Origin of the sequence: Nocardia asteroides, assembly GCF_021183625.1 — a bacterium.
In the GTDB taxonomy this organism is placed as follows: domain Bacteria; phylum Actinomycetota; class Actinomycetes; order Mycobacteriales; family Mycobacteriaceae; genus Nocardia; species Nocardia asteroides_A.
In genome coordinates, this window is sequence record NZ_CP089214.1 from 3776404 (window position 1) to 3834074 (window position 57671).

The window sequence follows — 57671 nt, forward strand, 5'->3', positions numbered from 1 at the left end:
GCAGGTCGCCGAACTTCTCCCGGTACCGGCGCAGGAACTCGGCCAGCCCCTCCTCGGTGACCAGCGATGGCGTCGCGATCACGATGGGCTCGACCGCGCCGAGCTCGGCGACCTCGGGGTACGCCACCGGCGGCACCGCGACCTCGTCGCGGTGCGTTACCAGGAACCCGCCGGTGGCGGCGGCCAGCGCGAGCACGGTCACCAGCGCGATCCGCAGCCTGCCCCGGTAGCTGGGCGGCTGCCGTGGCCCGGTTTCCGCGCCGGGGGCGCGCTGCAGGTCGTCGACGAGCTCGGCGAGGTCGTCCAGGGAGCGGGCGGCGGTGAGCAGCTCCACCCGCCCGGCGTGCTCGGCGTCGGCGAGCTGGCCCTCGCCGTGCGCGGCGTCGAGCACGGCGCGGGTGCGCTCGCGATCGGCGTCCCGCGCGCGGGTGCGGCCGGGGTAGTGGCCGGGCCCGCCGTGCAGCGGGCGCCACCCGGTGCCCGCCCGCACTCCCTCGGTGGCCGCCTGCACCCTGGCCGCGGGCAGCTGGAGATCGTCGACCAGCGCGCGCAGTTCGCCGATCGTTCGCGCGGCGGTGACCCGCGCGGTGCGGTCGTGGTACTCGTCGCCGCCGAGCTGCCCCTCCGCGTAGGCGGCATCCAGGAGCCCGGATGCGTTCACGCGGTCGAGGTCACGCGCTCGCATGCGGCCGGATGCGGCGGTTGACACAGCAGAATCCTAGAATGCCGCGGCCGGAAACGCGCCTGTTGGCGGTGGATTGCCGTCGCGGGCAGCCCGCCCGCGCCGGGGCGGGGGCTTCCCCGCACCGCTACTCTGGGTGGCGTGCGAATTCAGCGGCAGGTGGTCGACTACGCCCTCCGGCGTAAGTCGCTGCTCGCCGACGTCTACGCGGGGCGGGTCGCCGTCGCCGAGGTCTGCGACGCCAATCCGTACCTCCTGCGGGCCGCGAAGTTCCACGGCCGTGGGAGCGAGGTCACCTGCCCCATCTGCCGGAAAGAGCAGCTGACGCTCGTATCCTGGGTCTACGGTGACGGGCTCGGGCAGACGGCGGGGTCGGCCAGAACGCCAGAGGAGCTGGCCAGGCTGGCCGACACCAAGGAGGAGTTCTCGGTGCACGTGGTCGAGGTCTGCCGCTCGTGCCACTGGAACCACCTGGTGCAGTCGTACGTTCTCGGCACCGATCCGGCGCCGCGGCGCGGCCGGTCCGGCGGGAATCGCGAGAACCGGCCCGGCTCCGGCCGGCGCAGCGCGGCCGAATGAGCCGCGCACCGGCTCTCCCGCGCAGGCAGCGGAGGAGCCGTGACACCGCCGAGCGGTGAACCCGACGCCATGAGCGTGCACAGATACGAGCAACGGAGATTTTGTCAGTGAATTCGCCCTACGAGCGTTCCCCCTACGGCGAAGAACCGCACGGCGGCCGTATGCAGCGCGGTTCACAGCAAGATTTCCAGTCCAGGCCGCAGCCGCAGCGCCCCGGCGGCCCGCCGCCCGGCGCGGGCCGTCCGCTGCCGCAGGACGGCAGGCCGATGCCGCCGCGCCAGGGCGCGCCCGGCCAGCGCCCGCCGCAGCGGCAGGGGCCACCGCCCGGCCGCCCGGCCGGGCCGTACCAGGGCGGCCCGCCGCCGAACGGGCGCCCCGCGCCCGGCGGCCCGAGACCACCCGCGCAGAACCCCGGCCGCCCGCCGCGCCGCGACGGCATACCGTCCGGGCCGATCCCCGGCCCTGGCGAGCCCGCCAACCGCACCCAGCGCATCGCGCGCCCCGGTGAGCCCGCGCAGCGCGCGGTCGGCGCCGAGCGCACCCGCCCCGGCGCCAGCGACGCCGTCCGGCGGCCGGTGACCGGCGAGGCCGCGCGGCGCGCCGCCCCGGCCGGGACCGGCGGCCGCGCCGCGGTCCGCCGCGACGGCACCGCCACCGGCGAGCGCAGCAGGCAGGGCGGCCCGCCCGGCCCGCCGAACCGGCGCGACGGCGGCGGCAAGGGTGGCGGCCGCGGTGGCGGGCAGCGGAAGCGGAAGTTCCCGTGGAAGATCCTGCGCCGCACCCTCTACGTGCTGGTCGCGCTGATGATCGTGGTGCCGAGCGCGGTGTTCCTCGTCGCCTACAGCACGGTCTCGGTGCCGAAGCCGGGCGACCTGGAGACCAACCAGGTGGCCACCATCTTCGGCTCGGACGGCACCACCGTGCTCAGCAAGGTGATCCCGCCGGAGGGCAACCGCACCGAGGTCGGCATCGACCAGATCCCGCCGCACGTGCGCAACGCGGTGATCGCGGCCGAGGACCGGGACTACTACTCCAATCCGGGCTTCTCGCTCTCCGGCTTCGCCCGCGCCGCCAGGGACAACCTGCTCGGCAAGGAGAGCGCGGGCGGTGGCTCGACCATCACCCAGCAGTACGTGAAGAACGCCATGGTCGGTGACGAGCGGTCGCTCACCCGCAAGATGCGCGAGCTGGTGATCTCGGCCAAGATGGCGCGCCAGTGGAGCAAGGAGCAGATCCTCGCCGCCTACCTGAACACCATCTACTTCGGCCGCGGTGCCTACGGCATCGACGCCGCCGCGAAGGCGTACTTCGGCAAGCCGGTGCAGGAGCTGACCGTCTCCGAGGGCGCGGTGCTGGCCGCCACCATCCAGCTGCCGTCCGCGCTCGACCCGGAGAAGAACCCGGAGGGCGCCAAGACGCGCTGGGGCTACGTGCTCGACGGCATGGCCGCCGGTGGCAACCTGCCCGCCGCCGAGCGCCAGTCCATGCAGTACCCGCCGGTGATTCCGCTGGCATCGCTGCAGGACAACGAGCTGGACCAGGGCCCGGAGGGGCTGATCAAGACGCAGGTGCTGCGCGAGCTCTCCGCCGCGGGCATCAGCGAGCAGCAGCTCAACACCGACGGCCTGCAGATCACCACCACCATCGACCCGCAGATGCAGGAGGCGGCGGTGAACGCCGCGCGCACCAAGATGGAGGGCGAGCCGGAGCAGCTGCGCACGGCGGTCGTCTCGATCGACCCGCGCACCGGCGCGGTCCGCGCCTACTACGGCGGCGAGGACGGCGCGGGCTACGACTTCGCCAACGCCGGGCTGCAGGTCGGCTCGTCGTTCAAGCCGATCGGCCTGGCCGCGAACCTGGAGCAGGGCATTCCGCTCTCGCAGATGTACGACAGCTCGCCGGTGACGGTGAACGGCATCAAGATCACGAACGTCGAGGGCGAGCAGTGCGGCACCTGCACCATCGCCGAGGCGCTCAAGCGCTCGCTGAACACCAGCTTCTACCGGATGCAGCTGGACATGCAGAACGGCCCGCAGAAGATCGCCGACATGGGGCACAAGCTCGGCATCCCGGAGTCGCTGCCCGGCGTCGGCAAGACGCTGACCGAGCCGGACGGCACCGGCCCGAACAACGGCATCGTGCTCGGCCAGTACCAGGCCAGGGTGCTCGACATGGCGTCGGTGTACGCGACATTCGCCGCCTCCGGCATGTACCACGCGCCGCACTTCGTCTCCCGGGTGGTGACCGCCGACGGCACCCCCCTGCTCGACCGCGGCGACGTCCCCGGTGAGCAGCGGGTCTCGGCGGCGGTGGCGGACAACGTCACCGCGGCGATGAAGCCGATCGCGGGCTACTCGCGCAACCACGGGCTGGCCGGCGGCAGGGAGTCCGCGGCCAAGACCGGTACCGCCCAGCTCGGCGACACCGGCGAGAACAAGGACACCTGGATGGTCGGGTACACCCCGTCGCTCGCCACCGCGGTCTGGGTCGGCAGCACCGACAACTCCGCGCTGCGCAACTACGGCGGCTCCATGATCTACGGCTCCAGCCTGCCGTCGGACATCTGGAAGCTGACCATGGACGGCGCGCTCAAGGGCACGTCGAACGAGACCTTCCCGAAGCCGGCGCCGATCAAGGGCCAGGCGGGCGTGCCCGAGTGGACCGCCCCCTACACCCCGCCGTCCAGCACCGAGCAGGAGCCGCTGCCGCCGGTGGTGATCACCCCGTCGCAGGTGGAGATCCTGCCCGGCATCACCATCCCGGTGCCGGGCATCGCGCCGCAGACCCAGCAGCAGCGCCCGCAGCAGCAGACCCAGCCGGACGCCGGGCCGCTGCCCGGCCAGCCGACGGCGACCGGCGCCCCCGGGGCGGGCGGCAACGAGGAGTCGGAGGGCGGCAGGCCGAGCGGCTCCCGGTAGCCTCGGATTTCGTGACCGAGCAGCAGGTGGCCGACGATCGAGCGGCCGGCGGTACCGTGCCGGCCGCCGGTTCGCCGGGCACCGGCCCGGACGCGGTGTACCACCCGCTTCCCGGCTACATCTCGCCCGCGCCGCTCGCGCCGGATCTGCGCTCCGCGGACGGGCGGGACAAGCCGAGCCGAAACGATTCGCTCGCCGCGCAGCTCAGCACCGCGGTCGGCGGCCCGGTCGGCGATCACGCGCTGATCGGCCGGGCCAGGTACTGGACGCCGCTGCGCGTGCTGCTCGTCTTCGCGGTGCTCTTCCTCGCGCTCGGCTGGTCGACCAAGGCGGCCTGTATCCAGCAGACCGCGGACGGCAACGGCCAGCTCTCGCTGGACTGGAACAACGGCCGCCAGTACGTGGCCATGTGCTACTCCGACACCGTGCCGCTGTACGGCGCGGAGCGGCTGAACGAGGGCGCCTTCCCGTACAAGAAGTACTGGATCGAGCAGACCCCCGAGGGCGGCACCGAGGTCAGGTACATGGAGTATCCGGTGCTCTCCGGGCTCTACCAGTACCTGGCCATGCGGATCGCGAAGACCTACGACATGCTGCCGCTGCCGGGAGCGGGGGCGCTGCAGGTCGTCGTCTACTTCAACGTGGTGGCCATCGGGCTGGCGCTGGCCTGGCTGGTCACCGTCTGGGCGACCACCCGATCGGCGGGCAGGCGGCCGTGGGATGTCGCGCTGCTGGTCTGCTCCCCGCTGGTGATCGTGCACGCCTTCACCAATTTCGACGCCATCGCCACCGCCTTCGCCGCCACCGGCCTGCTGGCCTGGGCCCGGCGGCGACCGGTGCTGGCCGGGGTACTGCTCGGCCTCGGCGGCGCCGCCAAGCTGTATCCCCTGCTGCTGCTCGGCCCGCTGGTGATCCTGTGCCTGCGCGCCGACCCGCTGCACCGCGCCCCCGGCGCCCGCACCGGCCCCCCGCTGAGCTCGATCCGCGACCTGGACACCTTCCTGGACTGGTGGGACGGCAGGCGGCAGCGCCTCGAGGTGCTCAGCAGCCGCCCGCTCGGCGCCGCGGGCGCCACCGTAGCCGCGGCCCTGCTGACGTGGGGACTGGTGAACCTGCCGATCGCCCTGCTCTACCCCCAGGGCTGGCGCGAGTTCTTCCGCCTGAACACCACCAGGCACGCCGACCCCGACTCGATCTACAACGTGATCACGTCGTTCACCGGCTGGTCCGGCTTCGACGGAAAGCTGGTGCACGGCGAGGCCCCCGGCATCCTGAACACGGTCTCCCTGGCCGCCTTCGCCCTGGCCTGCCTAGCCATCGCCTACCTGGCCCTCAAGGCCCCCCACCGCCCCCGCCTCGCCCAGCTCTGCTTCCTCCTGATCGCGGCCTTCCTGCTGACCAACAAGGTGTGGAGCCCCCAGTACTCCCTCTGGCTTGTCCCCCTGGCGGTACTGGCCCTCCCGCACCGCCGCATCCTCCTGGCCTGGATGACCATCGACGCCCTGGTCTGGGTCCCGCGCATGTACTACTACCTCGGAACCGACCGCAAGGGCCTCCCCGAACAGTGGTTCACCGCCACGGTCCTCCTCCGCGACCTGGCAGTACTTGCCCTCTGCGCCCTGGTGGTCCGCCAGATCTACCGCCCCGCCGAAGACCCGGTCCGCCGCGACTACGCCGACGACCCCCTCGGCGGCGTACTGGATCGGTCCCCCGACCCCCTACTCCCGTGGCTCCCGGAACCCCTCCGCCCCAAACCAGCCCCCCTCTGACCCGCCCCCTACACGCTCCGCAAGAACCGAGCCTGCCGCTCCGGCTCCCGCGGCAACAAATCCAACGCCAGCTCCCATGCCGACCCCGTCCAGGGATCGAACAGCGGCGTCCCGGCCACAGTCGGCAAATGCCGACAGGACTGCGACAACGCAGCCAACGCACTCTCCGTCGAGTTCGACTCGTTCGCCCCCACGAACACCACCGACAACCCGATCAACCCCCCGCGCAACACCAGCGTCGACAACCGCTGCACATCTATCCCCTGATACCCGTGCGGGAAATCAGCGGCCACCAAAATTCGATGCTCCCCCGGCGGCACCCCCGCCCCACCACTCAGCGCCAGCTCGGCCAGCTCAACAGCCTCCACCAACTCCTGCAGCCGCCCCGAGATCTCGGTGTGATCCCCGATGGGCGCGCCCTCCAGCACCGGCGCGAGCAGCGGGGTAAGACTCCGAAACCCCTGACTCAGGTCGATGAGATCGACAACCGTCCGCCGCTCCGGAGCCGCCGAAATCAAACGCGCCAGCAGCGCACCCACCACCGGCGCGACGGCCGCACTCGACTCGGTATCGATCCACAGCGGCCGATTCAACGGAACCGGCACGCAATACGGCACCCGCAACGCCCCACGCTCGATCGCATACAGCTCCCCGAGCCGAATCCCGTCCGACGCCGCAGGGGGACGATCCCACGCGGGCGCCTCCCAGGAAGCGAGCGCGGGCGGCAGCAGCCGATCCGCCTCGGCAAGTTCCCGAAGCAGCTGCTCACTGTCCCTGCGGTGATTCCCCTCGGCTATCCCGATCAATTCGTCGTAGCGCCGCTGCGCGAGCTGCCGCGCCTGCTCGGCGGCGGGGGTGTTCCGGGTGGCCGGATCGGAGACAGCAGCGGAGAGCTCCTGATCCAGCCGCTTGTCGGCATACTCGCGCGCCGCGATCAGCGCCGCCGCGGACCGCGCCGCATCCTCGAAGATCATCCAGATCCGCTCGAGGCCGTGCGCCACCTCGAGCGGCGCACCGGCGGCGGACGCGGCTGCGCCGGTGCCGGCGGTGGCTCCGCCCGGAACGGCTCCCGCGGCGTGGGCGGTACCGCCGGCGGGCGCGGCCCAGCCGGGTGCGGCGGTGCGGCCATCGGTGCTTCCCGCGCTCGCCGAAGCGGGCGCGGCGATCCCGTGCGCGGGCAGCAGCGCGCCCATCCCGCCCGCGTACCCCTGCCCGACCGCGCGCAGCTTCCACCCGTTCCCGCGCCGGTACACCTCGAAGCAGATCAGCGCCGTCTCCCCCGCCGACGGGGTGACGGTGAACCGCGCGATCCCCGCCCCGTCCGCCCCGGTGAGCACGGCGTCGACCACGCCGACCCCACCGGGCGGCAGCGGCACCGCCGGGTCGACGGCCACGACGAGCAGCACCGCCTGCGCGTCGGCCCGCACGGCAGGCGGGTCGACGACGACGGCGCTGCCGGTGAGCGCGACGCCCGGCGCGGCCTGGCACTCCGCGGATACGTGGTCCTCCGGGCCGGTGACCCGCAGGTTGTCCGCCACCACCAGGGCCGCGAGGCGCAGCGCCGCACCGGCGGAGGCCTCGAATCGCACGGCCCCGCCGGTGAGCGGGATGTTCTGCCCGGCCTGCAACTGGATCACGACATCTGCTCCGCTCAGCTGTTCACCAGGAATCGGCCCAGCTGCGGGACCGCCTCGCCCGGGTGCTTGGCCTGGAATCCCTCGCCGAGCGCGACGAACTTCCAGTCGTTGCCCGCGCGGTAGATCTTGGCCATCGCCATGGCGGTGAACGGCATGCCGCCCGCCAGGGTGAAGCGCGCCAGCTCGGCGTTGTTGCTGCCGTCGACCAGGCGGCAGAACGCGTTCTGCACCTGTTCGAACGAGTGCCCCTTATAGGAGGTGACGATGAAGAGCAGCGTGTTGACGTGCGCGGGCACCCGGGTGAGATCCACCAGAATCACCTCGTCGTCGCCGTCGCCCTCGCCGGTCAGGTTGTCGCCCTGGTGCCGGACCGAGCCGTCCTTGGAGCTGAGCTGGCCGTAGTAGGCCACGTCGACCAGGTTGGTGTCGGCGAACAGGGTGACCGAGGCGTCGAGGTCGATGTCGACGGTGCGGCTGCCGAACATGCCGCGGGTGCGCACCGGGTCCCAGCCGAGCCCCATCTTGACGAAGGTCAGCTGGGCGCCGCCCTCCTTGCGGAGCGTGACCCGCTGGCCCTTCTCCAGGCTGACCGGCCGGTCCTTGCTCAGGCTCACCTCGGCGGGCGGTTGCTGCGGCGGCGCGGCGGGCGGGTAGCCGCCCTGGGGGTGACCCTGCTGCTGCGGGTAGCCGCCCTGCTGCGGGGGCGGCGGGTAGCCCTGCTGGCCGCCCTGCGGCGGGGGCGGGTAGCCACCGGGCCCGCCCTGCTGCGGCGGGGGCGGGTAGCCGCCCGGCCCACCCTGCTGCGGCGGCGGGTAGCCGCCCGGCGCGGGCTGCTGCGGCGGCGGGTAGCCCTGGGTCGGCGCGAACTGCTGCTGCGGCGGCGGGTACCCGCCCTGCGTCGGCTGCGCGACCTGGGTCGGCGCGGGCGGCGGCGGGGGCGGCGCGCTCTGCGCCTGCGGGGCGGGCGAATCGTCGACGCTCACACCGTGGTCGGTGACCAGCGCCGCGAACCCGCCCGCGTAGCCCTGCCCGACCGCGCGCACCTTCCAGGCGCCCTGGCGCCGGTACAGCTCCAGCGCGATCACGATGGACTCGCTGGCCAGGCCGTCGATCCGATACTCGAAGAGCTGGTTGCCCGAGGTGTCGGAGACGATCGCGGTCGGGGCGGGGAACCGGCCGAAGTTGCTGTTCGAATCCTCCAGCGTGATCACCGCGCGGATCTGCGCGATGTCCGGCGGCACCTGCGCGAGCGAGACCGCGAGCGCCGCGGGCCCCCCGGCCGCGGGCACCAGGTTCACGCCGGGACCGCTCGGCTGGTTGAAGAAGACGAAGTCGGCGTCGGTGCGGACCTTCCCCTGTTCGGTGACGAGCAGCGCGGAGAGATCCGCGGGAGCCGTGAGCTGGATGGAGACCACGACGTCGTTGACTGCCAGTGGGCCGTTCTGGCCTTTGGCGAGTGATGCGGACAAGTTCGACCCTTCGCTTGTCGGTGCGTTCGAAGCCACTCTACGAGAATCGCCCGCGGGCGCGGCGGCGTGAACACCCTGGGGACAATTGGGGACAAATCGGAACCTGTGCACAACCGGCGTTCGCGAAGACCGCAGGCCACAGCCGGATCGGTTACTGTGTCGCTCGCACGGAACACCGCGAACCCTGCGCCGTTCCCCCGAGACCACAGGCGACTTCCTATGGCACAGCTGTTCGAGCAGTCGAAGAAGGTGATCGAAGCCCACCTCGCCGGCACCAGTGTCCGCGCGATCTCCGGCTCGATGATCGCCTACGAAGGAAACGTGCAGTTCAAGTCCGCCGGATTCGGCGGCGGCGACGGCGTGCTGGCCGGGCTCAAGCGCCGCGCCACCGGTGAGAAGCTCTCGCTCATGGAGTGCGGCGGCAACGGCCGCGTCTTCTTCGCGGTGAACGGGCAGAACGTCACCGTCGTGAACCTGAACAACGAGACGCTGCAGGTGGAGTCGCAGCAGTTGCTCGCCTTCGCGGGCAACCTGCGCACCGACATCCGCTTCGCCGGGGTGCGCGGCGCCACCACCGGCGCGGGGCTGTTCACCACGACGGTCACCGGGCAGGGCCAGGTGGCGCTGCTCTCCGCGGGCGGCCCGCTGATCCACCTCGAGGTCAGCCCGCAGTACCCGCTGATCGTCGATCCGGACGCCTTCGTGGCGGCGCAGGGCAATCTCAACCAATCCTTCGTCACCGACGTCTCGTGGCGCACGGTCATGGGTTCGGACGCGGGCGAGGCGTTCTCGCTGCGCTGGGACGGGCAGGGCGTCGTACTGATCCAGCCCGCGGAACGGTAAGGGGCGCAGCATGTTCGAGAAGGTCAACGGCAAGGTCGTCAAGGTGAACACCGGCGCGGCGGGCGGCGTGGTCGCGCGCAAGGGCGCGATGCTCTTCTACACCGGCGACGTCTCGTTCTCCCCGCACCAGATCGCGGGCATGGGCGGCGGCGGCATGGGCGGCATGGGCGGCGGCATGATGCGCATGGCCGGCCGGATGATGGCTGGCGAGCACGAGAGCACGATGCTGGCCCAGGGCAACGGCGAGGTGCACTACGGCCTGGCCGGGCTGGAGGTGCACGTGGTGCAGATGCAGCAGGGGGCGGTGCTCCGGGTGGAGGCCTCCCGGCTGCTGGCCAACTCCGCGCAGCTGCAGAGCTCGATCGTCTCGGTGGCGAGCTCGAACAGCGGTGGCGGCGGTGGTGGCGGCGGCATCATGGGCGCGCTGCGCGGCGCCGCCTCCGGCGCGCTCACCGGGCAGGGCATGTTCACCACCCAGCTCAGCGGCCAGGGCGCGGCGGTGCTGCTCGCGCACGGCGGGTTCCTGGAGTTGCAGGTGGGCGGGCCGAACCCGATCGTGGTCGATCCGCAGGCCTTCGTTGCCGCGTACGGCAATGTGCAGACCGAGCTGAAGACGGCGATGAGCTGGCGGGACGCGGTCGGCCGCGGCGCCGGTGAGGCGATGCAGCTGCACTGCGTCGGCCAGGGCATCGTCTACGTGCAGGCCTCCGAAGAGAAGTTGTGAGCCATGAGCCAGATCCTGAACCCCATGAATCTCGGTGAGAGCGACAACATCCCGGGAAACAGCTACGCGTACTCCATCGACCTGAACAAGCCCTGGTTCATGCGCAAGGGCGCGATGATCGCCTACTACGGGCAGATGAACTTCCAGGTGCTCACGCACGGCCTGCACGGCGGGCTGCTGAACATGGTGTCGCAGCAGTTCTCCGCGCCGCTCTTCACCAGCGATTACGTGGTGGCCGAGGGGCAGGGGAAGCTGATCATCGGCGACCGCGGCTACGACATCAACTCCTACGACCTGGACGAGGGCAACCTCACCATCCGCGCGGCGAACCTGCTCGCCTTCGAGCCGGGGCTCTCGCTGAACCAGTCCATCGTGCCCGGCTTCCTCACCCTGATCGGCACCGGCAAGTTCCTCGCCTCCTCGAACGGCCCGGTCATGTTCGCCGAGCCGCCGCTGCGGGTCGACCCGGAGTCCCTGGTCGGCTGGGCGGACTGCCCGTCCCCGAGCCACCACTACGACCAGCGCTGGATCACCGACTTCCTGGCGGCGGGCGCGGCGCGGTTCGGCGTCAGCTCCGGTGAGGAGCGGCAGTTCGACTTCACCGGCGCGGGCACCGTGCTCATCCAGTCGAGCGAGAAGGTGCTCAGCGATTCCCAGGTGGTCCGCACCATCGAGGGGCAGCTGCAGAGCGGGATGACGGTCGGCGGGCTGCAGCGGTTGCAGGGCGTGATCACCCAGCAATTGGCCGGACAGCAGCAACAGTACTGAGAACGGCTGCGCGCCGGTATATTCGGGCGCGCTCCGCCGATCGACTCGGCGGGCCGCGAATTCTCGCGGTCGCAGGACGAACGAAGGACAAGGATGTCGATCCGCCGCGCCGGTAGGCGAACCATGGTCGCGGCGGTACTCGCCGCCTGCCTGATCGGCTCGGTGAGCCCGGCTCTCGCCGAGCCCGCACCGGCCCCGAACGTCGTGACCGCCAAGGCGGTCGCGCCGGGCGGCTCCTACGTGGAGAAGGTGGAGGCACTCAACGCGCGCAACGTCCGGCTGCACATCCACTCGGCCGCCATGAACAAGACCCTGCTCGTGGATGTGCTGCGGCCCGCCGACACCTCGGTGCCGCGGCCCTCGCTCTACCTGCTGAACGGCGCGGGCGGCGGCGTCGACTCGGCCTCCTGGCAGCGGATGACCGACGCGCTGCAGTTCCTCGGCGACAAGAACGTCAACGTGGTGCAGATCATCGGCGGCGCCTGGACCTTCTACACCGACTGGAAGTCGACCGACCCGGTCCTCGGCGTGAACAAGTGGAAGACCTACATCAGCGAGGAGCTGCCGCCACTGGTCGACGCGGTGCTCGGCACGAACAAGGTGAACGCCATCGCCGGGCTCTCGATGTCCGGGGTGTCGGTGCTGAACCTGGCCATCGCCAAGCCGGGGCTGTACCGCAGCGCGGCCGTCTACAGCGGGCTGGCGCAGACCAGTGACCCGATCGGCCAGAACATGGTGAAGGTCACCGTGGAGACCTGGGGCGGCGGCGACGCCGAGAACATGTGGGGCCCGGCCGACGACCCGCTGTGGAAGGCGAACGACCCGATCGTGAACGCCGAGCAGCTGCGCGGCACCGACCTGTTCGTCTCCACCGGCAGCGGGGTCCCCGGCGTCTACGACGAGCCGGGCGGGAAGTTCCGGCTGGAGAAGCCGGCCGACACCCCGCAGACCGTCGCGATCGGCGCGGTCATCGAGGCGGGCGTCAACTGGTCCACGCACAACCTGGACAATCGCCTGCGCGAGCTCGGCATCCCCGCCACCTTCGTCTACCGCGACAGCGGCACCCACTCCTGGGGCTACTGGCAGGACGACCTCAAGGCCTCCTGGCCCGTCCTGGAGAAGGGCCTGAACTCCCAGCCCTGAAGTCGCCCTGGCCGAGCCGGGTGCGGCGGTGACCGCGCGGGCCGCAGGCCCGGCCGGGTGGGGTGCGGGGTAGGCCGACGGCCTACCCCGCGAGCCTTTTCGCCACCGTGGCGGCGGACGCACGGACGCCGGTGTGGAACCACTCCACCATCTCGGCCCCCGCATCGGCCCCCCGCGACTCCGTGAGCACGAGATTCGGGCTGCTCCAGCCCAATTCCTCCAGCTCCCCGTGCCGCGGCCGGACAGCGAGATCCGCGGACGCGAGCAACTCCGCGTCCAACGCCCCGTCCCCCGCGGCGAGCAACGGCGCGTCGAGCGCCAGCCGACCCTCGTCGAGCAACCGCCGCCGAACCTCGGCAACGGCAACGCTCTTGCACACCGCCACCGGCATGGCATAGATCTTCCGCCCCTGCTGCGAGGCACTCCACCCGTGCGCCCGGCACCACCCGTCCCACTCCGCGAGGAACCCAGCGGGCATGGCCGCCACGTTCACCACCAGGTAGCAGAAGAGCTCGTCCGCCTCCCGGAACTTGAGCACCCAGGAATCGTCGATCCGCCGCAGCAGCTCGGCCCGCACCTCGGCCAGCCCGGCCCCGCCTGCCGCCGCCTCCCGCCCGGCCGCCGCCCGCCACGCACTATCCGGCTCCCCGTCGACCAGCAGGTTCCCGCCGTTGCTCGTCACCGCGTACCGGAACGGCCCGCCGGGCAGCGCGATCCGCCGGTACTGCTCGATGGTCCTGGTGGTGGTCGGCAGCACGACGGCGAGCCCGGCCAGCTCCCGGAGCCGGAGGGCGGCCCGCTCGGTCATGAAGGAGAGCGGCTCGCCGTCCAGATACTCCACGCAGACCAGCGCTTCGGCGTCCCCGCTCGCCGCCAGGGAGTAGATCATGGTGCGGTCCAGGTCGGTGGCCACCAGGGCCGGTAGAGCAGAGCTCACTGCACGTCCTTGATCAATCCCATGCACGAATAGGCCAGGTCGGGCACGACCTCGACCGGGACCTCCCGCGCCGCGGCCAGCATCCGGATGTGCGCGTGCTCCGGCGCGTCGGCCGCGCGCACCAGCACCCGCCACGGCACCCGGCGCAGCAGCACGCGCGTGGTCTCCCCGACCCCCGGCTTGACGAAATTGACCGTGCCGATGCCGTACTCGGCGCGCACCCGCTCCACCGACGCCCATCCGGTCCAGGTCGGGGTGCGGTCGCCTGCCCGGAGCGCCGCCACCTGCGCCGGAACCCGGTCGCGCACGGTGTCGAAGGCCGCGGTGACGGTGTCGAGCAGCCGCCCGGAGACGTCGTCGGCGGCGAGTTCGCGGTAGAACTTGGCGCCGTGGAAATCGCGGGGCCCGATCAGCTCGGCGTTGAGCACGGTGCGGGAGACCAGCCCGGAGACGGTGGAATTCAGGCAGGCCGAGGCGATCAGGAAATCGTCGCGGGTGCCGAAGGTGCGCACGCAGTTGCCCGGGTCGGCGAGCACCGCGAGCTCGCCGTCGAAGCGGGCGCCGCCTGCGGCGCGGTACTCGTCCAGCGCGGCGGTGAGCTCCCTGGCGATGGCGCCCTTGCCGGTCCAGCCGTCCACGAAGACCACCGAGGCGGGGTCGTGCTGCGCCGCCAGGTAGTCCAGCGCCACCGCGTCGATGCCTCGATCGCGCACGATGGACACGGCGTAGTGCGGCACCTCCAGCGCCGGGCTCCGGCGCTGCAGCCAGCGCCGCATGAGGATGCCGATCGGCGTCCCCGCCCTGGCCAGCGAGGCCAGCACCACGTCGTCTCCGCGCTCGGCGACCACCAGCTCGGCCACCGTGCCGACGGCGAGCGCGAGCCGCTCGGCGCTGTCGGCGAGCACCTTCTCGAACAGCTCGCGGTAGGCGGCGTCCGGCTGGAACTCGATCGGCAGCGACTCCGCGTAGTGCGCGACCCCGGCCTGGATCCGGCGCTCCCGCTCCGCCACATCGGCCTCCAGGTCGAGCGCGGAGAGGTCTTTGAGCAGCCAGGCCACCTCGTCGGCGGCGTAGGAGCCGAAGTCCGGGCCGTACAGCGGCTCCGGCAGCGCGCGGGCTGCGCGCAGCGACCGCGGATCGGCGCCGGGAACCACCGCGACCAGCACGTCGGCGCCCGCGGCGGTGAGCACGTCGAGCAGCCCGCCCGCGGCGGTGAGCGCGGGGGTGTCGGCCGGTTCGTCCAGTACCAGCACGAGCAGCGGGTCGGCGCCGGGCCAGGCCGCGTTGTAGAGGTAGCGCGGCGCGGCGTCGCCGGACTCCGGCGCGGTGAACCGGAAACCGCGGCGCAGCGGGTAATCCGGCTCGTCCAGCACGTACGCCGGTGAGCGCGTCGTGGTCTGGAACCGCGCCGGGGTACCCGCCGCGGCCAGTGCCCCGGCCAGGCGAAGCGGCAGGTACATGAGCTCCTCGTGGCCGATCACGACGACCGGCCGGGCCGGGTCGAGCCCGCTCCGCAGCTCCGCCGCGGCGGCGTTCAGCGCCTGCTCGAACCCGGGCAGATCGGTGCGCAGGAACCCGTGCCGCCCGCCCTCCGGAACGGCGTCGGGCCACGGCAGCCGCACCCGCGCCACCGAACCTCGCCGCGCGGCGACCGGGTTCAGCCGGTGCTCGGGCAGCGCCGCCACCGCGGCGGGCAGGTCGGCGGGCACCTCGGCGCGCCCCGCCGCCAGGCACACGGTGTCGATCCGGGCGCCCAGCTCCGCGGCCGCGGCCTCGACCTTCGCCCGATCCGCCGCCGTGCGCATGTCGACCAGGCTGGCCAGCACGTAGTGCGTGCGCGGCGCGACGGCGTGCAGCGCGCGCAGCGCGTCCAGCGCGGTGGCCCCGGTCGAGATCTCGTCGTCGACCAGGACCAGCGGCAGCCCGTCGGCGAAGACCTCGGCGGGCTCCGGCTGCAGCAGGTGCGAGGTGGCGTGCGAGTGCCCCTCCTCGAACCCGGCGAGCGTATGCGCGCCAGGCACCGCGCGGCGGGTGGAGTGCAGGTAGCACCTGGCGCCGATCCGGGCGGCGACGCAGTGCCCGAGCCCGGTCGCGGTCTCGGCGAAGCCGAGCACGACGGCGTCGCTCGCGCCGAGCCGCTCGCGCACCAGGTCACCCAGGCGATTCCCGGCGTCGAGCACCGCGGCGGGGTCGGTCGGGATGTGCTTGCCGAGCACCGTGGAGACCAGCAGGTGCGCGCGGCGCTCGTTGCCCTTGCGCAGCCCCGGCTCGATCAGCCCGGGATCGGCGCCGGCCGGGTAGCTGAGCGCGACCCCGAGCTCCCTGGTCGCCCAGCTCATTCCGTCACCAGCGCGGTGAGCAGGTCGACGAAGGAGACGCCCTTGTTCGCCACCCCGAAGACCCGCGCGCGCAACACCGTCTGCCTGGCCCAGCTGCGGTGCGGGCGCATCTCGTTCATCTTGTTCCGGTAGCCGGAGGCCGCGACCCCGCCGACGTCGGCGCGCAGGATGTCCAGGGCGTCCGAGTACTCCTCGTGCGTCACCACCGAGAGCGCGTGCACGGCGGCCACGTGCGACGGGTGGATCACCGTCTTGCCCTGGATGCCGTTGGCCCGGTCCAGCGTGATCTCCCTGAGCAGCCCGTCCAGATCCCGGCTCACCAGGTACTGGCGGAATTTCACCGCGTCCGACTCCTCGAAGGGGGCGGTGCGCAGCAGCGGCCGGAACATCCGCTCGTGGTCGGCGAAGTACTCCCAGACCGGGCCGGTGATCACGAAGCCGGAGCCGTCGGCGCGGCCGAGGTAGTTCACGATGTCGGCGATCACGTCGGCGACCACCCGGACGTCATAGATGGTGAGGTCGCGGTCGCGGCGGATGCCGAAGGTGGCGCACATGTCGGTGGCGCCGACCCGCACCGCGAGCACCTGCTCCCGGTGCGCGGCCAGCAGCTCCGCGATCCGGGTGAGCTCCCGGTCCCTGGTCTGCCGGTGCACCAGCGCCGCCGACTCCAGCACCGGCATGGCGTACACGGTCCGGCCGAGCCGCTGCGTCGCCACCGCGAGCGCCGCGAAATAGGAGGGGCCACTGAGGCTGTCGAACTTGGGGAAGACGAAGCCGGTGAGCACCGCGGCGCCGGGGCCGAGCGCCTCCGCGATCTCGGTGATGGTGGCGGCGTCGCGCACCCGCACGAAGAGCATCGGGTTGGGGTCCGGGTCGGCGGCGAGCTCGTCGAGCACCGCGACCGTCTGCGCCTTCGCCCACTCGACCTCGTGGTCGGCGACCGCGTCCTCCAGGTCGATCACCATGGAACAGACCCCGCGCGCGGCCCGGCGGCGGATGGTTCCCGCCAGGTCGTCCCTGGTCGCCGGGACATACAGCGTCGCGCCGAGCGCGATCGCGAGCAGCTCCCGCTCGTCGCCGTCGCCGAACGACTGCGGCCGCCGGTGGAACAGCTCCGGCGCCCTTCCCGCCGGCAGCTGCCGGAAATGGCACAGCAGCTTCCGTTTGCGCAGGGAGACCTCCTGCGCGACGGCAACGCTCGCGGTCATCGCGGCCCCGTCCTCATCCTCGTCGTTGTCCTGGTTCTTTTCGCATGCGATCCACCACGCCGGTGATGAATTCCGCGATGGTGTCGAGCTCTGTGACGTATGCCCAGTAGTTCGGGTGCCTACCGGTCAGGGCGGCGGCGGCGCGATCGATCCGGTCGATCTGAGCATCGAGTACCGAACCCCATTCGGCGACGAGCCCTCGGCTCACCGCGAGCATCTGCGCGTCCCGCAGCCGGAATCGTACGGCCTCGGCCTTGGAATTCGGGTTCGCGGCGACCTCGCGCAGCAGGGTGAGTCGCCGGGTGACGGCATCGACCTGCTGCTCGGCCGCCGCGAGGCTGGCGCGCGCGGAAGTGGTCAGTTCAAGCGCGGTCTCCGGATCGTGCGCGGCCGCCGCGGCCCGCGCACCCGCGAGGGCGGTGTCCGCGGCGGCGACGGCCTGCTGGCTATCCCGCTCATTGTTGGTCAGATCCGCCGAACTCGCAGCGTTGAACTCGCGCAGCAGCGCCGAGTAGGCGGCGGCGAGCCCTTCGGCCCTGGTCCGGACGGCGGCGATGCGGGTGGTCACCGAGGCGATCGCATTGGCCGAGGCGCCGCGTCGAGAAGGGGCCTGCGCCAATGCTTCCGACAGCAGCGCGGTCAGCTCGCGCAGCGCGATCGCGGCGGCGCGCACCCGGCCGGGCCCGGCCGTGGTGGCCGCGGCCAGTGTGAGCAGCGCCTCATCCACCGCGGCGACCCCGGAGCGAATCGAGCGGTATCCGGCGTACTCCGAGCTCGCGGCGGCACCGAGCACCCGCTCCGCCTCGGTGCTCACCTCCTCGGCGAACCGGGGCACCGCGCCGAGCACCGCGACCGCGTCCGCCAGCCGGGCCCGGTTCGCGTTCCAGAACTCGTCCACCGCGCGCGCCGCCTCGGCGAGCTGCCTGGTGACCTGCTCGGCGCGCGGCGCACCGCCCGGCACCTGGGTGCCGTCCCGCTCCGCCGCCTCCAGGTCGTCGTTCAGGGCCAGATACACCTCGGCCGCCGCGTAGCAGCGGTTGCGGACCGGTTCCCAGCGCCGCGCGAGCGCCGGATCGGGCCGCACCTCGGCGACCGCCCGCACCGCCGAATCGGCAGCGCTCTGCCGTCGGTCCATGTCGAGAAAGGCCGCGACCACACCGGCCCGAGCCTGCTCGATCCACTCGTCGCGCCCCGACGAGCCGAACCATCCACGCCTGCGCCCTGCCACGCCCCGATCGTAGGAGATGGCCCTGAGTGCCGGTTCCTACGCAAGTTCGCCGAAACCTACTAGTGTCGTATGGCGTACCCGGCGATTCGGACATGTCGGGATCACACACCGACCATCGAAAGGGATTCCCGCATGGGTGTCAGTCTGTCCAAGGGCGGCAACGTTTCGCTGAGCAAGGCAGCCCCCAACCTGACGGCCGTCGCGGTCGGCCTCGGCTGGGACGTCCGGACCACAACGGGTACCGACTTCGACCTGGATGCCAGCGCCATCGCGGCGGGCGCGGACAAGAAGGTCGTGTCCGACCAGCACTTCGTGTTCTTCAACAACCTGAAGTCCCCCGAGGGCGCCATCGAGCACGCCGGCGACAACCGCACCGGCGAGGGCGAGGGCGACGACGAGGTCATCAACGTCGACCTGGCCAACACCCCGGCGAACATCGAGAGCATCGTCTTCCCGGTCTCGATCTACGACGCGGAGACCCGCCAGCAGTCCTTCGGCCAGGTCCGCAACGCCTACATCCGGGTCTCGGATCGCAGCAACGGCGAGGAGCTCGCCCGCTACGACCTCTCCGAGGACGCCTCCACCGAGACCGCGATGGTCTTCGGCGAGCTGTACCGCAACGGCGCCGAGTGGAAGTTCCGCGCCATCGGCCAGGGCTACGCCTCCGGGCTGTCCGGCATCGCGCGCGACTACGGCGTCAACGTCTGACGCACGACCACGCGTGAGGGGGCCCGGTAACGGGCCCCCTTCTCGTGCGGTGTCGTCCCAGGTGGACAATGCGCGGCGACGCATTCACCCTGGACGGCGGTCAAGTCCGGCCTCGACAACGAAAGGTCCCCCCGGTGGTCCTGCGCATATTCGGCCTCTCCGGCCTCGTCACAGTGATCTCACTGGTCGCGGCCTTCCTGTACGGCGGCCCGACCGCACTGTTCCTCTGCCTCATCCTCGGCATCCTCGAGGTGTCGCTCTCCTTCGACAACGCCGTCATCAACGCCACGGTCCTGCGGCGGATGAGTGATTTCTGGCAGAAGATCTTCCTCACCGTCGGCATCCTGATCGCTGTCTTCGGCATGCGGCTGCTGTTCCCGCTGGCGATCATCTGGGTCACCGCGGGGCTGAACCCGGTGCAGGCGTTCGACCTCGCGCTGAACCCGCCCGCCGACGACGCCGCCTACTTCCCGGACGGCAGCGCGAGCTACGAAACCCTGATCACCGACGCGCACCCGCAGATCGCGGCCTTCGGCGGCATGTTCCTGGCGCTGCTCTTCCTGAACTTCATCTTCGAGGAGCGCGACATCACCTGGCTGAGCTGGCTGGAGAAGCCGCTGGCCAAGGCGGGCAAGCTGGACATGCTCTCGATCGTGGTCTCCGGTATCGCGCTGGTGCTGGCCGCGGAGTTCCTGGCCGACGACGACAACCGCGCCACCGTGCTGCTGGCCGGGCTGCTCGGCATGATCACCTACATCGCCGTCGACGGCCTCGGCTCGATGTTCCATACCGAGGAGGTCGAGGACGACCTCGACGAAGCGGGCAAAGAGCTGGATGGCAAGCGCACCGGCCCCTCCGAGCTGGCCAAGGCCACCGGTAAGGCGGGCTTCTTCCTCTTCCTCTACCTGGAAGTCCTCGACGCCTCGTTCTCCTTCGACGGCGTCATCGGCGCCTTCGCCATCACCGCCGACCCGATCATCATCGCGCTCGGCCTCGGCCTGATCGGCGCCATGTTCGTCCGCTCGATCACCGTTTACCTGGTCCGCCAGGGGACGCTGTCCGAGTACGTGTACCTGGAGCACGGCGCGCACTGGGCGATCGGCGCGCTCGCCACCATCCTGCTGGTCTCGATCGGCGTGCACATCAACGAGATCATCACCGGCCTGGTCGGCGTCGCCTTCATCGGCGCCGCCTTCTGGTCGAGCATCCGGCGCAACCGCAAGGCGGCCGCCGCGGAGGCCGGCAACGAGCCGGCGACCACCCCGGTCGCCTGACCGTCACGCACCACCCCGCCCCGGAGCGGCAGCGAGATTTCGCTGCCGCTCCGGGCATTTCCGGGGTCGCGCGCGTTAGGCTCGGAGCCACCTGACCACCGTGTCGAGTTGGAGGGGGATCGCGATGGCGGCCGACAACCGGGCCGGGACCGGCGGCGTCGACCTGAACAAGGTGACGCTCTCGAAGGCGGCGCCAAGCGTCGACCTCGCCAAACCGGGGGAATCGCAGGGGGTTCTGCGCGTCAACCTCCGCTGGGCCAGCGGCAAGCCCCGGCTCTTCCGCCGCGGTGGCTCGATCGATCTGGACCTCGGCTGCCTCTACGAACTCGCCGACGGCAGCAAGGGCGTGGTGCAGGCGCTCGGCAACAACTACGGCTCGCTGCACGCGCCGCCCTTCATCGAGCTGGACGGCGACGACCGCAGCGGCGGCTCGGTCGGCGGCGAGACCATGCGGATCGATCTCGGCCGCCCGGAACAGTTCCGCCGGGTGCTGATCTTCGCCTTCATCTACGAGGGCGTGCCGAACTGGGCGGCCGCCGACGGGGTCGTCACGCTCTTCCCGACCACCGGCCCGCAGATCGAGGTGCGGCTGGACTCCCCGGTGAACGACGCCCGCTCCTGCGCCATCGCGCTGCTCAGCAATACCGGCGGCCGGATCTCGGTGCGCCGCGAGGTGAACTACATCAGCGGGGCGCAGCAGGCGCTGGACGAGGCGTACCGCTGGGGGATGCAGTGGCGCGAGGCGCGGAAGTGACCCGGTCGTCGCGCTGCTCGGCCCGCAGGAACAGCACGAAGAACACCGCGAGCAGCACCGCCCGCCCCCAGACCCCGAACTGCACCACGTTCTCCAGCGGCTCGACACCATCGCCGGTGCCGAGCGCGGAGAAGTAGCGGAAGACGCCGACCCCGATCGCCACATCCGCGACCAGGTAGGCGCCGACCAGCCACCCCGGCACGACGAGCAGCACGAGGAACGGTACGAGCCACAGCGTGTACTGCGGGCTGTGCACCTTGTGGAAGAGCAGGAAACCGCAGAGCATCGCGCCGCTCACGCCGACCCACGGGTATACCCCGCTGCGCTGCCAGCGGCGCCGTCCCAGCCACAGCGCCAGCGCGAACGACGCCAGGATCAGCACCGGCGAGGCGAACGAGACGGTGTGCTGGAAGTTCTCCTCACCCGCTGAGCTCGCCGGGTAGAGCGGGCGCAGCCCCCAGTACCAGAGCGAGTTCGTGGTGATGTCGGCCTGGCGCAGCCGCTGGAAGGCGAACGAGGCCCACCAGCCCTCGAACCCGGCCAGCGCGAACGGCAGGTTCACCAGCAGCACCGTGCCCGCGGCCGCGGCACCGGTGAGCAGCGCGCCGCGCAGGTCCCGCCGCCCGCCCGGCCCGGCGCCGCCGGTGAGCACGTACGCCATCAGCGGGAGCACGAAGATGCCCGGGTAGAGCTTGAGGCAGAAGCCGACCCCGAGCAGGACCGCCGCCGCCACCCCCCGGGTCCGCAGTGACCAGCGCGGCACCGTCACCACGTACACCGCCGCCACCGCGGTGCAGACCACCGGCAGCTCCCAGTTGTGGAAGGCGTAGAGCACCAGCGGGGTTCCGATCGCCCACAGCAGCGCGGCGGCACCGGCCATCCGGGCCAGCATCCACGCCGTGAGCAGCGCGAACGGGGCGAGCAGCAGGGCCGACCAGCGCAGGAAGTCGGCGTCGGTGTGCGCCGGGATCGCGCCGAGCCACATCAGCACCCCGCTCAGCACCGGGTACTCCACGACGCCGCCGACCAGCGCGCCGTCCGGCGTGATCGAGCCGTCGATGTACGGGAAGACGTGGTTGTCGATATCCCGGCCCAGCCAGAGGAACTGGATGTCGGAGTAGCAGACGTCGGCGTCCTTGGCGGAGTCGAAGACCGCGCTGCGGCCGTCCGGCTGGAACGGGGCGCCCGCGCACCTGGCCTTGTTCAGGTAGCCGAGCACGAGGGTCAGCCCGCAGAGCAGCAGCACCGCCGTCGCGAGCGCCGCACGGCGGGTGACCCGGCGTCCGATCGGCATGGAGCCCACCCTAGAGGAGGGGGTGCCGCGGGGAAGGGGCCGTCTGTCAGCGGGCCCGCAGGCGGGTCCGGACCTCGGCTGCGTGGGCGTAGTCGCTCTCGGTGTCGGGGCCGGTCGGGCTCAGGATGAGGCGGCGCACCCCGGCGGCGGCGAAGGCGGCGGCCTTCTCGGTGGTCACGTCGGGGCCGTCCGGGCTGAGCGGCGCCACCAGCGAGACCGCGGGCACCGGCCGCCCGAGCTCGGCGGCGAGCGCGCGCAGCTCCGCGATCCCCTGCTCCAGCGCCCCGACCTCGGGCCGCAGACTCAGCCACGCCGCCCCGAACCGCACCGCCCGCCGCCGCGCGGCCCGCACCTCACCGGCCACCACCAGCGGCGGCATCGGCGCGGGCGGCGCCAGCGCGATCGGGGCGCCGTACGCGCCGACCGGCTTCCCGGCGATCAGGTCGGGCAGCAGCTCGAGCGCCGCGTCGGTGCGCGCCGCGCGCTCGCCGACGGGAACCCCGGCCGCGCGCCAGGAGCCGTCACCGTGTGCGGTGTTCCCGGTCCCGACGCCGAGGACCAGCCGATTCCCCGACACGTGCTGCAGCGTCGCGACCTGCTTCGCCACCCATGGCGCCGGCCGCAGCGCCAGGATCAGCACCCCCCAGCCGAGCCGCACCCGCTCGGTCACCGCGGCGGCCGCCGCGAGCACGACGGCGCCGTCCAGGATCGGCGCCGACGCCACCAGCTGGTCGGTGGCCCACACCGAATCCAGCCCGAGCCGCTCGGCGGTGCGCGCCGCGGCGACCACGTCGCCGATGATCGGCCGCTCCGGGTCCGGCGTCGACGTGGGCAGGAAAACCCCGATCTCGGGGAGGCTCACAGTGCTCATGGCTCCGACGGTAGGCCGGGTGCGAGAGTGTTCCCATGCCGCCGACGCTCGATTTCCTGTCCGGAACGCTCACCTTCTCCGAGCACGCCGGCCTCGACCCGGTCTCCGGGCTGATCGCCGCGGCCCGCACCGGCCGCCCGGCCGCGGGGCTCTTCGTCCGGCACGCGCCGTGGGGCAGGCGCTACCCCGTGGTCCCCGGCGCCGGATTCCACGTGGTCGTCGAGGGTTCCTGCGTACTCGGGGCGGCGGGCGCCGAGCCGCTCACCCTGCACTCCGGCGACGTGCTCTTCATGCCGCGCGGCGCCGACCACGACCTCGCCGACGCCACCGGCTCCGCGATCACCGAAACCGCGCACCCCGGCGAGCCGCGCATCGTCGCCGGCCCGGGGCGGCGCTGCGTCCTGCTCTGCGGCGCCTACGAACTCGACGGCGACCGCGCGCACCCGCTGATCGCCACGCTGCCCGAGTTCGTGTACCTGCCCGGCCGCCCGGAGCGGCACCGCGCGCTGAACGCCACGGTCGACCTGCTGCTCGCCGAGATCACCGAGCGCCGCCCCGGCGCCGACGCCGCGATCCCGGCACTGCTCGACACCATGCTGCTCTACGTCCTGCGCGCCTGGCTCGCCGAGCAGGCGGCGGCCGAGCACCCGGCGGGCTGGGCCGCCGCGCTCACCGACCCCGCCGTCTCCGCCGCGCTGCACGCCATCCACGCCGACCCGGCGCTGCCGTGGACCGTCACCGCGCTCGGCGCCCGCGCCGGCGTCTCGCGCGCGACCATGGCCAGGCGCTTCACCGCCACCGTCGGCGAGCCGCCGCTGGCCTACGTCGCCCGCTGGCGAATGCTCACCGCGGCGAGGATGCTGCGCGAATCGGACACCACGCTCACCGCGGTCGCCCGCGCGGTCGGCTACGCCTCCGAGTTCGCCTTCGCCAAGGCGTTCAAGCGCGCGTACGGCACCGCGCCGGGGCGCTACCGCAGGCGGGGCATCGATTTCGCCGGTCAGGGCCCCGTCGGGTAGCCTTACCGGGTTGCTGACGCAACGACCCTCCTGCCACGGAACGTCCGTGGCCGATTCGAGTCCACAGGAGGTGAATGGTCCGTGCGTCAATATGAAGTGATGGTCATCCTCGATCCAAGTCTGGATGAGCGCACCGTCGGCCCGTCGCTGGAAAATCTGCTCAGCGTCGTCCGCACCGAAGGCGGCAAGATCGACAAGGTCGATATCTGGGGCCGCCGTCGTCTCGCCTACGAGATCAGCAAGCAGGCCGAGGGCATCTACGCCATCGTCGACCTCACCGCCGAGCCGGCGACCGTGAGCGAGCTCGACCGCCAGCTGGGGCTGAACGAGACGGTGCTGCGCACCAAGGTGCTGCGCCACGGCAAGAAGTAATCGCACTGCTGCCCCTTCGGAAAGCGTCGGTGCCTGTCTCTAGGCTCTAGCGCAACCGAGCGAGCAATCGCTGATCCCCCCTTCCCAGGAGGAACCACAATGGCAGGCGACACGGTCATCACCGTCATCGGAAACCTGACGGCCGACCCCGAACTCCGATTCACGCCTGCGGGCCAGGCGGTGGCGAACTTCACCGTTGCCTCCACCCCCCGCGTGTTCGATCGCAACTCGAACGAGTGGAAGGACGGCGAGGCCCTCTTCCTGCGCTGCAACATCTGGCGGGAAGCGGCGGAGAATGTCGCCGAGAGCCTGACCAGGGGCGCGAGGGTGATCGTCAGCGGCAGGCTCAAGCAGCGCTCCTACGAAACCCGCGAGGGTGAGAAGCGCACCGTGGTCGAGCTGGAGGTCGACGAGGTCGGCCCGTCCCTGCGGTACGCGACGGCCAAGGTCAACAAGACCAGCCGTGGCGGTGGCGGTGGCGGTGGTTTCGGCGGCGGCTCCGGTGGCGCCGGTGGGGGCAGCGGATACAACAGTGCGAACAGCGGGGGCGGCAGCAACCGGGGCAGCGGCGGCGGTGGCGGTGGCAACACCACCAGCGCCGACGACGATCCCTGGGGCAGCGCGCCCGCGGCAGGCTCCTCCTTCGGGGGCGGCGGCCGCAATGACGACGAACCGCCGTTCTGACGAACGGCTTCCCGGCCCGGGTAACCGAGGGCCACATGAAAACGGAGTAGAAGACGATGCCGAAAGCGCCCGCGCGCGAAAAGGTGCTGAAGAAGAAGGCCTGCCAGTTCTGCAAGGAGAGCAAGACCGGCACCGTCCACATCGACTACAAGGACACGACGCTGCTGCGCAAGTACGTCAGTGATCGCGGCAAGATCCGCGCTCGCCGGGTGACCGGCAACTGCGTGCAGCACCAGCGTGATGTCGCTGTCGCCGTCAAGAACTCGCGTGAGGTGGCGCTGCTGCCTTACGTGTCCACCGCTCGCTGAGAAGGAGGCACACGCAGATGAAGCTGATTCTTACCGCTGACGTGGACAACCTCGGTGCGCCCGGCGACACCGTGGAGGTCAAGGACGGTTACGGCCGCAACTACCTGCTGCCCCGCGGCCTGGCGATCGTGGCGAGCCGCGGCGCGCAGAAGCAGGTCGAGGGCATTCGCCGGGCGCAGGATGCCCGCCGGGTGCGCGACCTCGACCACGCCAACGAGCTGAAGCAGGCGCTCGAGGGGCTGACCGGGGTCTCCCTCCCGGTCAAGACCGCGGGCACCGGCAAGCTCTTCGGCTCGGTCACCCAGTCCGACGTGGCCTCGGCCATCAAGACCGCGGGTGGACCGGTCATCGACAAGCGCAGCATCGAGCTGCCGAAGTCGCACATCAAGAGCACCGGCACCCACGACATCGTGGTGCACCTGCACCCCGACGTGGCTGCCAAGGTCGGCGTCGACGTCGTCGCCGCGAGCTGATTCACACGCTCCGCCAGGCCGTTCCCCAGGCACCTCGGGGAACGGTCTGACGGCGTGCGCGCTCCGGTCATGCATCCGGGGTGCGGGCGCGAATCCCGCCACACTTCTCGGTTGCGCTGAATTAGCCCTACCGCCGGTGCTACCGCGCGGAACCTTCCCGGTCCGTTCACCTGCGCACACTCCCCACCATGGGACAGCCCTGTGGATTACCGGAAAAACCGACCGGCCCCGCTGTGATTCAGGTCATGTTTCCTCCATGTCCCGTTCACCAACACGCCCGGCTGTTCATCTTGGCCGACACGCCGTAGCGAATTCGATCCACACCCCCGCGAGCCCGTAAACAGCCGTTTATCTGGGCATTTCCCAGCTGTGACCTGCGTTTTCCCCAAGTTATCCACAGGGGGTGCACACCCAATGGTTAACAGTCCCCAAGTTATCCACAGGTTTATCCCCACGCCCGTTTGGCGCGGTCCGCATGGTCACCTAGGTTCGTCATCGTGGCCGTTTCCGACGGCCCGGTGCGGCGCCGTCCCGGCGGTAACTAGCGATCCGGTTCCGGCGGTGCCGTTCCGGTCCTGCGCCCGGCGCGCCGAGCCGCGACCTGTCGTACCCACGCGGTAGAACGAGACAGACGCGGACCAGTGCAGGTGATTCACGGGCCGCGCTCGTGCGGAGAGAGGACGGTCGAGTCAGGTGGCAGTCGTCGACGACCGCGGGCACTCCGAGTACCCGCCGGAGGCTCCGGGCGAGGATTTCGGTAGGCAGCCCCCGCACGACATGGCGGCCGAGCAGTCCGTGCTCGGCGGCATGCTGCTGAGCAAGGACGCCATCGCGGACGTGGTCGAGGTGATCCGCCCCGGCGATTTCTACCGCCCCGCGCACCAGGCCATCTTCGACGCCGTGCTCGACCTCTACGCCCGCGGCGAACCCGCCGACCCGGTCACCGTCTCCGCAGCCCTCGACCGGCGCAACGAGCTCAAGCGCATCGGCGGCCCGCCCTACCTGGTCACCCTCACCCAGACCGTGCCGACCGCGGCCAACGCCGGCTACTACGCCGAGATCGTCGCCGAGAAGGCCGTGCTGCGCCGCCTCGTCGAGGCGGGCACCAGGATCGTCCAGTACGGCTACGCCGGCGCCGACGGCCAGGACGTCGCCGAGGTCGTCGACCGCGCCCAGGCCGAGGTCTACGAGGTCACCGAGCGCCGCACCACCGAGGACTTCCTCCCGCTCGAGGAGCTGCTCCAGCCCACGATGGACGAGATCGACTCCATCGCCAGCCGCGGCGGCATCTCGCTCGGCGTCCCCACCGGCTTCTCCGAACTCGACGAGGTGACCAACGGGCTGCACCCGGGTCAGATGATCATCGTCGCCGCACGTCCCGGCGTCGGCAAGGCGCTCGCCGTCGACACCCCCCTGCCGACGCCGACCGGCTGGACCACCATGGGCGAGGTGCGGCCGGGCGACCTCCTGCTCGGCGCCGACGGCAAGCCGACCCTGGTGGTCGCCGCGACCGAGGTGCTGCACGACCGGCCCTGCTACGAGGTCGAGTTCTCCGACGGCACCGTGCTCGTCGCCGACGAACAGCACCAGTGGCTCACCGACACCGGCGCCTCGCGCCGCTCCCGCCGCATCGCCCCCGCCGTCCGCAGCACCGCCGAGATCGCCGCCACCCTCCGCCGCCGCACCGCCGACCGCGGGCTCGACCACTCCATCCGCACCACCGGCCCCCTCGACCTCCCCCCCGCCGAGCTCCCCGTCCCGCCGTACACCCTCGGCGCCTGGCTCGGCGACGACACCGCCCTGACCAGCCCCGACCCGGAAATCGTCGTCCGGATCGAGGCCGAAGGCACGGTGGCCGCCACCGCGTCGGCTCGGTTGCTGGCGCTGGGGGACAAGCACATTCCGCTGCCGTACCTGCGGGCGTCCGAGGCGCAGCGGCGGGCGCTGCTGGCCGGACTGCTCGACACCGACGGCACCGTGACCGCCGATGGCTCGGTGCGGATCGACGTGACCGGCCTGCGGCTCGCCGCCGACATCGGCGAACTCGTCGTCGGCCTCGGCTACCGAATCCAGCCGAGCGCCGAGCGGGGCACCCTCACCTTCGCCACCGACGACGAAGTCTTCGGCGTGCACCGAAAGGCCCTGCTGCACAAGCAGCGCCGGGCCGGGGCGAGCACCGCGCGCTCCGAGTGCCGCTATATCGTCGACGTCCGGCCGATCCCGAGCGTGCCGGTGCGCTGCGTCGAGGTGGACAACCCCGCGCACCTGTACCTGGCCGGCCGGGCCATGGTGCCGACGCACAACTCCACCCTCGGCATGGATTTCATGCGCAGCTGCTCGATCAAGAACGGGCTGGCGAGCGTGATCTTCTCGCTGGAGATGAGCCGCACCGAGATCGTGATGCGGCTGCTCTCCGCCGAGGCGAAGATCAAGCTGGGCGACATGCGCTCCGGGCGGATGAGCGACGACGACTGGACCAAGCTGGCCAGGCGGATGAGCGAGATCAGCGAGGCACCGCTGTTCGTCGACGATTCGCCGAACCTGACCATGATGGAGATCAGGGCCAAGGCGCGGCGGCTCAAGCAGCGGCACGATCTCAAGCTCATCGTGATCGACTACCTGCAGCTGATGTCCTCGGGCAAGAAGGTCGAGTCGCGGCAGCAGGAGGTCTCCGACTTCTCCCGGAATCTCAAGCTCCTCGCCAAGGAGCTGGAGGTTCCGGTGGTCGCGATCAGCCAGCTGAACCGTGGTCCGGAACAGCGCACCGACAAGCGTCCCATGGTGTCCGACCTGCGTGAATCGGGCTGCCTGCCGGCCTCGGCCCGGGTGCTGCGGGCGGACACCGGCGCGGAGACCACGCTGGGCGAGCTCCTCGAGTCCGGGGAGCAGCCGCTGGTCTGGTCGCTGGACGAGCGGATGCGCATGGTCGCGCGGCCGATGGTGAAGGTGTTCCCCAGCGGGCGCAAGGAGGTCTTCCGGCTGCGCCTCGCCTCGGGGCGCGAGGTCGAGGCGACCGGCAACCACCCCTTCCTCACCGTGGACGGGTGGATCCCGCTGGAGCGGCTCGGGACGGATGACCGGCTGGCCACGCCTCGGGTGGTACCCGAGCCGGTACACACCGAGCGCCTGCCCGACGCCGAGGTGGTCCTGCTCGCGCACATGATCGGCGACGGCTCGTGCGTGCGCAGGCAGCCGGTGCGGTACGCCAGTATCGATGAGGAAAATCTCGCCGCGGTCACCACGGCGGCACAGCACTTCGGTGTCACCCCGGTGCGCGACGACTATCCCGCCGCGCGGGTGACAACGCTGCGCCTGCGGGCGCCGTATCGGCTCACCCACGGCAAGCGGAACCCGATCGCGGCCTGGCTCGACGAGCTCGGGCTCTTCGGGCTGCGCAGCTACGAGAAGTTCGTGCCCGAGCGAATCTTCGCGCTTCCGACCGATCAGGTCGCGCTCTTCCTCCGGCATCTGTGGGCAACCGACGGCTCCGTGCGCTGGGACGAGAAGGGCAACCAGGCCCGCGTCTACTACGCCTCGACCAGCAGGCGGCTCATCGACGACATCGCGCTGCTGCTGCTCCGGGTGGGTGTGCACGGCCGCATCAAGCAGGTGCGCAAGCCCGGTTACCGCCCGTGCTGGCATCTCCTCGTGGATGGTTCCGAGAACCAGACGACCTTCCTGCGCGATGTCGGCGTGCACGGCGCCCGTGGCATCGCGGCGGAGCGCGCGCTCGAGCAGCTGGCGCCGCTGACCCGGAACACCAATGTCGACACGGTGCCGAAGGAGATCTGGTCGAAGGTCAGGACGTTGCTGGCCACCAATGAGATGACGCACCGGGAGTTCGCCTCCGCGATGAATTCCCGCTTCTGCGGCTCCACCATGTGGAAGCGCTCGCCCAGCCGGTCCCGGCTCGCCCGGGTCGCGAACGTGCTGCAGGACGCCGACATCGAGATGTTCGCGACCAACGACGTGTTCTGGGATCGCATCGTCGAGATCACCAGCCTCGGCGAGCAGGACGTCTTCGACGGCACGGTGCCGGACACGCACAACTTCGTGGCGAACGGCGTCGCGCTGCACAACTCGCTGGAGCAGGATGCGGATATGGTCATCCTGCTGCACCGCCCCGACGCCTTCGAGCGCGACGACCCGCGCGGCGGCGAGGCCGACCTGATCCTCGGCAAGCACCGCAACGGCCCCACCGCCACCATCACGGTGGCGCACCAGCTGCACCTGAGCCGATTCGTGGACATGGCAAGGGGCTAGAGCTCCTCGGCCGGCCCGACCACGATCCCCTCCGGCCCGCGGACGTAGCAGAGGCGGTAGCTCCGCTCGTACTGCTCGATGCTGCCGACGAGTTCGGCGCCGCGGGCGCGCAGCCGGGTGACGGTGTCGTCGATATCGTCGACGGCGAACATGATGCGGCGGGTTGGTCGGCGCGCCGACCGGGGTGCAGCGCTGCGCGACCGGCGCGTGGAACTGCGCGAGCGCGACCTTGCCGTTCCCGTCCGGGGTGCGCAGCATCCGCCCGTTGGATCGCCATCCGGAGAAAAATCTCCCGCGGGGATGTCGAGAACGCGCGACCCGCTCCGTCCCAGGGGTACACCAACCGAACGAAGGAGCACGACATGGCGAAGTACCTGCTGCTGAAGCACTACCGCGGCGCCCCCGCCTCGGTGAACGACGTGCCGATGGACCGGTGGACGCCGGAGGAGATCACCGCGCACGTGCGGTACATGGAGGAGTTCGCGGGCCGGCTGGAGCGCAACGGCGAGTACGTGGATTCGCAGTCGCTGACCGCGACGGGCACCTGGGTGCGCTCGGACGGGCCGGGCAGGCCGCCGGTCACCGACGGGCCGTTCGCCGAGACCAAGGACCTCATCGCGGGCTGGATGATCATCGACGTCGACTCCTACGACCGTGCGCTGGAACTGGCAGGCGAGCTCTCCGCCGCGCCGGGCAAGGACGGGATCCCGGTGCAGGAGTGGCTGGAGCTCCGGCCGCTGATGACCGCGCACGGCCCCACCACGGAGTGACGACCGAGCTGCGCGAGCTGATCCCCGGTGTGCTGGCCGCGCTGGTGCACCGGGGAGCGGACTTCGCGACGGCGGAGGACGCGGTGCAGGAGGCGCTGATCCGCGCGGTCGAGACCTGGCCCGCGCGGCCACCCGCCGACCCGAAGGGCTGGCTGATCACCACGGCCTGGCGCTGCTTCCTCGACTTCGCCCGCTCGGACGCCGCGCGCCGCGACCGCGAGGTCAGGGTGGTCGACGAGCCGGAGCCGGGCCCCGCGGTGAGCACGGACGAGACGCTGCGGCTCTACTTCCTCTGCGCGCACCCGAAGCTGACCCCGGCATCGGCGGTGGCGCTCACCCTGCGCGCGGTCGGCGGCCTCACCACGGGGCAGATCGCGCGGGCCTACCTGGTGCCGGAGGCGACCATGGCGCAGCGGATCAGCCGCGCCAAGCGCACGGTGAGCGGGGTCCGGCTGGACAGCCCCGGCGACCTCGGCACCGTGCTGCGCGTGCTCTACCTGGTGTTCAACGAGGGGTACAGCGGCGACGTCGACCTCGCCGCCGAGGCGATCCGGCTGGCGCGGCAGCTCGCCGCGGCCAGCGGCGACCCGGAGGCGGCCGGGCTGCTCGCGCTGTTCCTGCTGCACCACGCCCGCCGCCCGGCCCGCACCCGCCCGGACGGCAGCCTGGTGCCGCTGGCCGAGCAGGACCGCACCCGCTGGCGGCGCGATCTCATCGCGGAGGGCGTCGAGATCCTGCAGGCCGCGCTGGCGCGGGACGCGCTCGGCGAGTTCCAGGCGCAGGCCGCGGTCGCGGCGCTGCACGCCGACGCGCAGACCGCCGCCGAGACGGACTGGGTGCAGATCGTCGAGTGGTACGACGAGCTGCTCCGGTTCACCGACAGCCCGGTGGTGCGGCTCAACCGCGCCGTCGCGGTCGGGGCCGCGGACGGTCCGCGCGCCGGGCTCGCCGCCATCGCCGAGCTCGACCCCGAGCTCCCCCGCTACACCGCCTCCGCCGCCTACCTGCACGAACAGGCGGGCGAGCTGGAGACGGCGGTGCGGCTCTACGTCGAGGCCGCTGGCAAGGCGCAGATCGTCGCCGAGCGCGACCACCTCACCCGGCGGGCCGCCGAGTTGCGACAGAAACTCGCCTGACCCGAACCACCGAAGCCACTAACTGAAACGTGTTACATTTCCGCTCCAGCCGGTTCACCGCCGAACCGGCACGGCGCTGCGGGAGGCCGGGATGGAGTCCATACGAGCGAGCAGGGCTCGATCGCTTGCCGTGGTGACGGGGGCCTATCTGCTCGCCGTCGCGGTGGCTGCGGCCTGGCTGGTCGCCGGGCCGGACACCGGGCAGCTCTGGCTGGACACGCTGATCGCGGATGTCCTGGCCACGCTGGTGATCTTCGCCTTCAGCCGGGCCTTCGGGAACTCCAGCTTCTACGACCCGTACTGGTCGGTCATCCCGCCGCTGCTACTGCTCGCCTGGTGGCTGGAGACGCCGGGCGCCGACACCGTGCGGTGCGCGCTGATCGCGCTGGTGGTGGTCGTGTGGGCGGTGCGGCTGACGGCGAACTGGGTGCTGTCGTTCCCCGGGCTGCGGCACGAGGACTGGCGCTACCCGCAGCTGCGGGAGCGGGCGGGGCGCGGCGAGTTCTTCGCCGATCTCTTCCCCATCCACCTGATTCCGACGGTGATCGTCTTCGCCGGGATGCTGCCGATTTACGTCGCGGTCACCGCGACCGGCGACGATCTGGCGTGGCTCACCGGGATCGCGGTGCTGGTCGGGCTGGCGGCGGTGTGGCTGGAGCTGGCGGCGGACGGGCAGCTGCGGCGGTTCGCGCGGGACCGGCGGCCGGGCGAGGTGATGGATCGCGGGCTGTGGGGGTGGTCGCGGCATCCGAACTACTTCGGCGAGTTCGGGTTCTGGGTGGCGCTGGCGCTCTTCGGGATCGCGGCGGCGCCGGGCGCGTTCTGGTGGCTGTGGATCGGGGCGGCGGCCATGCTCGCCATGTTCCTCGGCGCGAGCATTCCGATGATGGAGCAGCGCAGCCTGCAGCGGAGGCCGGAGTACGGCGCGGTGCTGGAGCGGGTGCCGCGGTTCGTGCCGTGGCCGCCGCGGCGGGCGTAGCGGTGGGCGGGGCCCGCAGTGCGGCCCGGCGCCGGGTGGTGATCGCCGGGCTCGGGGACAGCGGCGTGCTCACCGCGATCCGGCTGGCTCGGCACTTCGACGTGGTCGGCATCTCGGCCGCGCCCGGGTTGGTGAGCGGGCAGGAGCTCGGGCTCCGGCTGACCCGGCCGCGGGAGTGGGCGCGCGACTACTGGATTCCGTTCGACCGGTTCCGCGGGCTGGACCGGGTGCGCACGGTGCACGGCGTGCTGGTCGGCGCGGATCTCGACCGGAATTCCGTCACGGTGCGGGACGCCGCGGGCGCGGAGCGCGCGGAACCGTTCGACATCCTGGTGCTCAGCACCGGTGTGCGCAACGGCTTCTGGCGCGTCCCCGACCTGCGCTCGGACACCGAGGTGGCGCGGGAACTCAGGGAGACCAACGGCCGGATCGGCGCCGCGCACCACATCGCGGTGATCGGCGGCGGCGCGGCCGCGGTCGGCAGCGCCGCCAACCTGGCCCGCACCTGGCCGGAGAAGCGGATCGCGCTCTACTTCCCGCGCGACCGCGCGCTCACCGCACACCACCCGCGCATCTGGGACCGGCTGCGCCACACGCTCACCGAACTCGGGGTGGAGCTGCACCCCGGCCACCGCGCCGACGACCCCGCCGACGCCATCACCACCGGACCCGTGCGCTGGCGGACCGGACAACCCGACACCGCCGCCGACGCGGTGCTCTGGACCGTCGGCCGCACCACGCCGAACACCGGCTGGCTCCCCGCCGAGCTCCTCGACGAGCACGGCTTCGTCCGCACCACACCGGAGCTGCGCGTCCCCGGCCACCCCGGGGTCTTCGCGATCGGCGACGTCGCCGCGACCGACCCGCTGCGCGGCTCAGCGCGGAACCGGGCCGACGGGCTGCTCGCGCGCAATATCAGGGCCGAGATCGCCGGAAGGCAACTCCGCCGCTACCGGCCGCCGCGGCGGCGCTGGGGCTCGGTGCTCGGCCCGCAGCCGGACGGCCTCGACGTCTTCGCCCCGAACGGCAGGCCGTTCCACTTCCCCGGCTGGTCGATCGACCGGGTGCTGCGGCCGTGGATCACCCGATGGGGTATCTATCGCGGGGTCCGCGCCAACGCGCCGCTGGATTGATCCGGAGGAAAACCTGTGCCCGACCACGCCGTCGCCGCCGCCTATGACGCGGTAGCCGAGCTCTACACCGACGTCACCCGCGACCAGGTCGCCACCGACCCCTACGGCCGCGCGCTCTTCACCACCTTCGCCGAGCAGGTGCGCGGCCCGGTGCTGGACGCGGGCTGCGGCCCCGGCCGGATCACCGCCCACCTGCGCGACCTCGGCCTCGACATCGCGGGGCTCGACCTGTCCGAGCGCTTGATCGAAACCGCCCGCTCCGAGTACCGGGGGATCCGCTTCGACCTGGGCGATCTGAGCGCGCTGCCGCACCAGGACGGCACGCTCGGTGGCCTCGTCTCCTGGTATTCGTTCATCCACGTGCCCCCCGAGCGGCTGCCCCAGGTGTTCGCGGAGTTCGCCCGGGTGCTCGCACCGGGCGGAAAACTGCTGCTCGGCTTCTTCGCCGAAGCGCCGGGCGCGCAACCGGCCCCGTTCGACCACCGGGTGATCCGGGCCTACCGCTGGGCCCCGGACCGGCTGGCCGGGCTGCTCGGGACCGCGGGATTGACCGCGACGGCCTGGCTGGTCCGGGAGCCGTACCCGAAGGAGCGCTTCCGGCAGGCGATACTGCTGGCCGAGCGCGCCGGGCCCGACGTGTCCCCGTGACCCGGGCGGGTATCCCCACCCAGCACGTGATATCCACCACAGTGGGCGCACGGTTCGTGCACACCACCACTGTTCGAAGGGCCGACGCATGGAACTGATCGCACCGATCGACGCCGTTTTCCTGCTGGCCGAATCCCGGGAGCAACCCATGCACGTCGGGTCGGTGCAGATCTTCGAGCCACCGGAGGGCACCGAGCGCGAGTTCGCGCAGACGATCCACGCGCACCTGCTCGACTGCGCCGAGGTGCAGCCGCGCTTCCGCAAACGTCCGGCCACCATCTTCGGCGCCCCGCGCGCGGCCTGGACCTACGACGACCACGCCGACCTGAGCTACCACGTCCGGCGGGTCGGGCTACCGACGCCGGGCGGCCGGGACGAGCTGCTCGAACTGGTCTCCGGGCTGCACGGCGCGCTGCTGGACCGGCACCACCCGCTCTGGGAGTTCCACCTGATCGAGGGGCTCGCCGACGGCCGCTTCGCCATGTACTCGAAGATGCACCACGCCCTGATCGACGGGGTGACGGCGCAGCGGCTGCTGCAGCGCACCCTCACGGACGACCCGGCGGAGCCGGGGCACGTGCCGTGGAATGTCCCGCGCCGGGAGAAGGGCGAGGCGCCCAAGGGCGGCGGCGTGCTCGGCGCGGCGCGCGAGCTCGCCTCCATGGCGGCGGGGCCGACGCTGGCGCGGCTGGTCGGCAAGACGGTGCTGAAGCAGCAGGTGGCGATGCCCTTCGACGCCCCGCGGACGATGTTCAACGTGCCGATCGGCGGGGCGCGGCGGATCGCGGCGCGCTCCTGGCCGCTGGAGCGGCTGCAGCAGGTGCGCAAGGCGACCGGCGCCACCATGAACGACGTGGTGCTGGCCATGTCGGCTGGCGCGGTGCGCTCCTACCTGCTCGACCACGACGCACTGCCGGACAAGCCGCTGATCGCCATGGTGCCGATGTCGCTGCGCTCGCCGGGCGAGGCCGATACCGATGGCGTGAAGGTCGGCGCCATGCTCTGCAACCTCGGCACCGACCAGACCGATCCGGTGCAGCGGCTGCAGGTCATCTCGGAGTCCATGCGCGCGAGCAAGGCGGCCTACGACTCCCTCTCCGCGATCCAGGCGATGGCGGTCTCGGCGCTGATGCTCAGCCCGCTGGCGGTGACGCTGGTGCCCGGGCTGATCCCGTGGACCAGCCCGCCGTTCAACCTGGTGATCTCCAATGTGCCCGGCACCAGGAAGCCGCTCTACTGGAACGGCGCCCGGCTGGACGCGGCCTACCCGCTCTCCATCCCGTTCGACGGCCAGGCCATGAACATCACGCTGGCGGGCACCGGCGACAACCTGGACTTCGGGCTGGTCGCCTGCCGCCGCACGGTGCCCGACCTGGAGCGCATGCTCGACCACCTGGAGCGCGCGCTCGCGGAGCTGGAGCACGCTACCGCCTGAACGTCCCTGTACGGCAAAACTAGAACGTGTTACATTCGATCCGGGAGCCCCGAACGCGCCTGTGCGCGTGGCGGGTCCGCCGAGATTTTTGCAACCCGTTTCACGAGTGCTACAGGGAGACGAGCAGGCCATGCGCACCGAGATCTGTGATCGGCTGGGAATCGAGTTCCCGATCTTCGCCTTCACGCACTGCCGCGATGTCGCCGCCGCCGTGAGCAATGCCGGTGGCCTCGGTGTGCTCGGCGCGGTCGGCTTCACCGCCGAGCAGCTGGAGGTCGAGCTGGCCTGGCTGGACGAGCACGTCAACGGCGTCTACGGCGTCGACCTGGTGATCCCGTCCAAGTACGAGGGCAAGGGCATCGAGGGGCTGAGCCCCGAGGAGCTGGAGGCCCAGCTGGTGCAGCTGGTCCCGCAGGGCCACCGCGACTTCGCGGAGAAGCTGCTCGCCGACCACGGCGTTCCCGCGCTGCCCGAGGGCGAGCAGCACGCGCAGCTGCTCGGTTGGACCGCGACCACCGCGGGCCCGCAGGTCGAGGTGATCCTCAAGCACCCCAAGGCCAAGCTGGTCGCGAACGCGCTCGGCACCCCGCCCGACGACGTGATCGAGCAGGTGCAGAGCTCGGGCCGGCTCATCGGCGCGCTCTGCGGCTCGGTCAAGCACGCGCTGAACCACAAGAACGCCGGGCTCGACTTCGTGGTCTGCCAGGGCACCGAGGGCGGCGGGCACTGCGGCGAGGTCTCCTCGCTGGTGCTCTGGCCGCAGGTGATCGACGCCGTCGGCGACCTGCCGGTGCTGGCCGCCGGTGGCATCGGCAACGGCCGCCAGGTGGCCGCGGCCATGGCGATGGGCGCCGCGGGCGCCTGGACCGGCTCGATCTGGCTCACCGTCGAGGAGGCCAATGTGCCGCCCGCGCAGATGCAGAGCTACCTCGACGCCACCAGCCACGACACCGTGCGCTCGCGCGCCTGGACCGGCAAGCCGGCCCGGATGCTCAAGAACGACTGGACCGAGGCCTGGGAGAGCGCCGACACCCCGGACCCGCTGCCCATGCCGCTGCAGATGATGGTGGCTCTGGACGGCGTGAAGCGGGGGCACCGCTACCCCGAGGCGGCCAAGGACGTGAACTTCAACCCGGTCGGCCAGGTGGTCGGCCAGCTCAACAAGATCGAGCGCTCCGCCGACGCGGTGAACCGGCTGATCCAGGAGTACGTCGAGGCCTGCGACCGGCTCACCAAGCTGAACGGCTGAGGCGGCAGGGCGTCCCCGGGTCAGGCGGTAGCGGCCCGGGGCGCGCTCTCCTCGGCGGGGCCGAGCAGCAGCTCCTCGAAGCGGGTGACCACCTTGTCGTGGTACATCCCGAAGAGATCCTCGAAGAGCGCGAGCTGGGCCTCGGACGGCTCCGAGCCGGAGTCCCAGACCGCGAGCAGCGCGCGCCAGACCAGTACGTGCAGGTCGGCGGCGCCGGCGAAGTAGGCCTGCACCGCGAGCGGCACCTCGAGCACCATCTCGCCGATCGAGTTCAGCACGGCGCGCTGCATGCTGGAGCCGAGCACGGAGAGCAGCCTGCGCACCAGCCCGACCTCGAGCCCGAGGATTCGGTTGTGGTCCGGCTCGTCCTGCCTGGCAAGCGATTCCAGCTCGTCGACGGTGGCCTTCAGCTCGGCCGGGTCGAGCCGGTCGCGGCAGCCGGTGTAGGCGAGCAGCGCGTCCATCACGATGCCGCGCTCGACCTCGACGATGTCGTGGAACATCTCCACCGCGACCTCGGGCATCGGCACGGAGAAGCGGAAGAGGTGCCGGTAGACGTCGAGGCCGCCGGCCTCGCGCACGTCGCGGATGGTGAAGCCCTTGCCGCGGCGGGCCTCGACGAAGCCGTAGGACTCCAGCCGGCCCAGGGTGAGCTGGGCGGTAGCCCGGTTCATCGAGAACTCCTCGGCCACCTGCCGCACCGAGGGCATGAGTTCGCCAGGGCCGTATTCCCCCGCTGCCACCCGCCGCGCCAGTTCGTCGGCGACATCGGCGACAACCGTTTGGGAACCCATTTCTTCGACAACCTCTCATCTGTGGCGCGTGTCACGTCCCAGACAGTCTAAGGCCTGCGAGGTTCGTTCGCACGTGTGCGAAACTGAGCATCGCACAATGTGAGGTGACTCATGACCGAACGCGGGGGCACGAGCACTCCCGGCGCCGACGCCGGTGGTGAGCGGGTGCGCCGATTCCGCCGAACAGCGGGGCCGACAGCGGGTTTCGGCGGTGCTCAGGGCCGGGGTGCGGGGCGGTTGCCGGTGCGCTCGGCGGTGCGCGGGGCGCGAATCGCGGCGCTGCCGGTCGCCTACGCGGGCAGGCAGGCGGCGGGGCTGGGGCGCAAGGCGATCGGGCGCCCGGCCGACGAGGTCGACCGGGACATCCGGCTGCGCACCGCGCAGCACATCTTCGAGGTGCTCGGCGAACTCAAGGGCTGCGCGGCGAAACTCGGCCAGCTGCTCGCCATCTACGAGCTGGCGCTGCCGCCGGAGATCGCCGAGCCGTACCGGATCGCGCTCGCCAGGCTGCAGGACTCCGGCCCGGTCATGCTGCCGACGGTGGTGCGCGCGGTCATGGCCGAGAGCCTCGGCCCCGAGTGGCGCTCGCGCTTCCTGGATTTCGACGACCGGCGGGCCTGCGCGGCCTCGATCGGGCAGGTGCACCGCGGGATCTGGCAGGACGGGACGCCGGTCGCGGTGAAGCTCATGTACCCGGGCGGGCGGGCCGCGGTCGCCGCCGACCTCAGGCAGCTGCGCAGGCTCAGCACACTCGCCAAGGTCTTCCTGCCGAGCGCCGACGTGCTCGGGGTGACCGAGGCGATCTGCGACTGCGTCGAGCGGGAGCTGGATTTCGCGGCCGAGGCCGAGAGCCAGCGCACCTTCGCCGCCGCCTACGCCGACGACCCCGACCTCCGCGTCCCGCGGGTGATCGCGCAGCGCGGCGACGTGCTGGTGACCGAATGGCTGGAGGGCACACCGGTTCCGGCCATCGTCGAGCGCGGCAGCAGGGAGCAGCGCGACCGGGTCGGCACGCTGCTTGTCCGCTTCATGGCCTCGACCTGGCTGCGCAGCGGGCTGCTCTACACCGACCCGCACCCGGGCAACTTCCGGCTGCTGCCGGACGGCAGGCTCGGCGTGCTCGACTTCGGCGCCTGCCTGCCGTGGCCGCCGGACGGCTTCGACGCGCTGGCCGAGGACTACACCCGCGCGCTCTTCCGCGGCGGCCCCGACGAACTCGGCAGCACTGCCCGCAGACACGGCTTCGCGGAGCCGGATCGGGCGATCGACGACGGCGCGCTCTACAAAGTGGTCTCGCCCTGCATGGAGCCGCTGCGCCACGACACCTACCGGCTCAGCAACCCCTGGCTGCGCAAACACGTGCTGCGGGTGACGAATCCGCGGCTCTCGAACATCGTGCGGCAGCTGACCATGCCGGTCTCCATGACGCCGTTCGCGCGCGCGGTCCTCACCGCGGTCGGCGCGCTCTGCCAGCTGGAGGCGGAGACCTCCTACCGGGATGAGATCGCGCGCTGGTTCCCGCACCTGGACGCCATCGCCTACGGGACGGCGGAGCCGGGCGAGCCGGAGGACGCGCCGGGCAGGCTGCAGGGCCCCGTCGAGCTGGCGCTCGTGCGAGAACGCAGGCGGCAGGGCAGGCAGCCACGCTCTTCGATCGAGCGAACCGGATAATCGGGCGAGTCGTCTGAGACACGATGTCTCAGCACCGGGTGCGCACCGACACGCAGACCGACCGGCCACACCGGACCGCCGCGTACCCGGCGCTCCCCCCGTGTGCTGGTATGTATCGTGCGCCGGGGAGCACGCGGCCCCGCGTCCCGAGAGACGATCCGAAAGTACCGATACGCCATGCGAGTCGACGGGCGGGAAATTCCGGTCACCGGCAGCCTGCTGCCGCCGCTGACCAGGCGGACCAGCGATATCATTCGCGTGGTGCTCGCGGCGCTCGGCGTCGGGGTGGTCGTGGTCGGCTCGGTGATCACCCGGCCGGAGTGGCTGGCGCTGGAGCGCTCGGTCTCCAACATCATCGGCTTCCTGAATCCGGCCCAGTCCAATCTGGTCTACCTCTGCTACGGCGTCGCCATCCTGATCCTGCCCTTCGCGATCCTGATCGAGCTGGTCTGGCGGCGGCAGTGGAAGCTGATGGCCGGGTACGCGGCGGCCGGGCTGGTGGCCGGGCTGCTGCTCTCCATCACCGGCACCGGGCTCTCCGCGCCGCAGTGGCACCTGCAGGTGCCGGACCGCCTCGACACCTTCCTCTCCCAGTTCCTGGACGACCCGCGCTGGATCGCGGGCGCGGCCGCTGTGCTCACCGTCTCCAGCCCGTGGCTGCCGACCCGGGTCCGCCGCTTCATGTGGTTCCTGCTGCTCGCCTTCGCTCCGATCCACCTGGTGGTGAGCACCGTCGTGCCCGCTCGCGCCATGTTCGGGCTGGCGGTGGGGTGGCTGGTCGGCGCGGTGATCGTGCTCGCGGTCGGCACGCCCGCGCTCGAGGTTCCGCTGGACGCCGCGGTGCGGCTGCTGGCCGGGCGCGGGCGAACGGTCACCGCGTTCACCGTGCTCCGCCCGGCCGGGCCCGGACCGCTGGTGCTGGCCGCCGCGGTGGACGGCGCCGAGCGCGAGCTGATCGTCGACCTCTACGGCAAGAACCAGCGCAGCCACAGCGCGCTGCGCCAGCTCTGGCGCAGGCTCACCTTCCGCAGCAGCGAGACGCCGTCGCCGTACGGCTCCATGCACCGCGCGGTCGAGCACCGCGGGCTGCTCGCGCTGGTGGTGCGCGACGCCGGGGTGGCCGCGCACGAGCCGATCGCGGTGAGCGGGCTGGCCCGCGGCTGGTCGCTGTACGCGCACTCGGTGCCGCACGGCAGGCCGCTCGCCGAGTCCGACGCCGATATCCTGCCCGCGGTCTGGGCGGCGCTCGGCACCCTGCGCGAGCACCAGATCGCCCACGGTGACCTGCGGCCGAGCGAGATCCGGGTGCGCGAAGGGGTGGTGCTGTTCGGCGGCTTCGCCAGCGCCGAGTACGGCGCAAGCGACACCCAGCTGCAGTCCGACATCGCGCAGCTGCTGGTGACCACCACCTCGCTCTTCGGCAGGGAGCCCGCGGTGCGCACGGCCATCGAGGCGCTCGGCGAGCAGGCGGTGCTCGACGCCTCCCGCCGGCTCACCAAGTTCGCGCTGCCACCCGGCATGCGGCGCTCGGTGCCGGACTGGAGCGACCGGCTCGGCGAGGCGCGCTCCGAGGTGCGCAAGCAGACCGGGCAGGACCGGATCGAGGCCGAGCAGATCACCCGGTTCAGCCGCAACCAGATCATCCAGCTGGTGCTGCTGGTCGGGCTGGTCTACGTGGCCTACCCGTTCATCAGCGCGGTGCCGACCTTCTTCACCCAGCTGCGCACCGCCAACTGGTGGTGGGCGCTGCTCGGGCTCGCCATCTCCTCGCTCACCTACGTCGGCGCCGCGGTGGCGCTCTGGGCCTGCGCCTCGCGCGGGATCAGCCTGTGGGGGCTGATCGTCATGCAGATCGCGAACACCTTCGCCGCGACCACCACCCCGGCCCGGATCGGCGGACTCGCGCTGAGCGTGCGGTACCTGCAGAAGGGCGGGCTCGGGGCGGTGCGCGCCACCGCGGCCGTCGCGCTGCAGCAGGCGGTGCAGGTGCTGACGCACATCACCCTGCTGCTGTTCTTCAGCGTGGCGGCCGGGACCTCCGCCGACCTGTCGCACTTCGTGCCGGACGCGACCGTGCTCTACCTGATCGCCGGGGTCGGCGTCGGGATCGTCGGGACCTTCACCTTCGTGCCGAAACTGCGCGGGTGGCTGAACGACTCGGTGCGGCCGCAGCTGCAGGAGGTGCTCGGCGAGCTGGTCGCGCTCGCCCGCGACCCGAAGCGCTCGGCGACCATCGTGGTCGGCTGCGGCGCCATCACGCTCGGCCAGGCCGGGGCGCTGTGGGCGTCGGTGCAGGCGTTCGGCGGTGGTACGACCTTCATCACCGTCACCATCGTGACCATGATCGGCGGCACGCTGGCCTCGGCGGCGCCGACGCCGGGCGGGGTCGGGGCGGTGGAGGCGGCGCTGATCGGCGGGCTGGCCGCGTTCGGGCTGCCCGCCGAGGTCGCGGTGCCGTCGGTGCTGCTCTACCGGGTACTGACCTGCTGGTTGCCGGTGTTCTGCGGATGGCCGATCATGCGCCGGTTGAGCGCGCAGAACAAGATCTAGGCGGGTTTCAGCGTTCCCTTCAGCGTGGTGCCGAGGGGGCCGGGGAAGCTGTAGCCGATGCTGCCGTCGGGGTTGGCGGTGATGGTCGAGACGCTGCCGTTGTCGGTGCAGTCGGCGGGGCCGCCGGTGAGCCGGGCGCGCAGCGAGACCTCGGTCTCGCTCGCGGCCAGCAGCGTTTCGGCGCGCTCGCAGGTCTGGCTGAAGATCACGCCGGTGTTGCTCGCCTCGCCGACCTCCTCGCCGATCTGGCCCGAGCGCAGGGTCAGCTCGATGTCGAGGGCGGCGAGGCCGTCGGTGATGCGGCCCTTCCAGCTGCCCGCGAAGCGGTCGGGGAGGGCGGGGATCGAGCCGGTCGGGTCGGTGGTCTCGGTCGGCTCGTCCTCGGTGGGGACGGTGGTCTCCTCGGTCGTGGTGTCGGTCGTCACGGTGACGTCGCCGACGGAGCCGCCGTTGCGGAGGGCGAGGGTGACACCGGCGGCGATCGCGAAGACCAGCAGTATCGCGGTCACGGCGAGGAGGGCGTTGCGGCGGCCGGTTCTCCGGGGTGCTGGGCCGGGGACGCCCTTGGTGGTGCCGTGATCGAAACCGGCCGGTGGCGGGGTCGTGCGGTAGGCGGTGGCGGCGTAGCGCTGGTCGTGGCCCGCGGGCGGGGTGCGGGGTGCGGTGTCGGCGTGGCCCGAGGGCGGGAGAGTGGTCGCGATCCGGTGCTCGTTGCCGGTCGACCAGTTGACGGCGGCGGGCGCGAAGGTCGCGGCGGTGCCGTGGTTCCAGGCGGCCGGATCGGTGAGCGCGCGGCGCGCGGCGTCGACGAATTCGGTGGCGGTGCCGAAGCGTTCCGCCGGGTCCTTGGCGAGGGCGCGGGCCAGGACGTCGTCCAGGGCGGGCGGGACGCCGGGGCGCAGCTCGCCGAGGCGCGGCGGGGGTTTGTAGAGGTGGCCGAAGATCTGCTCGGCGACGCTCTCACCCGCGAAGATCTTGCCGCCCAGAATGCACTCGGCCAGCACGCAGCCGAGTGCGTAGATGTCGGCGGGCGGGCCCGCGACGCCCTCGAACCGCTCCGGCGCCATGTACGCGATCGTGCCGAGCGAGGCGCCGGTGCTGGTCAGCCCGGTTTCGTCGTCCGGCTTGGCGATGCCGAAATCGATCAGGTAGGCGAAGCCGGTGCGGTCGATGAGGATATTGCCCGGCTTGATGTCGCGGTGCACCAGCCCGGCCGCGTGCGCGCCGTCCACCGCGGCGCCGATCTGCGCCAGCAGCTCCACCGCGCGCACCGGCGGCATCGGGCCGCGCTCGCGCAGCAGGGCGCTCACGTCCACGCCCTCGACCAGCGCCATATCGATGTAGAGCTGGTCGCCGACGCGACCGAACGAGTGGATCGCCACCAGGTGCGGATTGTGCAGCCGCGCCGCCACCCGCGCCTCCCGCTCGAAGCGGCGGCGGAACTCCTCGTCGTCCGCGAGTTCGGCGGGTAGCAGCTTGAGCGCGATGAACCGCTGGGTCGGCTGGTGGAAGGCGCGCCAGACCTGGCCCATTCCGCCGCGGCCGATCACGGAGTCGAGGCGGTAGTCGCCGAACCAGCGGGTCGCGCTCACAGGGTTTTCGCCCGGGTGGGCTTGGGGTCGGTGGTCGTCGCGGATGGGGTGGGATCGGTCACCGGTGCGGACGTGGAGGTTCCGGGTTCGGCAGGGGTGCCCGCGGGTGTCGCGGAGGTGGGGGCCGGGGCGCCGGGTTCGGCGACGGGGGCGGGGGCTGGCTCGATAGGGGCCGCCGCGGGCTGGGTGGGGAGACTCGGCCCGGAGGCGGGCTCGATGGGGGCCGCGGCGGGCTGAGTGGGGAGACTCGGCCCTGGGGCGGGCTCGATGGGGGCAGCGGCGGGCTGAGTGGGGAGACTCGGCTGGGTGGAGGTCGGCTCGGTTGCCGTCGTGGTGGCGGGGGTGGTGGTCGACGGCGTCGTCGTCGGCGGCTCGGTGGTGGGCTGCGGAGTGGTGACCGGGACCGTCGTCGTCGGCTGCGGGACGGTGGTCGGCTGCGGCTGCGGCACGCTGGTGATCGGCGCGCCGACCGGCACCGACGGCAGGGGCGGGCGGGCGGCGTCCACCGGCGGCGCGGGTGCGGGCACCTCGCCCGCGGGCGGCGGGGCGAGCACGGGTTCGGTGCGGGCGCCGGGCACCTCCACCGCGATCGGTGCGCCCGAGGCGGGCGCCGGGTCGGCGGGTGGAGCGGCTACGCCGGGCAGTTGCTGACCGGGCGAGGTGCCGGCGGGGCCGATCACCGAGGTCGGTGCGGTGCCCGCCTCTTCACTCGGACCGTCCGGAGCGGCGAGCAGGAGGGTCGTGGTCAGCACCCCGGCGCCGAGCACGCCGAGCACCACGGCCGCCGCCCGGACCGGAAGCGTTTTCGGCCGTGCCGGTTTCGGCGCGATGAGGATCGGGTCGCGCAGGGTCACCCGGCCACGCCCGACGGGTGGCGCCGAATCGGGTTCGGGCAGAACGGGGGTCGGCGCACCCGCGATCGGCGGCTCCGACCGCGGCTGCGAGTCCGCCGCAGCATCCTCCGCTGGCTTCGCGAGGGGGTCGGCTCCGTCCACAACAGCGGGCGGTACCGCCTTCGCGGCAGGGGAACTCGCCTCACCGGCCACAGGCAGGGCGGGAGGCAGCGCATCGTCCGCAAGCGCGGGCACCTCCTCGCCGGCGGGGTTCGAGACGCCATCGGCTCCCGCCGCCGGCTGCACTCCCGCCGTCGGCTGCACCCCCATCGCCGGTTGCACTCCCATCGCCGGCTGCGCTCCCGCCGTCGGCTGCACTCCCCTCGCCGACTGCACTCCCGCCGCCGGCTCCGCTACCGCCGTCGACTGCACCGGCTCATGCGCGAGTCCGGGCGTCTCCGCGACAGCGGAATCCACGGCTACCGGTGCGGATTCGGCAGAGTCACTGTCCGCGGCCGGGAGCGCGGGCGTTTTCACGAGACCGGCCTCGAGCTTCGACGCGCGCGCGGGCGACTCCGTCTCGTCCGCCGCCCCGAGCACCGGCGTCGCGACCCCGCGCACCACCAACCGCTCGGCCCCGGACTCCGCCGACACCGGCGAGGGCGCAACAGACACCGGCACAGCGACCGGCTCGGAGACGAAATCCGCAGCCGCCTCCAGCGCGGCCCAGGCCGCAAGCGCGAACTCCCCGGCACTGCCGAACCGCTCCTCCGGCTTCTTGGCCAGCGCCTTCGCGATCACCCGATCCAGGGCGGGCGGCACGTCGGCGACGAGCGTGCTCGGCCGCGGCGGTGCGTGGTTGAGGTGCGCGTTGATCTGCTCGGCGTGGCTGTCCCCGGGAAACGCCCTGCGCCCGGTGAGGCATTCGACCAGCACGCAGCCGAGCGAGTAGATGTCGCTGCGCGCCGTCGCCTCGCCGTCGAAGCGCTCCGGCGCCATGTAGGCGATGGTGCCGATGGCGACGCTGCCGGTGGTGAGGACGGTCCCGTCCCGCGGCCTGGCGATGCCGAAGTCGATGAGGTAGGCGAAGTCGTTGCGGCTGACCAGCACATTGCCCGGCTTGATGTCGCGGTGCACGAGGCCGGCGGCGTGCGCGGCGTCCACCGCCGAGGCGACCTGGCCGAGCAGGCGCACCGCCCGCTCCGGCGCCATCCGCCCGCCGTCGATGAGCAGCGCGGCGAGATCGTCGCCGTCGATCAGCGCCATGTCGATGTAGAGCTGGTCGCCGACCCGGCCGAAGGAGTGGATGGCGACGACGTGCGGGTCGCTGAGCCGGGCCGCGACCCGCGCCTCCCGCTCGAAGCGGCGGCGGTACTCCTCGTCGTCGGCGGCAGCGGCGGGGAGGAGTTTGAGCGCGACGAACCGCTCGGTCGGTGCGTGCCAGGCCTTCCAGACCCGCCCCATCCCGCCTCGACCGACTTCACGGTCGAGCCGATACTCGCCGAACCAGCGCTCCCCCGCCTCTGTCATTCCTTTTCAACCTGCCGATCGCCGTCGGCCCCCCGCGCGTGCGACGGGCCGCCCCCGATTGTTCCACGATCGGCCTGCCCGGTGCCCGCCGGATTCCGCCGGGCACCGGAACAAGATCAGGACGAGAAGTCTTTCCGCAACTGCACCTTCACGACCTTGCCGCTGGCATTGCGCGGCAACTCCGCGACCACGACCAGGTCCTTCGGGTGCTTGTACCGCGCCAGGCTCTCGTTCAGGAACGGCTCCAGCTCCGCCAGCGTGAGCTCGGCATCCGCGTCGTGCAGCGCGACCACCGCGACCGGCACCTCGCCCCACTTCTCGTGCGTGCGCCCGATCACCGCGGCCTCGCGGATCTTCGGGTGCGCGAAGAGCACGTTCTCCACCTCGGCGCAGTAGATGTTCTCGCCGCCCGAGATGATCATGTCCTTCTTGCGGTCGACCACCCAGACGAAGCCTTCTTCGTCCTGCTTGACCAGGTCACCGGAGTGGAACCAGCCGCCGGCGAAGGCGTCCGCGGTGGCCTCGGGCTTGTTCCAATAGCCCTGCATGAGGGTCGGGCCGCGGTAGACGATCTCGCCGACCTCGCCGGGGGCGACGTCGTTCATCTCGTCGTCTACCACGCGGGTCTGGATGGTCGGGATGGGCTTGCCCACCGACCCGAGCTTGCGCAGCGCGTCCCTGCCCTCCAGCACGCAGGTGATCGGCGACATCTCGGTCTGCCCGAAGACCGCGACGTTGGAGGCGTTCGGGAAGCACTCCGCCATCGCCTCCAGCACGCTGTTCGAGGCCGGGGCGGCGCCCCAGCTCAGCACCTCGAGCGCGGTCTTGCGCTCCTTGACGTCCGGCACCGCGCAGATCGCCTGCCACTGCGCGGGGACGCAGAACGCGGTGGTCGCGCCCTCGGCCTCGACCGCGTCCAGGAACTCGACCGGGTCGAAGGCGCCGAGCGGGTGCAGCACGGTCTTGGAGCCGAGCAGGAAGGCGGGCGCGAGGCTGCCGAGGCCGGCGATGTGGAACAGCGGCGAGGTGCAGAAGCCGACCGTGTCCGGGGTCGAGGAGAGCGCGCGGATACAGGTCAGCGCCTGCGCGTTCATGTTCGCGTAGGAGAGCACCGCGCCCTTCGGGCTGCCGGTGGTGCCCGAGGTGTACATGATCAGCGAGGGGGTGTCCTCGGGGATGTCGCGCGGCGTGTGCGCTTCGCCCTCCTCGGCGAGCGCGTCGGCGAAGTCGATCACGCCGTCACCGGAGGCGCCGTTGATCACGAACACCGACTCCAGCCCGGGCGCCTGCGCGCGCACCGCGACGGCGAGCGGCTGCAGCACACTGTCGGTGACGACGGCCTTGGCGCCGCTGTCGCTGACGATGTAGGCGACCTCGGGCGGGGTGAGCCGGAAGTTCACCGGCACCGCGATGGCGCCGAGCGCGTTGATGCCGAACACCGCCTCCAGGTACTCGGGGTAGTTCAGCGCCAGGATGAGCACCCGGTCGCCGAAGCCGACGCCGCGGCGGGCGAGCGCGTCCGCGAACCTGCCCGAGCGCTCGTGCAGCTGCCGCCAGGTGGTGTCGGCGCCCTTGAACCGGAGCGCCACCGCGTCCGGCCGCATCTGCGCGTGCGTCGCGAGCTGGTTGTTCCAGTGGTTGCGACGCGAGCGGATCGGCTCGTCCAGCGCCTGTGCACCTGTGGTCATCCCACGAACTCCTCTCGAACCGCCACCCGGCCGGGCCCTGAGTGACCCACACCACTGGCGGCAGATTTCCGGGCCAGAATATCAACTAACTTTTGCGCTCGGCAACAGATCGCTATGGGAATCCTCGTTCAGGAGACGAATTCGGGTGATTTCTCTCAGTAACGACCTAGAACTGCTGTTTTTCCGCCGCCTTCGAGCGCTCGTCCCGGACGATCGTGGAAGCGGTTTGCGAATCTCGGCTCACTTGTGGGTTGTAGGCGGGTGGATCGACGTGTCACGATCGTCGGGTCCGGGCGAATTCCGGCACGCCCGCGCGAACACGAGGAGAGAGCGCAATGCTGCGGACCAGGTTCACCGAGACATTCGGCGTGGAACACCCGATCGTGCAGGGCGGCATGATGTGGGTCGGCCGGGCCGAGCTCGTCGCGGCCGTCGCGAACGCGGGCGGCCTCGGCTTCATCACCGCGCTGACCCAGCCAACCCCCGACGACCTGCGCAAGGAGATCGAGCGGACGCGGGAGCTCACGGACAAGCCGTTCGGGGTCAACCTCACCATCCTGCCCTCGATCAACCCGCCGCCGTACGCGGAGTACGCGCGGGCGATCATCGAGAGCGGCATCAAGATCGTCGAGACCGCGGGGAGCAACCCCGAGCCCTTCCTGCCCGCCTACCGCGAGGCCGGGGTGAAGGTGCTGCACAAGTGCACCAGCGTCCGGCACGCGCTGAAGGCGCAGAAGATCGGCGTCGACGGCGTCAGCATCGACGGCTTCGAGTGTGCCGGGCACCCCGGTGAGGACGACGTCCCCGGGCTGGTCCTGATCCCGGCCGCGACAAGGGTGCTGGACATCCCGGTGATCGCCTCCGGCGGCATCGCGGACGCCCGCGGGCTGGTCGCCGCGCTCGCGCTCGGCGCCGACGGGGTGAACATGGGCACCCGCTTCCTCTGCACCGCCGAGTCGTCCATCGCTCAGCAGGTCAAGGAGCAGATCGTCGCCAACTCCGAGCGCGACACCCAGCTCATCTTCCGCACCCTCGGCAACACCGCGCGGGTCGCGGACAACGCCATCAGCCGCAAGGTCGTTGAGATCGAGAAGGCGGGCGGCACCTTCGAGGACGTGCGCGAACTGGTCTCCGGCGCGCGCGGCCGCAAGGTGTTCGAGGAGGGCGACCTGGACGCGGGCATCTGGTCCACCGGCCTGGCCCAGGGGTTGATCGAGGACATCCCCACCTGCGCGGTGCTCGTCGAGCGCATGGTGCGCGAGGCGGAGGAGCTCATCACCGGGCAGCTCGCCGGGCTCGTCGCCCGCTAGGACGTCGCCGCCGCGAACGGCGAAAAGCGGTGGCGACCTGGGTGCCGCGCAGGGGCGGCGAGCCACTGTCCCTGTGCGGTACCCGCATTCGCTCCGGCACCGCGCGAGTTCCTCGGCACCGCGCGATCGGATGCCGCCCGGCGGAGCGGCCTCCGCGCCGAGCGCGACCGGACCGAACGGGTTCGAGGGGCGGGGTGTGCGGGCAGCGCGTCAGCGCCGGGGGTTTCGCGCGGCGCGGGCCGTGACGGCGGCGTGGTCGTGGGCGGCGATGAGCTCGATACCGTCGGGGAGCGCGTGCAGGCGGTGGATGGTGGCGAAGGCGGCATCCCGGTCGGCGTCGAAGAGCCGGCCCGGCATGGGGGCCTTCTCGCGCAGCGTGTCGACCTGGAGTTTGCTCCAGACCGCGTCGCCGGCGAGCAGCACCCGGGTGCCGTCGTCCACCGCGAGCAGGACGCCGACGCTGCCCGGGGTGTGGCCGTGCAGGTCGAGCAGCAGCACTGAACCGTCGCCGAAGAGGTCGTGGCTGCGCGGGAAGCCGAAGACCGGCGGGCCGTCCAGCTCGAGGGGCTCGGTGGTGCGATTCCGCAGTGGGCCGCGGGCGACGCCGATCGGAGCGCGCGGACCGGCCAGCGCCCAGTCCCGCTCCACCGCGGGCAACCGCACCGGCACCCGATCGGGCAGCTCGAGCAGCCCGGAGACGTGGTCCCAGTGCAGGTGGGTGGGGAGCACGAACTCGATCGAGTCCACCGCGACGTCCCGCGCCGCCAGCGCGTCGGCCAGGCCGAGCACCGGCCGCTCCGGGGCGACCAGCAGCGGCACCGGGAAGGGCAGCTCGGGCAGCACCCGCTCGTGTACGCCGGAGCAGAGCGCCGGGTCGATCAGGAACCGCGCCTTCGGGTGCTCGACCAGGAAACTGCCCATGACCAGCGTCATCCGGCCGAGTTCGCGGGTGCCCTCGGCGACGATGGTGGTCGGGGCGTGCATGGTGGCCTGGGTGAGCACGGTCAGCGCGACGGTCGCCCGCGCGGGCGGCGGGTCGGCGATTCGCAGCGCGGCCAGCAGCGCGGTGTCCGGTTTGCGGGGGCGGAGCAGCCGCCCCGGGGTCGCGGCCAGTGCGGCGCAGCAGCGCAGCAGGGTCGGCACCGTCGCGGTGCGGTCGTCTCCCGGCATGGGGTCACTGTAGCGACGCAGGGGCCGCGCGGATGTCGTCCGGCCGCGCGCTTGCGCGGCACCGCGGATCGCGCACCGCCCGCGCGCTGACCCTTCGCCGCCCCGGTCTGCGGGCGACGCTCTGAAATACCCAGCTGCGCAGCGCATTCGCTACTTTCCTCGGGCATAATCGGCGGGGGATTCCCGGCCGCGAGCCGGGCAGAGGGAGGTCGCGATGCGCGCCGGGGTACCCGAGGGAAGGGCCGCACGGCGGGCGGCCTGCACGGCCGCGGCGGTCGCGGCGATCACCGACCTGCTCCCGGCCGACGCGGGGCCGGTCTCGACCACCGTGCCCTTCACCGACCTCGGGCTGAACTCCACCCAGCTGGCCCGGCTCACCGGCGCGCTGGAGGACGCGCTCGGCGTGGCGATTCCGCTCGTCGCGCTGTACGACCACGCCAGCATCGAGCAACTGGTCGAGCACCTCACCGCATGACCCCGATCTCGATCGTCGGCATCGGCTGCCGCCTCCCCGGCGCGGACGGCCCCGCGGACTTCTGGCGGCTGCTGTCCACCGGGCTGGACGCCACCGGCGCGCCGCCGCCGGACCGCCCGCTCACCAGGCGCGGCGGCTACCTGCGCGGCATCGACCGCTTCGACAATGCCCGCTTCGGCATCCCGGACCGCGAGGCGGCGGTGATGGACCCGCAGCAGCGGCTCGCGCTGGAGGTGACCACCGAGGCGCTGGATGACGCCGGGATCGGCCACCGGGCAACGGGTTCCGGCGCCGCGGTGCTCTTCGGGGCCTGCACCTTCGACCACGGCATCGCGGTGCTCGGCGCGGGCGGGCACGATGCCCCGTTCGCGGTCACCGGGTCGGCGCTCAGCATCGTCGCCAACCGGATCTCCTACGCGCTCGACCTGCACGGGCCGAGCCTGGTGCTGGACAGCGCCTGCTCCTCCTCGCTGGCCGCCGTCGACCTGGCGGTGCGGCTGCTCGCCGACCCGGAGGTGCCGTTCGCGGTGGTCGGCGGGGTGAACCTGGTGCTGCTGCCGCACACCTCGGAGTACCTGGCCGACGGCGGTTTCCTGGCGCCGGACGGGCGGTGCAAGCCCTTCGACGCGGCCGCCGACGGGTACACCAGGAGCGACGGCTGCGCGGTCGTCGTGCTGCAGCGCACCGCCGACGCGGTGGCCTCGGGGGCGCGGATCTACGCCGAGGTCGCCGGCAGCGCGGTCGGCTCGGACGGGCGCTCCAACGGGCTCTACGCGCCGAGCGGGAAGGCGCAGCAGGAGGTCGTGCGGGCGGCGTGGCTACGGGCCGGGGTGGAGCCGCGGCGGGCCAGGTACCTGGAGTGTCACGGCACCGGGACGCCGCTCGGCGACGCGGTGGAGGTCGGGGCGCTGGCCGCGGTGCTCGGCGGGGCGCCCGTGTGGCTGGGGTCGGTGAAGTCGAATGTCGGGCATCTGGAGGCGGCGGCGGGGGTCACCGGGCTGATCAAGACGGCGCTCGCCGTCCGGCACGGGGTGATCCCGCCGACGCTGCACGTGCGCACGCCGAACCCGCTGCTGCGGCTGGCCGAGCACGGGCTGCGGCCCGCCGTGCGCGCGGTGGACTGGTCGGCGGTGCCGCCGGGTGAGCGGTGGGCCGGGGTGAGCTCGTTCGGCTTCGGGGGGACGAACGCGCACGTCGTGCTGCACGGGGTGGCCGAAACCGAGCCGGTGCGCGCGGCCGGGCCGGTGCTGATTCCGCTGAGCGGGCGGGATGCGGAGGAGGTGCGGCAGCGGGCGGCGGCCGTCGCCGACGAACTCGCGGCGGGGCAGTCGCCTTGCGCGGGTGCGGACTCGCCCGCGGCGGATTCGACGGTGCAGCCGGATGCGGGCGGCTCCGCGACGCTGCCGGATGCGGGCGGCTCCACGGCGCAGCCGGATGCGGGCGGCTTCACGGCGCAGCTACATGCGGGCGGCTCCACGGCGCAGCCGGATGCGGGCGGCTCGGCGGAGCGGCCCGGCATCGCGCGGGTCGCGGCACTGGCAGCGGCCGAGGCCCGCAGGCTGCCCGAACCCGCCCGCGCGGCGGTGCTCGCCGCCGACGCGGAGACGGCGATCGAGCGGCTGCGCGCGCTCGCCCGATCCCGGGAGCTGCCCGGCGTTCTCGGGCCGGGCACGCCGGTACCCGGCGGAGTCCTCTTCGTCTTCTCCGGCCAGGGCGGCCAGTTCGCCGGCATGGGCGATGCGCTCGCGGCCCGCTTCCCCGCCTTCGCCGCCGGCCTCGCCGAAGCGACCGACGCCGTGGTCGCGGCGGGCGGCCCGGCGGTCTGGACGCCGGACGGCGGCTTCGTGACCGACGAGGCCACGGCCATCGTGCAACCGGCGCTCTTCGTCTACCAGATCGGCATGCTGCGGCTGCTGACGCACTGGGGCGTCCGGCCGGACGCGGTCACCGGGCACAGCCTCGGCGAGGTCGCGGCCGCGGTGGCCGCGGGCGCGCTCGCGCTCGGCGATGCCGCGCTGGTCGCGGTGGCGCGCGGCGCCCTGCTCGGCCGGCTCGACGGCCACGGCGCCATGGCCGTGCTGGAGGCCGAGCTGCCGGTCGCGGAGACACTGGTGGAGCCGGTCGCGGCGGAGGTGGCGGTGGCCGCGGTGAACGGCCCGCGCTCGGTGGTGATCTCCGGATCCCGCCGCTACGTGGACATCCTGCTGCGCCGGGCGAAGCGGCGCGGGCTGTTCGCGCGCCCGGTCGCGGTGCGCTTCGCGGCGCACAGCCCGCAGGTGGCGCCGGTGCTGCCGGAGCTGCGCGCGGCGCTGGCCGGGATCGAGCCCCTGGTACCCCGGCTCCCGCTCTACTCCACCGCGCGGGCGGGCAAGACCGTCGGCACCGCCGACACCGATGCCGGGTACTGGGCCGAGAACGCCTTCGGCACGGTTCATCTCGGCGCGGCGCTGGAGCGGGCTGGCGCGGACGGTTTCGGCACCGCGCTGGAGATCGCCCCGCACCCGGTGCTGCTGTCCGCCATCCGCGACACCCCGGCCTTCGCCGACAGCGCGCACGCCACCGCGAACCGCGACGACGAGGTCGCGGCGCTGCTGGAGTGCCTCGGCGCGCTGCACGTGGCCGGCCGGGCGCCGGACTGGTCCGCGCTCGGCCCGCTCACCGAGCCGCCGCCGCGCCGCCGCTGGCAGCGCCACCGCTTCCCGCTGCTGGTGCCGGCACCGCCCGCGCTCACCGAGGCGGCCTTCCCGGCCGACGACCCCACCGATCACGTGGTGGCGGGGGTGCCGCTGATTCCGGCGGTGTACTGGCTGCTGCGGCTGCTGCACGCGGCGCGCGCCAGGTCGGGGGCGTCGGCGGTGCGCGGTTTCGCGGTGCACGAGCTCACCCGCTCGGATGCTGTGCCCGCCGTCACCTACCGGGAGGAGGCAGGCGGGCCCGGGCTGCGGGCGGGGGTCACGGGTTCCTCGGCGCTGGCTTCGACTCGGTCCGCCGGTGACCCCACGCCCGGGGATATCGTCGCATGGATGCGGGTGGTCGATACGAATCGCGCCGCCCGCCCGCGCATGCGCACCGTGCCGGTGCCGCGCTTCTACGCGGAGCTGCGCGAGCGCGGGCTGGAGTACGGCCCGGCCTTCCGGCCGCTGCGCGGGCTCGCGGTGGAGCGCGATCGGGCGGTCGGCGAGCTGGACGCCGCCGATCCGCACCGCTCCGCCACCCTGGACGGGTGCCTGCACGTGCTGGCCGCGGCGGCGGGCGGGCTGCCGGAGGGGCGGGTGCCGCTGCCCATCGGGATCGAGAACGCCTGGCTCACCACCGAACCCGGGCGCACCGTCGGCGAGGCGCACGCCCTGGTCCGGGAGCGGTCGGGGGCCGGGCTGGTCGGCGATGTGGTCGCCACCGACCAGCACGGGATTCCGATGCTCGCGCTGCTCGGGGTGCGGGTGCGCTTCACCGATCCGGAGCTCCCGGTGCACTCCGCCCCGCACCGCGCCGACGTGCTGCGCACCGAGCACTGGGTGCCGCTGCCGGAGAGTGCGGGCTCGCCACCCGCGGACGTCGGGCGCGCGCTGGTGATCGGCGACTCCGAGGACGCCGTGCTGCTGGCCCGCGCGCTGGAGCGCACCCTGCCGACCGAGCGGATCGCCCGCGACCCCGACGCCGCGCTCCCGCTGGTCCAGTCGGTGCTCACCGGCCACACTTCCACGACCCGGCTCGCCATCGTCCTCGTCTGGCCGACGCACCCGCACCCGGACGGCACCACCGTCGCCGCCCTGACCAGGACGCTCGCCGTCCTCCAGCACGTGACGGCGGCACCTGCGACGGCCACACTGACCGTGCTGCTCCCCACCGAAGCGGCGGCATCGACGACCGGCCTGCACCCCGCGGCCGCGCTGGCGGGGCTGGTGCGCAGCCTGCAGCTGGAGTCCGCGCTGCGGGTCCGCCTGGTGTGGCGGGCAGCGGGCACCGACGACGCCCTGGTCCGCGCGGTCACCGACCCCACCCTGCCGCTCGAGCTCCGGGTGGCAGGCACCATGTCGGTGCGCCGCTTCCTGCGCACCGACCCGGCGGCCGCCGCGCCGGTCTCGATCGACGCGACCGGCACCTACGTGGTCACCGGTGGGCTGGGCGCGCTCGGTTCGCTGGCGGTGCGCTGGCTGCTCGCCGACGGCGCACGCGACGTGGTGGTGCTGACCAGGGCGCCGCGCCCCATGCCCGCGGTGCTCGACGGCCTGGAGGACCGCATCGTCGTGGTCCGCTGCGACGTCACCGACCGCGCCGACCTGGCCGCCGCGCTGCACGACATCCGCGAGTGGGGATCGACGGTGCGCGGGATCATCCACGCGGCGGGCAGCCTGGAGGACGCCGCCTTCCCGGACGTGACGCCGGAGCAACTCACCGGCATGCTCGCCGCGAAGGCCACCGCCGCCGCTCACCTGCTGGAGCTGACCGCGACCGACCCGACCGACTTCGTCCTGCTCTTCTCCTCGGCGACCGGCGCCTTCGGCGCGCCGGGCCAGGCCGCCTACGCGGCCGCGAACTCCGCCATGGACGCGCTGGCGAGCGCGCAGCGCGACCGCCGGGTGACCAGCGTCGGCTGGGGCGTCTGGTCGTCGGGGCTGGCCGAGGCGGCGGGCGGCGCGAGCCACCTGCGCCGCGCCGGGATCCGCGCCTTCGATCCGGAGCGCGGCGCCGCGCTCTTCGCCGAGGTGCTCCGGCACGAGGTGCCGTACCTGCTCGCCCTGGACTGGTCCGGGTCCGGTGACCACTCCCCCGTCGGCAGGCGGCTCAGCCAGACGCTCGACGACACGGCGGAATCCGTGGCGCCGGTCGAGCCGGTCCGGGTCGATGTGCAGCCGCGCCCGCTGGCCCACATCGTGCGCGCCGCGCTGGCCGCCGCGCTCGACCGCCCCGCGGACGAGGTCGATCCGGCCGCCGACTTCAACGATCTCGGGCTGACCTCGCTGCTCGGCATCGAGCTGCGCCGGGTTCTGGAATCCCGCCTGGAAGTGCGGCTTTCGACCGCGGAGATCTTCGGCAACCCGACCGTGGCCGCACTGGCGGCCATGCTGGCGGAGCGGCTCGGCCGGGGTGATCCCGGATGACCGAGCACCTCATCGGCAGGCTCGCCCGGTGGGCCCGCGCGCGTCCGGAGGCCCCCGCGTACACCGCCCTGCGCTACCCCGCCCCCGGCAGCCCGGACGGCGCCGACTACATCCCGCACACGCTCACCTACGCGGAGCTGTCCTCCGCCGTAGCCTCGCTCGCCGGGGAAATCAGCGCCCGCACGGCATCCGGCGAGCGAGTCGCGCTGCTCACCGGCCACGGGATGGGTTATGTCCTGGCCTTCCTCGCCTGCCTGGCAGCACATCGCAGCGCCGTCCCGCTGTTCCCGGTCGGCAGACACCCGGAGCGGCTGACCGGCGTATTCGCCGACGCGACACCGACGCTCAGCCTGATCGACCCCGGCGACGAAGCCTCGGCCGCACTGGCCGGGAACGTGCTCGTCGTCGACCCGAGCCGGCCGGTGGAGTTCACCGAGCTACCGGCGGGCGAGGCTCCCGCATATCTCCAGTACACCTCCGGTTCCACCGGTGCCCCGACCGGAATTCGCGTCGAGTCCGGAAATCTCACCGCCGCACTGGAACAACTCCGCACCGCCATTCCCGCCTCCGGGACCAAACCGATCGTCGGCTGGCTCCCCTTCTTCCACGACATGGGGCTGGTCCTGACCCTCGCACTGCCGATCTGGTCGGGGGTGCCGGGCATAACTCTCGCCCCCGTCGATTTCGTCAAACGGCCGGTGCGCTGGCTGCGCGCCTGCTCCGACTTCGGCGCCGGCACGACCGGCGCCCCGGATTTCGCCCTGGCACTGACCGCAGCGACGACGACGGAACGCCAGGTGACGCAGCTGGATCTGACCGCGGTGGACGCGGTGCTCAACGGCGCCGAACCGGTCCGCGCCGCAACCCTGCGCACCTTCACCGACACCTTCGCCCCGGCCGGCTTCCGGCACCGGGCACACGCCCCCGGCTACGGCCTCGCCGAGGCCACCCTCACCGTCACCCTGACCCCGCAGGACCGCGAGCCGACCGTCCTCGCGTTCGACCGGGCAGCGCTGACCACCGGCCGCGCACTGCCCGCGGGCACCGAACCCGCGGTCACGCTGGTCGGCTGCGGCCCACCGGCCGGGCAGCGCGTCAGAATCGTCGATCGGCAGCACGGCACAGCATCGAATCCGGGCGCGGTGGGCGAGATCCATGTCTCCGGCCCCAATGTCTGCGTCACCGACGCCGAGAACTGGCTACACACCGGCGATCTCGGCTTCGAGCACGGCGGCGAGCTCTACGTCACCGGCCGCGCCAAAGACCTGGTTATCCTGGACGGCCGCAACCACCACCCGGCCGATCTGGAGGAGACGGTCACCGCGGCCGCACCGGAGATCCG

44 protein-coding genes (2 of these 44 only partly in view) are annotated in these 57671 nt (G+C 72.3%); 29 read left to right on the plus strand and 15 right to left on the minus strand.

All coding sequences use genetic code 11. The features are described from left to right. A protein-coding gene (locus LTT61_RS18005; protein WP_269821906.1) for a DUF1707 SHOCT-like domain-containing protein crosses the window boundary here: on the minus strand, positions 1 to 685 show its 5' portion. 401 nt of this gene lie to the left of the window's left edge; the window shows 685 of its 1086 coding nt (coding positions 1-685); its start codon is at positions 683 to 685; its stop codon lies off the left edge, out of view. Between the two features lie 156 nt (positions 686 to 841). Between LTT61_RS18005 and LTT61_RS18010 the strand changes: the two genes are divergently transcribed. The 3 genes from LTT61_RS18010 to LTT61_RS18020 all read left to right on the plus strand — a co-directional run bounded on the left by LTT61_RS18010 (position 842) and on the right by LTT61_RS18020 (position 5948). Continuing rightward, positions 842 to 1261, plus strand: coding sequence for a DUF5318 family protein (locus LTT61_RS18010; protein ID WP_233021063.1), 420 nt, complete (start codon positions 842 to 844; stop codon positions 1259 to 1261). Between the two features lie 803 nt (positions 1262 to 2064). Continuing rightward, on the plus strand, positions 2065 to 4179 hold the full coding sequence (locus tag LTT61_RS18015; RefSeq protein ID WP_420094819.1) for a transglycosylase domain-containing protein: 2115 nt from the start codon (positions 2065 to 2067) through the stop codon (positions 4177 to 4179). Between the two features lie 95 nt (positions 4180 to 4274). Further along, on the plus strand, positions 4275 to 5948 hold the full coding sequence (locus tag LTT61_RS18020) for a glycosyltransferase family 87 protein (RefSeq protein WP_233021064.1): 1674 nt from the start codon (positions 4275 to 4277) through the stop codon (positions 5946 to 5948). Between the two features lie 8 nt (positions 5949 to 5956). Here the strand turns inward: LTT61_RS18020 and LTT61_RS18025 are convergent, their stop codons facing one another. Both LTT61_RS18025 and LTT61_RS18030 read right to left on the minus strand, forming a co-directional pair. After that, complete coding sequence (locus tag LTT61_RS18025; RefSeq protein ID WP_233015266.1) at positions 5957 to 7585, minus strand: TerD family protein; 1629 nt, start codon at positions 7583 to 7585, stop codon at positions 5957 to 5959. 14 nt (positions 7586 to 7599) lie between these two features. Beyond that, a complete protein-coding gene (locus LTT61_RS18030) occupies positions 7600 to 9054 on the minus strand; it encodes a TerD family protein (protein ID WP_233015267.1) in 1455 nt (484 codons plus the stop codon). Between the two features lie 219 nt (positions 9055 to 9273). Here LTT61_RS18030 and LTT61_RS18035 point away from each other — a divergent pair, with 219 nt between their 5' ends. The 4 genes from LTT61_RS18035 (at position 9274) to LTT61_RS18050 (ending at position 12532) form a co-directional block, all read left to right on the plus strand. Further along, the gene (locus LTT61_RS18035) at positions 9274 to 9897 is read left to right on the plus strand and encodes an AIM24 family protein (RefSeq protein ID WP_233015268.1); all 624 of its coding nucleotides are present in this window, start codon (positions 9274 to 9276) and stop codon (positions 9895 to 9897) included. 10 nt (positions 9898 to 9907) lie between these two features. Continuing rightward, positions 9908 to 10621 carry an AIM24 family protein gene (locus LTT61_RS18040; protein WP_233015269.1) on the plus strand — a complete coding sequence of 238 codons (714 nt, stop codon included), beginning with the start codon at positions 9908 to 9910 and terminating at the stop codon, positions 10619 to 10621. 3 nt (positions 10622 to 10624) lie between these two features. After that, positions 10625 to 11389 carry an AIM24 family protein gene (locus LTT61_RS18045; protein WP_233015270.1) on the plus strand — a complete coding sequence of 255 codons (765 nt, stop codon included), beginning with the start codon at positions 10625 to 10627 and terminating at the stop codon, positions 11387 to 11389. A 93-nt stretch (positions 11390 to 11482) separates the two neighbouring features. Further along, positions 11483 to 12532: an alpha/beta hydrolase gene (locus LTT61_RS18050; protein ID WP_233015271.1), complete on the plus strand. Its 1050-nt coding sequence runs from the start codon at positions 11483 to 11485 to the stop codon at positions 12530 to 12532. An 82-nt stretch (positions 12533 to 12614) separates the two neighbouring features. Here the strand turns inward: LTT61_RS18050 and LTT61_RS18055 are convergent, their stop codons facing one another. Genes LTT61_RS18055 through LTT61_RS18070 form a run of 4 tightly spaced genes read right to left on the minus strand, consistent with a single transcriptional unit; the run spans position 12615 to position 18244 of the window. Beyond that, complete coding sequence (locus LTT61_RS18055) at positions 12615 to 13421, minus strand: HAD family hydrolase (protein WP_233021065.1); 807 nt, start codon at positions 13419 to 13421, stop codon at positions 12615 to 12617. A 44-nt stretch (positions 13422 to 13465) separates the two neighbouring features. Continuing rightward, on the minus strand, positions 13466 to 15808 hold the full coding sequence (locus LTT61_RS18060; protein WP_233015272.1) for a phosphoribosyltransferase: 2343 nt from the start codon (positions 15806 to 15808) through the stop codon (positions 13466 to 13468). Next, the gene (locus LTT61_RS18065) at positions 15805 to 17016 is read right to left on the minus strand and encodes an HpcH/HpaI aldolase/citrate lyase family protein (RefSeq protein WP_233015273.1); all 1212 of its coding nucleotides are present in this window, start codon (positions 17014 to 17016) and stop codon (positions 15805 to 15807) included. The genes LTT61_RS18060 and LTT61_RS18065 overlap by 4 nt, the downstream gene beginning before the upstream one ends. Before the next feature lie 13 nt (positions 17017 to 17029). Beyond that, positions 17030 to 18244, minus strand: coding sequence for a hypothetical protein (locus tag LTT61_RS18070; protein ID WP_233015274.1), 1215 nt, complete (start codon positions 18242 to 18244; stop codon positions 17030 to 17032). A gap of 132 nt (positions 18245 to 18376) precedes the next feature. Here LTT61_RS18070 and LTT61_RS18075 point away from each other — a divergent pair, with 132 nt between their 5' ends. From LTT61_RS18075 to LTT61_RS18085, 3 genes are all read left to right on the plus strand, one after another. Then, on the plus strand, positions 18377 to 18952 hold the full coding sequence (locus LTT61_RS18075; protein ID WP_233015275.1) for a TerD family protein: 576 nt from the start codon (positions 18377 to 18379) through the stop codon (positions 18950 to 18952). Positions 18953 to 19086: 134 nt separating this feature from the next. Then, a complete protein-coding gene (locus LTT61_RS18080) occupies positions 19087 to 20226 on the plus strand; it encodes a DUF475 domain-containing protein (protein ID WP_233015276.1) in 1140 nt (379 codons plus the stop codon). A 124-nt stretch (positions 20227 to 20350) separates the two neighbouring features. After that, the gene (locus LTT61_RS18085) at positions 20351 to 20980 is read left to right on the plus strand and encodes a TerD family protein (protein WP_233015277.1); all 630 of its coding nucleotides are present in this window, start codon (positions 20351 to 20353) and stop codon (positions 20978 to 20980) included. Here LTT61_RS18085 and LTT61_RS18090 read toward each other — a convergent pair. Together LTT61_RS18090 and LTT61_RS18095 are read right to left on the minus strand one after the other, a co-directional pair. Continuing rightward, entirely contained in the window at positions 20910 to 22274 is a 1365-nt protein-coding gene (locus LTT61_RS18090) for a hypothetical protein (RefSeq protein ID WP_233015278.1), read from the minus strand. The two genes, LTT61_RS18085 and LTT61_RS18090, sit on opposite strands and share 71 nt — an antisense overlap. A 46-nt stretch (positions 22275 to 22320) precedes the next feature. After that, a complete protein-coding gene (locus LTT61_RS18095; protein WP_233015279.1) occupies positions 22321 to 23145 on the minus strand; it encodes an LLM class flavin-dependent oxidoreductase in 825 nt (274 codons plus the stop codon). A 35-nt stretch (positions 23146 to 23180) separates the two neighbouring features. Here LTT61_RS18095 and LTT61_RS18100 point away from each other — a divergent pair, with 35 nt between their 5' ends. From LTT61_RS18100 to LTT61_RS18125, 6 genes are all read left to right on the plus strand, one after another. Next, entirely contained in the window at positions 23181 to 24164 is a 984-nt protein-coding gene (locus LTT61_RS18100; protein ID WP_233015280.1) for an AraC family transcriptional regulator, read from the plus strand. 81 nt (positions 24165 to 24245) lie between these two features. Next, positions 24246 to 24536 carry a 30S ribosomal protein S6 gene (rpsF, locus tag LTT61_RS18105; RefSeq protein WP_233015281.1) on the plus strand — a complete coding sequence of 97 codons (291 nt, stop codon included), beginning with the start codon at positions 24246 to 24248 and terminating at the stop codon, positions 24534 to 24536. A gap of 99 nt (positions 24537 to 24635) precedes the next feature. Further along, positions 24636 to 25220: a single-stranded DNA-binding protein gene (locus LTT61_RS18110; RefSeq protein ID WP_233015282.1), complete on the plus strand. Its 585-nt coding sequence runs from the start codon at positions 24636 to 24638 to the stop codon at positions 25218 to 25220. Between the two features lie 56 nt (positions 25221 to 25276). Further along, complete coding sequence (gene rpsR, locus LTT61_RS18115; protein WP_067648985.1) at positions 25277 to 25528, plus strand: 30S ribosomal protein S18; 252 nt, start codon at positions 25277 to 25279, stop codon at positions 25526 to 25528. 17 nt (positions 25529 to 25545) lie between these two features. Then, on the plus strand, positions 25546 to 26001 hold the full coding sequence (rplI, locus tag LTT61_RS18120; RefSeq protein ID WP_233015283.1) for a 50S ribosomal protein L9: 456 nt from the start codon (positions 25546 to 25548) through the stop codon (positions 25999 to 26001). 693 nt (positions 26002 to 26694) lie between these two features. Then, positions 26695 to 30264: a replicative DNA helicase gene (locus LTT61_RS18125; RefSeq protein ID WP_233015284.1), complete on the plus strand. Its 3570-nt coding sequence runs from the start codon at positions 26695 to 26697 to the stop codon at positions 30262 to 30264. Here the strand turns inward: LTT61_RS18125 and LTT61_RS18130 are convergent. Next, entirely contained in the window at positions 30261 to 30416 is a 156-nt protein-coding gene (locus tag LTT61_RS18130) for a VOC family protein (protein ID WP_233015285.1), read from the minus strand. The two genes, LTT61_RS18125 and LTT61_RS18130, sit on opposite strands and share 4 nt — an antisense overlap. Positions 30417 to 30626: 210 nt before the next feature. On the opposite strand from LTT61_RS18130, the gene LTT61_RS18135 reads away from it, so the two are divergent. From LTT61_RS18135 to LTT61_RS18165, 7 genes are all read left to right on the plus strand, one after another. Continuing rightward, the gene (locus LTT61_RS18135) at positions 30627 to 31034 is read left to right on the plus strand and encodes a YciI family protein (RefSeq protein WP_233015286.1); all 408 of its coding nucleotides are present in this window, start codon (positions 30627 to 30629) and stop codon (positions 31032 to 31034) included. After that, the gene (locus LTT61_RS18140) at positions 31031 to 32170 is read left to right on the plus strand and encodes an RNA polymerase sigma factor (protein ID WP_233015287.1); all 1140 of its coding nucleotides are present in this window, start codon (positions 31031 to 31033) and stop codon (positions 32168 to 32170) included. The genes LTT61_RS18135 and LTT61_RS18140 overlap by 4 nt, the downstream gene beginning before the upstream one ends. A gap of 91 nt (positions 32171 to 32261) precedes the next feature. Next, positions 32262 to 33149, plus strand: coding sequence for a DUF1295 domain-containing protein (locus tag LTT61_RS18145; RefSeq protein ID WP_233015288.1), 888 nt, complete (start codon positions 32262 to 32264; stop codon positions 33147 to 33149). Continuing rightward, positions 33128 to 34282 carry an FAD-dependent oxidoreductase gene (locus LTT61_RS18150; RefSeq protein ID WP_233015289.1) on the plus strand — a complete coding sequence of 385 codons (1155 nt, stop codon included), beginning with the start codon at positions 33128 to 33130 and terminating at the stop codon, positions 34280 to 34282. The genes LTT61_RS18145 and LTT61_RS18150 overlap by 22 nt, the downstream gene beginning before the upstream one ends. 15 nt (positions 34283 to 34297) lie before the next feature. After that, a complete protein-coding gene (locus LTT61_RS18155; RefSeq protein WP_233015290.1) occupies positions 34298 to 34930 on the plus strand; it encodes a class I SAM-dependent methyltransferase in 633 nt (210 codons plus the stop codon). Between the two features lie 88 nt (positions 34931 to 35018). Next, a complete protein-coding gene (locus LTT61_RS18160) occupies positions 35019 to 36365 on the plus strand; it encodes a WS/DGAT/MGAT family O-acyltransferase (protein ID WP_233015291.1) in 1347 nt (448 codons plus the stop codon). A 130-nt stretch (positions 36366 to 36495) separates the two neighbouring features. Beyond that, a complete protein-coding gene (locus LTT61_RS18165) occupies positions 36496 to 37614 on the plus strand; it encodes a nitronate monooxygenase (RefSeq protein WP_233015292.1) in 1119 nt (372 codons plus the stop codon). A gap of 20 nt (positions 37615 to 37634) precedes the next feature. Here LTT61_RS18165 and LTT61_RS18170 read toward each other — a convergent pair whose 3' ends face one another. After that, positions 37635 to 38408, minus strand: a complete 774-nt coding sequence (locus tag LTT61_RS18170) for a GntR family transcriptional regulator (protein ID WP_233015293.1) — start codon at positions 38406 to 38408, stop codon at positions 37635 to 37637. 111 nt (positions 38409 to 38519) lie between these two features. Here LTT61_RS18170 and LTT61_RS18175 point away from each other — a divergent pair, with 111 nt between their 5' ends. After that, a complete protein-coding gene (locus LTT61_RS18175; protein ID WP_233015294.1) occupies positions 38520 to 40079 on the plus strand; it encodes an ABC1 kinase family protein in 1560 nt (519 codons plus the stop codon). 177 nt (positions 40080 to 40256) lie between these two features. Then, positions 40257 to 42629 (plus strand): lysylphosphatidylglycerol synthase transmembrane domain-containing protein, encoded by a 2373-nt coding sequence (locus tag LTT61_RS18180; RefSeq protein ID WP_233015295.1) that lies wholly within the window; start codon positions 40257 to 40259, stop codon positions 42627 to 42629. Here the strand turns inward: LTT61_RS18180 and LTT61_RS18185 are convergent. From LTT61_RS18185 to fadD5, 3 genes are all read right to left on the minus strand, one after another. Beyond that, positions 42626 to 44221: a serine/threonine-protein kinase gene (locus tag LTT61_RS18185; protein ID WP_233015296.1), complete on the minus strand. Its 1596-nt coding sequence runs from the start codon at positions 44219 to 44221 to the stop codon at positions 42626 to 42628. The genes LTT61_RS18180 and LTT61_RS18185 overlap by 4 nt on opposite strands. Next, a complete protein-coding gene (locus tag LTT61_RS18190; RefSeq protein WP_233015297.1) occupies positions 44218 to 46584 on the minus strand; it encodes a serine/threonine protein kinase in 2367 nt (788 codons plus the stop codon). The genes LTT61_RS18185 and LTT61_RS18190 overlap by 4 nt, the downstream gene beginning before the upstream one ends. Positions 46585 to 46700: 116 nt before the next feature. Then, a complete protein-coding gene (gene fadD5, locus LTT61_RS18195; protein WP_233015298.1) occupies positions 46701 to 48272 on the minus strand; it encodes a fatty-acid--CoA ligase FadD5 in 1572 nt (523 codons plus the stop codon). 335 nt (positions 48273 to 48607) lie between these two features. Between fadD5 and LTT61_RS18200 the strand changes: the two genes are divergently transcribed. Next, entirely contained in the window at positions 48608 to 49582 is a 975-nt protein-coding gene (locus tag LTT61_RS18200; RefSeq protein ID WP_233015299.1) for an NAD(P)H-dependent flavin oxidoreductase, read from the plus strand. Between the two features lie 210 nt (positions 49583 to 49792). Here the strand turns inward: LTT61_RS18200 and LTT61_RS18205 are convergent, their stop codons facing one another. Then, positions 49793 to 50752 carry an MBL fold metallo-hydrolase gene (locus tag LTT61_RS18205; protein WP_233015300.1) on the minus strand — a complete coding sequence of 320 codons (960 nt, stop codon included), beginning with the start codon at positions 50750 to 50752 and terminating at the stop codon, positions 49793 to 49795. 214 nt (positions 50753 to 50966) lie between these two features. Here LTT61_RS18205 and LTT61_RS18210 point away from each other — a divergent pair, with 214 nt between their 5' ends. The 3 genes in view from LTT61_RS18210 to LTT61_RS18220 are tightly spaced (each overlapping or abutting the next) and all read left to right on the plus strand, a layout consistent with a single transcriptional unit that may run on beyond the window. After that, positions 50967 to 51227, plus strand: coding sequence for an acyl carrier protein (locus LTT61_RS18210; RefSeq protein WP_233015301.1), 261 nt, complete (start codon positions 50967 to 50969; stop codon positions 51225 to 51227). Further along, entirely contained in the window at positions 51224 to 56329 is a 5106-nt protein-coding gene (locus LTT61_RS18215; protein ID WP_233015302.1) for a type I polyketide synthase, read from the plus strand. Before LTT61_RS18210 ends, LTT61_RS18215 begins: the two co-directional genes overlap by 4 nt. Beyond that, on the plus strand, positions 56326 to 57671 hold the 5' portion of the coding sequence (locus LTT61_RS18220) for a fatty acyl-AMP ligase (protein ID WP_233015303.1). Its footprint extends 244 nt past the window's final position; only the first 1346 of its 1590 coding nucleotides appear in the window; the start codon lies at positions 56326 to 56328; its stop codon lies off the right edge, out of view. Before LTT61_RS18215 ends, LTT61_RS18220 begins: the two co-directional genes overlap by 4 nt.

What these genes read in the sequence shown, in the direction of transcription:
- LTT61_RS18015 (WP_420094819.1), top strand. Translation starts at nt 2,065, where the DNA reads ATGATCGTGGTGCCGAGCGCGGTGTTCCTCGTCGCCTACAGCACGGTC.
- LTT61_RS18035 (WP_233015268.1), top strand. Translation starts at nt 9,274, where the DNA reads ATGGCACAGCTGTTCGAGCAGTCGAAGAAGGTGATCGAAGCCCACCTC.
- LTT61_RS18040 (WP_233015269.1), top strand. Translation starts at nt 9,908, where the DNA reads ATGTTCGAGAAGGTCAACGGCAAGGTCGTCAAGGTGAACACCGGCGCG.
- LTT61_RS18045 (WP_233015270.1), top strand. Translation starts at nt 10,625, where the DNA reads ATGAGCCAGATCCTGAACCCCATGAATCTCGGTGAGAGCGACAACATC.
- LTT61_RS18050 (WP_233015271.1), top strand. Translation starts at nt 11,483, where the DNA reads ATGTCGATCCGCCGCGCCGGTAGGCGAACCATGGTCGCGGCGGTACTC.
- LTT61_RS18055 (WP_233021065.1), bottom strand. Translation starts at nt 13,421, where the DNA reads ATGATCTACTCCCTGGCGGCGAGCGGGGACGCCGAAGCGCTGGTCTGC.
- LTT61_RS18060 (WP_233015272.1), bottom strand. Translation starts at nt 15,808, where the DNA reads ATGAGCTGGGCGACCAGGGAGCTCGGGGTCGCGCTCAGCTACCCGGCC.
- LTT61_RS18065 (WP_233015273.1), bottom strand. Translation starts at nt 17,016, where the DNA reads ATGACCGCGAGCGTTGCCGTCGCGCAGGAGGTCTCCCTGCGCAAACGG.
- LTT61_RS18075 (WP_233015275.1), top strand. Translation starts at nt 18,377, where the DNA reads ATGGGTGTCAGTCTGTCCAAGGGCGGCAACGTTTCGCTGAGCAAGGCA.
- LTT61_RS18085 (WP_233015277.1), top strand. Translation starts at nt 20,351, where the DNA reads ATGGCGGCCGACAACCGGGCCGGGACCGGCGGCGTCGACCTGAACAAG.
- LTT61_RS18090 (WP_233015278.1), bottom strand. Translation starts at nt 22,274, where the DNA reads ATGCCGATCGGACGCCGGGTCACCCGCCGTGCGGCGCTCGCGACGGCG.
- LTT61_RS18095 (WP_233015279.1), bottom strand. Translation starts at nt 23,145, where the DNA reads ATGAGCACTGTGAGCCTCCCCGAGATCGGGGTTTTCCTGCCCACGTCG.
- LTT61_RS18100 (WP_233015280.1), top strand. Translation starts at nt 23,181, where the DNA reads ATGCCGCCGACGCTCGATTTCCTGTCCGGAACGCTCACCTTCTCCGAG.
- LTT61_RS18110 (WP_233015282.1), top strand. Translation starts at nt 24,636, where the DNA reads ATGGCAGGCGACACGGTCATCACCGTCATCGGAAACCTGACGGCCGAC.
- rpsR (WP_067648985.1), top strand. Translation starts at nt 25,277, where the DNA reads ATGCCGAAAGCGCCCGCGCGCGAAAAGGTGCTGAAGAAGAAGGCCTGC.
- rplI (WP_233015283.1), top strand. Translation starts at nt 25,546, where the DNA reads ATGAAGCTGATTCTTACCGCTGACGTGGACAACCTCGGTGCGCCCGGC.
- LTT61_RS18130 (WP_233015285.1), bottom strand. Translation starts at nt 30,416, where the DNA reads ATGTTCGCCGTCGACGATATCGACGACACCGTCACCCGGCTGCGCGCC.
- LTT61_RS18135 (WP_233015286.1), top strand. Translation starts at nt 30,627, where the DNA reads ATGGCGAAGTACCTGCTGCTGAAGCACTACCGCGGCGCCCCCGCCTCG.
- LTT61_RS18145 (WP_233015288.1), top strand. Translation starts at nt 32,262, where the DNA reads ATGGAGTCCATACGAGCGAGCAGGGCTCGATCGCTTGCCGTGGTGACG.
- LTT61_RS18160 (WP_233015291.1), top strand. Translation starts at nt 35,019, where the DNA reads ATGGAACTGATCGCACCGATCGACGCCGTTTTCCTGCTGGCCGAATCC.
- LTT61_RS18165 (WP_233015292.1), top strand. Translation starts at nt 36,496, where the DNA reads ATGCGCACCGAGATCTGTGATCGGCTGGGAATCGAGTTCCCGATCTTC.
- LTT61_RS18170 (WP_233015293.1), bottom strand. Translation starts at nt 38,408, where the DNA reads ATGGGTTCCCAAACGGTTGTCGCCGATGTCGCCGACGAACTGGCGCGG.
- LTT61_RS18175 (WP_233015294.1), top strand. Translation starts at nt 38,520, where the DNA reads ATGACCGAACGCGGGGGCACGAGCACTCCCGGCGCCGACGCCGGTGGT.
- LTT61_RS18180 (WP_233015295.1), top strand. Translation starts at nt 40,257, where the DNA reads ATGCGAGTCGACGGGCGGGAAATTCCGGTCACCGGCAGCCTGCTGCCG.
- LTT61_RS18190 (WP_233015297.1), bottom strand. Translation starts at nt 46,584, where the DNA reads ATGACAGAGGCGGGGGAGCGCTGGTTCGGCGAGTATCGGCTCGACCGT.
- fadD5 (WP_233015298.1), bottom strand. Translation starts at nt 48,272, where the DNA reads ATGACCACAGGTGCACAGGCGCTGGACGAGCCGATCCGCTCGCGTCGC.
- LTT61_RS18200 (WP_233015299.1), top strand. Translation starts at nt 48,608, where the DNA reads ATGCTGCGGACCAGGTTCACCGAGACATTCGGCGTGGAACACCCGATC.
- LTT61_RS18205 (WP_233015300.1), bottom strand. Translation starts at nt 50,752, where the DNA reads ATGCCGGGAGACGACCGCACCGCGACGGTGCCGACCCTGCTGCGCTGC.
- LTT61_RS18210 (WP_233015301.1), top strand. Translation starts at nt 50,967, where the DNA reads ATGCGCGCCGGGGTACCCGAGGGAAGGGCCGCACGGCGGGCGGCCTGC.
- LTT61_RS18215 (WP_233015302.1), top strand. Translation starts at nt 51,224, where the DNA reads ATGACCCCGATCTCGATCGTCGGCATCGGCTGCCGCCTCCCCGGCGCG.